Here is a 56,941-nt window from a genome sequence, read left to right as displayed (position 1 = left end):
AACTGCATCGTAACGTTGTCTGGCGTTCACCCAATGGGAAGCGCTATCGGCTGGAGAGTCGTCGTTTTGTGTCGCTGGACCAGCTGCCATTAGTGGCTATGCAGCTCTCGATCACGCCCCTTGATGGCGCCACGCAGGCGGTGCTGAAAACCGGCATTGACGCAACACAAACGAACAGCGGCAGACAGCATCTGGATGAAATCTCGGTCAGGGTCTTTGACCAGCACTACATGCAGGGCGTGTATGAAACGCAGGACCGGGCGTCTGAGGTTGTTGTTTCGGCGTTTTGTCAGCTCTCAGCGAAGAGCGACAGCTGCTTCACCGCCAAAAACCGTCGTCTCAGCGTTCACCATTCGCTGACGATTGCGCAGGGTGACACTGTCACGCTTGAGAAAATCGTCTGGCTGACGCATCGCAGTGATAAATCGCTGTCACAGGAGTCTTTCGCGCGCAACGCGCTGGCCGATCTCAAAGTCTCTGCCGCAAGAGGCTACGACGCGTTGCTTGAAAGCTCAGCGTATGCGTGGAAAGACGTCTGGCGTGACGCGCGGGTGGAAGTGACTTCCGCTGAACATCAGGATCAGATGGCGCTGGATTATGCTGTCTGGCATCTGACCACAATGACGCCTGCCCATGATGAGCGAAGCAGTATTGCTGCAAAAGGGCTGACGGGAGAGGGGTATAAGGGCCACGTTTTCTGGGATACCGAAATTTTCCTGCTGCCTTTCCATCTGTTTACCCGCCCGCAGATTGCCCGTAGCCTTTTGCGTTATCGCTGGCTTAACCTCTCAGGCGCCCGGGCAAAAGCCCGTCGTAACGGCTGGCCTGGCGCGCTGTTCCCGTGGGAAAGCGCCGCAAGCGGAGAGGAAGAGACGCCGGAGTTCGCGGCGATCAACATCCGCACCGGGGTACGCCAGAAGGTGGCTTCTGCACTCGCTGAACATCATATCGTGGCAGATATCGCCTGGGCGGTCGTCGCTTACTGGCAGGCGACGCACGATGATGCCTTTATGCGTAACGAAGGCCTGACGCTGCTGATGGAAACGGCCTTGTTCTGGATGGGACGCGCCACGGAAATCAATGGTCGTCTGGAAATCCATGACGTGATCGGACCGGACGAATACACCGAGCACGTGAACAACAACGCCTACACCAACTATCTGGCCTGGCACAACGTTGCCTGCGCGCGCCAGTTTATGGCGATGTTTGAGCGTGAGGATGTGCGTTTCACGGAGAATGCCACGCTGTTCCTGGCGCGCTTATGGCTGCCAGAGGCCGATGCCGACGGCGTGATCCCGCAGGATGATACCTTCATGTCAAAACCTGCTATCGATCTGAGCCGCTACAAAGCCAAAGCGGGTAAGCAGACGATTCTGCTCGATTATTCCCGCGCGGAAGTGAACGAGATGCAGATCCTTAAGCAGGCCGATGTGGTGATGCTTAACTACCTGCTGCCGGAACGGTTTACGCCGCAGCAATGCGCCGCCAATCTGGCGTTCTATGAGCCACGCACGATCCATGACTCGTCCCTGAGCAAAGCCATTCACGGGATTGTGCTCGCGCGCTGCGGTGATACGCAGGGGGCCTATGCCTTCTGGCGCGACGGTATCGCCATTGATTTGGGCGGCGATCCGCACAGCAGCGATGAGGGCATTCATGCCGCGGCCACCGGTGCGATCTGGTCTGGTGCCATTCAGGGGTTTGCTGGCCTGCAAATCATTGAAGGGGAGCTGCATCTTGCGCCGAAACTGCCTGCTCACTGGCAGAAACTCGCTTTCCCGCTGCGGTGGCGGAACGCAACAATGCACTTCACGTATGAAAACGAGGTGTTAACCATTGAAACCACCGCGCCTGCCACGCTGACGCTGTGGGGCAAAACGCTGCACGTATCGGAGCGAAAAGTTTGCGCTTATAAGGACTTTTCTGCATCCGCATTTGGGACCGCTACCACGGAGGGGCACCATGACGCTTAAGGCTGTCGTATTCGATCTGGACGGTGTGATCACCGATACCGCACATCTGCACTTTCTGGCGTGGCGCGCCGTGGCGGAAGAGATTGGCATCACCTTTGATGAAGTCTTTAACGAACAGCTGAAGGGGATAAGCCGCATGGATTCCCTCCAGCGCATTCTGATGCATGGCGGGAAAGCGGGTATGTTTAGCGAGGAGCAGTGCCTGGCGCTTGCAACGAAAAAAAACGCGCTTTACGTCCAGTCGCTGGCATCACTGACGCAGGATTCTCTGCTGCCGGGGATCCGCGACGTGCTGGGGGAGATCCGTGCCGCGAAGGTCAAAATTGGGCTGGCATCCGTATCGCTCAATGCCCCAGGAATTTTGCACGCGCTGGGGATTCACCAGGCATTTGATTTTTGCGCCGATGCTTCCCGCATTAGCCGCTCAAAACCGGACCCGGAGATCTTCCTTGCGGCCTGTGCGGGGCTGAATGTGCGCCCTGAAGAGGCCATTGGCATTGAAGATGCCGCTGCGGGTGTTGAAGCAATCAACGCCGCAGGAATGCTGTCGGTCGGGATTGGGCTTGGCCTTAACCATGCGGGATTACAACTTCATTCAACGCGGGAACTGACCTGGAAATGCCTCACTGAATTCTGGGCGTCCCGGGCGTATTGATAAGGAATAAATTATGGCTCAACTGTCTCTGAAACATATTCAGAAAATCTATGATAACCAGGTCCACGTGGTTAAGGATTTCAACCTCGAAATTGAAGACAAAGAGTTTATTGTTTTCGTCGGTCCGTCGGGCTGCGGTAAATCCACGACCCTGCGAATGATTGCCGGTCTTGAGGAGATCAGCGCGGGTGAACTGATTATCGACGGCGTTTGCATGAATGACGTGCCCGCCAAGTCGCGCGATATCGCGATGGTATTCCAGAACTACGCGCTTTATCCGCACATGACGGTCTACGACAACATGGCGTTTGGCCTGAAAATGCAAAAAATAGCGCCCGCGGTGATTGAAGAACGCGTTAACTGGGCGGCGCAGATTTTGGGGTTACGTGAATACCTGAAGCGTAAGCCTGGCGCTTTATCGGGTGGTCAGCGCCAGCGCGTGGCGCTGGGCAGGGCGATCGTGCGCGAAGCGGGCGTCTTCCTGATGGATGAGCCGTTATCCAACCTCGATGCCAAGCTTCGCGTGCAGATGCGTGCCGAAATCAGCAAGCTGCACCAGAAGCTTAACACCACCATGATCTATGTGACGCACGACCAGACGGAAGCCATGACGATGGCAACCCGCATCGTGATCCTGAAAGACGGCATCATTCAGCAGGTGGGTGCGCCGAAGCAGGTGTACAACGAGCCTGCCAATATGTTTGTCGCAGGGTTCATTGGCTCTCCGGCGATGAACTTCATTCGTGGCGCTATCGACGATCGCTATTTCGTGACGGAAACGCTGCGTCTGGAGATCCCTGAGGACAAGCTGGCCGAACTGAATGCGCAGGGTTACCAGCGTAAAGCGGTTGTCTTCGGGATCCGTCCGGAAGATATTCTTACCCTGCAAAGCAGCGGAGAAGATATCACGGCGAAAGTCAGCGTCGCTGAGCTGACCGGTGCCGAATTTATGCTTTATGCCACCGTGGGCGGACATGAACTGGTTGTCCGTGCGGGCGCGGCCAATGACTACGTAGCCGGAGATACTATCGGCATTCAGTTCGATATGAATAAGTGCCATTTCTTCGACGCCGATACCGAAGCGGCTATTAGATAAGAAAGGTGTTTGCCGGAAATGCAAATTTCCGGTTTTTTTGTTTGTTAATTATAAAGGGAATATTTAATGAGTACTCTACTAAGAAGTGCTGCGCTCGTTCTGTGCGCAGGGGTTAGCTGCGCGCAAGCAACAGAATCCGCAAAGCAGTGGGAGTTTAATATCGGTGCCATGTATGAAATTGAAAACGTCGAAGGTCAGGGCGACGATAAAGATGGATTATACGAACCCTCCGTGTGGTTTAATGCAACATGGGATGCCTGGACAATCTCTCTGGCAATGTATCAGGAAGGGCCGGTTGATTATAGCAGCATGACGCGTGGCACCTATTTCGATCGTCCGGAATTTGAATTACGCTATCGCTTTATCGGTACCGATGATTTTACTTTCGGTCTGACGGGTGGCTTCCGCAATTATGGTTATCACTTTAAAGATGAACACGGTGCCAAAGACGGCAGCGCTAATATGCAGCGCTACAAAGTTCAGCCTGACTGGGATATTAAATTAACCGACGACTGGCGCTTTGGCGGCTGGTTTGCCATGTATCAGTTTGCCAACGATCTGGAAAAAACCGGCTATTCTGACAGCCGCGTCGAGACCGAAACGGGCTTTACCTGGACTATCAATGAAACCGTCTCCGCCAAAGTGAATTACTATTTAGAGCGCGGCTTCAATATGGACAGCTCACGTAATAACGGCGAGTTTTCTACCCAGGAAATTCGCGCCTATCTGCCAATTTCGTTGGGTCAGACTACCTTAACCCCTTATACCCGACTGGGTCTCGATCGCTGGTCAAACTGGGACTGGCAGGACGATCCAACGCGTGAAGGGCATGATTTCAACCGTCTGGGTATGCTGTACGCCTATGATTTTAACAACGGTTTATCCATGACGCTGGAATATGCCTACGAATGGGAAAACCACGATGAAGGTGAGAGCGATCGCTTCCACTACGCGGGTGTCGGCGTGAACTACGCGTTCTAATAATGATTTACCAGGGGCGTTTGCCCCTGGTTTTTTTAGCGTAATGCAGCCGCATCCGAAAAATGCGTATCAACCAAAATCTTGTGCGGCGCAGGTTTACCCGAAATACGCTTAAACAATACGTTGCAGCTCTCTTCGCCGAGCTTTCTCGTCGGGATATCAAACCCGCCTGGCGCAGGGGTTAAAACGAGAGACAGCATCGGATCGCTGTATCCTGCCATGGCAACCTGCTCGGGAACCATCAGATTTAACTCATCCGCTGCACGATAAAGACCCAACAATTTCATACTGTCAGTAGCAAAAACGGCATTGGGCGGGTTGTCAGACGAGAGTAATTTGCAGGCTGCCTCAAGCGCGCTTTCATGGGTATATCCGCCATCAATGACCCAGTCCGGGTTAATGGCGATACCCTGCTTCTCAAGGCTGGATTTATAGCCCGCAAGGCGATCGATAGAAACGTGATAATCGAGCGGGGCATGCAGACAGGCAATTTTTGTTCGTCCATGTTTAATAAACGAATCGACCAGAATAGCGCTGTCGTGAAAATTGTCCGTATCAACAGAATAAATATTCTGGAACTTACCTTCTACTTTTCCAATAACCACCACGGGCACACCGTATTCGTCCAGCGTGGTGAAAAAAGATTCGTTTGCCGGTGAACTCAGCATGATGATCCCTTTGATCATCTTCTGCTTTATTTTTCCCACGCACTTCTGCAGATCGTCCTCGCTGCTTTTCGAAGTTTGTAAAATAACGTCAAACCCTTCCTCTTCCGCTTTTGCCGTAATGGCGTGAAGAACATCGGAGAAAAAAGGGTTACCGGCAGTGGTTTTGGTCGAGCGGGTCGAAATAACCATAATGGCATCAAAGCCAGAAGAGGTCAGGGCGCGGGCCAGCTTGTTGGGCTGATAATTTAATTCGTCTATCGCCTTCAGCACTTTGTCTCGCGCTTCAGGGGAAATATTCGTTTGTTTATTCAGAACGCGGGAAACGGTTGATTTCGATACGCCCGCAACCCGTGCGATATCATAGATGGTGGGTGACATACACCTTACTCACTCCGGACTGACAGCAATGTCGTTCATCTTACTGGAGAGAAAACGGCAATAGCAATAAATAAGAATTGATAATCAACGATCTGCCCCCATTTATTGTATTCTGAAGCCATACATTCCAGGCTTCCGGGCAATGAAGGATGGCGATGAAGCGATTTAAGAACGAACTCAATTCACTGGTGAACCGCGGCGTTGATCGACATTTGCGTCTGGCCGTCACCGGCCTGAGCCGCAGCGGTAAGACGGCGTTCATCACCGCGATGGTAAACCAGTTGCTGAACCTGCACGCCGGCGCGCGCCTGCCATTGCTCAGCGCCGTGCGCGAAGAGCGTCTGCTGGGCGTTAAGCGCGTTCCTCAGCGTGATTTTGGCATACCGCGTTTTACCTACGACGAAGGGCTGGCGCAGCTTTACGGCGACCCGCCCGCGTGGCCGACGCCAACGCGAGGCGTCAGCGAAATTCGCCTTGCGCTGCGCTTTCGCTCTAATGAATCGCTGATACGTCACTTTAAGGATACCTCCACCCTGTATCTGGAAATCGTCGATTACCCCGGCGAATGGCTGCTCGACCTGCCGATGCTGGCGCAGGACTACCTCAGCTGGTCCCGTCAAATGACGGGCTTGTTGCAGGGGCAACGCGCAGAGTGGTCGACGAAGTGGCGACAGCTGTGCGAGGGCCTGGATCCGCTGGCGCCTGCGGATGAAAACCGTCTGGCGACCATTGCTGAAGCCTGGACGGCCTATCTGCATCAGTGCAAACAGGAAGGGCTGCACTTCATCCAGCCGGGCCGTTTTGTCTTGCCGGGTGACTTAGCAGGCGCGCCCGCGCTGCAGTTCTTCCCGTGGCCGGACGTGGACGGCGCAGGCGAGTCGAAGCTGGCGCAGGCCGACAAACACACTAACGCCGGCATGCTGCGCGAGCGTTACAATTACTACTGTGAAAAGGTGGTCAAAGGTTTTTATAAAAACCACTTTTTACGTTTCGACCGCCAGATTGTGCTGGTGGATTGCCTGCAGCCGCTCAACAGCGGGCCGCAGGCATTTAACGATATGCGCCTCGCGCTGACGCAGCTGATGCAGAGTTTCCACTACGGGCAGCGGACGCTGTTCCGTCGCCTGTTTTCGCCGGTGATCGACAAGCTGCTGTTTGCAGCAACAAAGGCCGATCACGTCACGGTCGATCAGCACGCCAACATGGTTTCTCTGCTGCAGCAGCTGGTGCAGGACGCCTGGCAAAACGCCGCGTTTGAAGGCATCAGTATGGATTGTCTTGGGCTCGCATCGGTGCAGGCGACCCAAAGCGGCCTGATTGACCTTAACGGCGAGAAAATACCGGCATTACGCGGGAATCGACTCAGTGACGGAGAGCCGCTTACCGTCTATCCCGGCGAAGTCCCCGCGCGGCTGCCGGGTCAGGCCTTCTGGCAGAGCCAGGGCTTCCAGTTTGAAGCCTTCCGTCCTCAGACCATGAGCGTCGACAGGCCGTTACCGCACATCCGTCTGGATGCGGCGCTGGAGTTTTTGATTGGAGATAAATTGCGATGACGGAACCGTTAAAACCGCGCATAGACTTTACCGGAACGCTTGAGCCCGAGCGTCAGGACGCCTTTAAAACGGCGCAGACGTTCAGCGGCGCGCAGGCGGAGAACTTTGCCCCTGCGCTGCCGGACGATCCCGCCGTCGAGGACGGTCCGGCGGAGGCGGTCGTGGAAGCCGCTCTGCGCCCTAAACGCAGCCTGTGGCGCAAGATGGTCACCGCCGGTCTGGCGCTGTTTGGCGTCAGCGTGGTCGGGCAGGGCGTACAGTGGGCGATGAACGCCTGGCAAACCCAGGACTGGTTCGCGCTGGGCGGATGTGCCGCGGGCGCGCTCATCGTGGGGGCGGGCGTCGGATCGGTTGCTACCGAGTGGCGCCGCCTCTGGCGTTTGCGACAGCGCGCGCACGAGCGTGATGAAGCGCGGGATCTTCTCCACAGCCACGGCACCGGTAAAGGCCGCGCCTTCTGTGAAAAACTGGCCAGCCAGGCCGGTATCGATCAGTCGCATCCGGCGCTCCAGCGCTGGTATGCCGCCATCCATGAAACCCAGAACGACCGGGAGGTAGTCACGCTCTATTCCCATATGGTTCAGCCGGTGCTGGACGCGCAGGCGCGACGCGAGATTAGCCGCTCGGCGGCGGAATCCACGCTGATGATTGCCGTCAGCCCGCTGGCGCTGGTGGATATGGCCTTTATCGCCTGGCGTAACCTGCGCCTCATCAACCGTATCGCGAACCTTTACGGCATAGAGCTGGGCTACTACAGCCGGCTCAGGCTGTTCAAACTGGTCCTGCTCAATATCGCGTTTGCGGGCGCGAGCGAGCTGGTGCGCGAAGTGGGAATGGACTGGATGTCGCAGGATCTGGCGGCGCGTCTTTCAGCCCGTGCAGCCCAGGGCATCGGTGCAGGCTTACTGACGGCGCGTTTGGGTATCAAAGCGATGGAAGTGTGCCGCCCGCTGCCGTGGATTGATGGCGATAAGCCGCGGCTGGGTGATTTCAGGCGTGAACTGATCGGCCAGCTGAAAGAGACGCTCAATAAAAAACCGTCTCCTTAAGGCTTTGTTCACTAATCGTGCTGGCTGTCAATATTTGTTGACAGCCATCTTCCGGTTCACCGTGTTCTGACATATCATTTTAACGTTATTGGCTTAAAACGGTGAATTTCCCATGCGTCTTGAAGTCTTCTGTGAAGACCGTCTCGGTCTGACCCGCGAATTACTCGATCTTCTTGTTTTACGTAGCATTGATTTACGTGGCATTGAGATCGATCCTGTCGGGCGAATTTACCTCAATTTTGCCGAAATTGAATTTAATACCTTCAGCAGCCTGATGGCGGAAATCCGCCGTATCGCTGGCGTTACGGATGTACGCACCATCCCCTGGATGCCCTCCGAGCGCGAGCACCTCGCCCTGAGCGCACTGCTTGAAGCGATGCCCGAGCCGTTCCTCTCTCTGGATCTGAAAAGTAAAGTCGAGCGCGTTAACCACGCGAGCTGCCAGCTTTTCGCACAGAGCCAGGAGAAGCTCAGCAACCACCACGCCGCGCAGCTGATCCCCGGTTTTAACTTCCAGCGCTGGCTGGACAGCAACCCGCAGAACACGCACAGCGAGCACGTGGTGATTAACGGTCAGAATTTCCTGATGGAGATCACGCCGGTCTATCTGAAAGGAGAGGGAAATGTTCGCGTATTGACCGGGGCGGTGATCATGCTGCGCTCGACGCTGCGCATGGGGCGCCAGCTGCAAAACCTCTCCAGTCAGGACGTTGGTGCATTCAGCCAGATTATTGCCGTCAGCCCGAAAATGCGCCACGTGGTTGACCAGGCGCGCAAGCTTGCCAGCCTGACCGCGCCGCTGCTGATTACCGGCGATACCGGCACCGGGAAGGATCTGCTGGCGCACGCCGTGCATCTGGCAAGCCCGCGTGCGGCAAAACCGTATCTGGCGCTTAACTGCGCCTCTATTCCGGAAGATGCCGTCGAAAGCGAGCTGTTTGGACACGCGCCGGAAGGCAAGAAAGGGTTCTTCGAGCAGGCCAACGGCGGCTCCGTGCTGCTGGACGAGATCGGCGAAATGTCGCCGCGTATGCAGGCCAAACTGCTGCGTTTCCTGAACGACGGCACCTTCCGCCGCGTCGGTGAAGATCACGAAGTGCATGTGGACGTGCGCGTCATTTGCGCCACCCAGAAAAACCTGGTGGAGCTGGTGCAAAAGGGGATTTTCCGCGAGGATCTCTATTACCGCCTCAACGTCCTGACGCTGAACATTCCACCGCTGCGCGACTGTCCGCAGGACATCATGCCGCTAACGGAGCTGTTTGTGGCCCGCTTTGCCGACGAGCAGGGCGTTCCGCGTCCGAAGCTGTCTGCCGATCTGGGCACGGTGTTAATGCGTTACGGCTGGCCGGGCAACATTCGTCAGCTTAAAAACGCCGTTTATCGCGCGCTGACCCAGCTGGAAGGCTATGAACTGCGCCCTCAGGACATTCTGTTGCCGGATTACGACGCCGGGACGGTATCGGTAGGCGAAGAGGCGATGGAAGGCTCGCTGGATGATATCACCAGCCGCTTCGAGCGCTCCGTGCTGACGCAGCTGTACCGCAGCTATCCCAGCACCCGAAAACTGGCAAAACGCCTTGGCGTCTCGCATACCGCGATTGCAAATAAGCTACGTGAGTATGGGTTGAATCATAAGAAAGGTGACGAATAACAAAAAGCCTCTGTAAAGAGGCTTTTTTGATGCTTATTCCTTTGCCAGGGGCGTAGTCACGATCTCTGTTTTTGTCTCTCCCTGTATCGACGCAATCCTGCTTTCAACATCCTTCACCTGCTGCGCGCTGTGTAGCAGGGTATAGGTCAGATCAAACTGCGCGCTGGCGCCCGGCTGCAGCTGCTTAACCCGCTTCTGCTCGCGTTCAATGGTGACGGGGTAGGCGTAGCTGGTGCCCGGCTCAATCCCCGTGACATAGCCCTGTTTTGGCGTATCGGTATTTTTCCACAGGGTCAGCACGGGCAGCTGGCGGGTATCAAACTGAATCGACGCGCCTTTGTCACCGGCTTTATTCACCACCGCCGCGAGGGTTTCGTGGTTACTGTCCGCGAGCGGTTTGATGTTAAAGACCATCTCATCAAAGCCTTTTGTCGGCCCGGCGTAGGTTTGCCAGTCGTTAACGCCCGCTTTGGCGTAATCATTGAACGGGCTCACGCTTGCCGCCGGGGCAAGGAAGCGCGCACCTTCTTCGAGGACAGGCGCCCCGAAGTTGCTGTGATAGATGATTTGGTAATCATGAGGGTAATCGGCGTGGTTCGTCAGAACGTCATGCAGGCTGAACTGGTTGGTTCCCGGAACGTAACGCAGTTCGGTCATGGTTTGCAGATCAGCTTTTTTAAACGTGCTCTCTTTGATTAAACCGCGAATACGAATTTCATGCGGGGCGGCATCCGCAACTTCCACTTCCACCTGGGATGCGGGCGTATTCCCCGCCTTGCCGTGCAGGGTATAAATCTGGCCGTCAGCGGTGACCGGGTGCCCCGTCCATTCGTAGCCACAGCGGACCATCATCTCGTTGAAACCTTCCAGCCAGCCAAGGCCGTTTCGGCTTTCCAGATTAATATACGCCGGGTTTACGACCTCTTTAACGGGCGAGTTCCAGCCCAATCTGGTGCCAAAGCCTTCCACATGCAGAAGGTTCATCCCGCGCGTCGGGCTTAAGGTGATGGTCAGGCCGTTTGTACTGCTAATGACGATGACTTTACTGCCTTCCTGCCTGCCGCCGTGCAACACTTTTTGCTCAATGCTGAACGGTCGATCGTTAATTTTCAGCTCATCGCTGGAAATCTTCCAGTTTCCTTTTTCCACGCTGCTTTCAGCGCTTGTCAGCACCCAGGTTTTTGCTGCGGCATGGCCCGAAACCAGTACCGAAAGGAGCGTTAAAGCCAGTTTTATTTTCATATTTATCCCTTTTTGCTGAAACGATTATTTAACTTCGTAAGCAAATCTAATGTTTTGGCGGTAAGGGAAATGTGATGTGCCTCACTGAGGGTAAATACGGGGCTATTTAACGATCAATATGCGGGTTTGATCGCTATTTAGCTGAATTATCAAAGTTAGATTGCATAAATATTGTGACTCAAGCTCATTAATGCTTTAACGATTCAGCTAGTAATTAATAAAAAACCCCGCCATAGCGAGGTTTTGAAAAAGCGGTATAGAATGCTAAGTAATGATTATGCTTTCAGCTTTTCCAGCGCGGCGGTGTAATCCGGCTCGGTAGTGATTTCATTAACCAGTTCGCTGAACACGACAGTGTCGTTTTCATCCAGAACCAGTACCGCGCGTGCTGCCAGGCCTTTCAGAGGGCCTTCGGCGATGCTGACGCCGTAGTTTTCGAGGAAATCCGGGCTGCGCAGGGTGGAGAGGGTGATAACGTTGCTCAGGCCTTCAGCGCCGCAGAAGCGAGACTGGGCAAACGGCAGGTCAGCAGAAATGCACAGCACAACGGTGTTGTCCATTTCAGTTGCCAGCTGGTTGAACTTACGCACGGATGCGGCGCAAACGCCGGTATCAATGCTCGGGAAAATGTTCAGCACTTTGCGTTTACCCGCAAACTGAGCCAGTGTGACGTCAGACAGATCTTTAGCCACCAGAGTAAAAGCCTGCGCTTTGCTGCCAGCCTGCGGAATGGAACCTGCAACAGCAACCGGGTTGCCCTGGAAATGAACGAGTTGTGACATAGATATCTTCCTGTTTACATATAGTTAACGTCGGGGCTAGTGTATGCCATCCGCGGATAACACGGCAAACCAAATTTTTTCGCCTTTCCGGGCCGCAAGGAGTCAGTGATGAGAAGCGTTAAGGTCTATGAAGAAGCCTGGCCATTGCATACCCCGTTTGTGATCTCTCGCGGCAGCCGAAGTGAAGCCAGCGTGGTGGTCGTAGAAATCGAAGAGGACGGTTTTAAAGGCGTAGGGGAGTGCACGCCTTACCCGCGCTATGGTGAAAGCCTCGCGTCGGTGATGGCGCATATCATGACGCTGGTGCCAGACCTGCAAACCGGTCTCACGCGTGAGGCATTACAGCAGCGTTTGCCCGCCGGGGCCGCACGCAATGCCATTGATAGCGCGCTCTGGAGCCTGGAGGCGGCGAAGCGACAACAACCCCTGACAGCATTGCTGGACGTGGCGCTGCCGGAATCGGTAGCTACCGCGCAAACGGTAGTGATTGGCGAGCCGGAACAGATGGCCGCCAGCGCCAAAGCGCTTTATGACGCCGGGGCCCGGCTGCTGAAGGTGAAGCTCGACGATCGTCTGATTAGCGAGCGGATGGTCGCCATTCGCGCGGCGGTGCCCGCAGCCACGCTGATAGTTGATGCCAATGAATCATGGCATCCAGAAGGGCTGGCCGCCCGCTGTCAGCTGCTGGCCGACCTTGGAGTGGCCATGCTGGAGCAGCCTCTGCCCGCAAAAGATGATGCGGCGCTGAAGAACTTTATCCATCCGTTGCCCGTTTGTGCCGATGAAAGCTGCCACACCCGCGCGAGCTTGAGCGAGCTGCAGGGCCGCTACGAGATGATTAATATTAAGCTCGACAAGACCGGCGGGCTGACAGAGGCGCTGGCCCTGGCGGAAGAAGCCCGGGCGCAGGGTTTTTCACTGATGCTGGGCTGTATGCTCTGTACGTCCCGGGCAATCGGCGCGGCGCTACCGCTGGTCAATCAGGTCCGTTTCGCCGATCTGGACGGCCCGACGTGGCTGGCGGTTGACGTCTCACCCGCGCTCCATTTTACCAGCGGCGTGCTTCATCTCTGAGGCTGCCAGCGCAAAAGCTCCACCATGGCTTTTAAGTATTTTTCGCTGGCTTCATCGGACGAGATCGCCGGGAATTCAGCGGTAATACAGGGCAGGCTCAAATCGGCGCACCAGCTACCGAACGAGCCTGGCGTTTCATAGCCCACGCTGGTCACGAGCGGCAGGGCGAACGCGTCTGCCAGCCACGCGCCGAGCTCGGAGTGGCGCGGATCTTCAATGCAGGCCAGCGGATCGTGGAAGGAAACCACCCACGCGGGGTGGATCTTATGGATAAGCTGGCACAGCGCCTGGGTTTCCGGCTCTGAGCCCGGCTTATCTCCCGTCAGCAGAACCACATCTCGCTCCTCGGCGGAGCTGTTCCAGCGATACACCGTTTCCCCGGCGCGCCAGTTTGCTGCCGGAAAATTACGGTTTAAGTCAACGCCTCGCGCGTTGGCGCGAAGCCCCAGCTGACAGCCGTCCGGGTTAACCGCCAGAATCACGTGATGACGTCGCAATGAAGGCGTCAGCGTCCGCAGCGCGCAGGAAAGCGTCACGATGGAGGAGTTCTCATCCCCGTGCGTGCCGGCAAGAATCAAGCCGCTTTCGCGGTCTGCCTCGGGGGCGGGAAACCAGATCAGCGATGCGCCTAAAAATGAACGGCCATATTGCTCAGCGCCCGGCGGAAAGGCGCCGCGTTCCGCTCTCGGTCGGGTGGTTGCCATACGAAATCCTGATAAAGAAGTCACTACTGGCAGTGTTGTGCAAAACACGCTGTTAATCAAATAGTTTCCGTAATGGCTAAGAATTGCCTTAAATCACTATTCAGGCGTAAGTTATTTGCATTTCTCTTTGTCGAAACAAATAATTACGCATCTGCTTAATACCTGAATTCATTAAAGGGGATCTTATGAAGCATCCTGTTTCGCGTCTTTTTGCCGCACTGTGCCTGTGCGGGCTCTCTTCACTTTCTTTCGCAGCTGACGTGCCGCAGGGCACTGCGCTGGCGCAAAAACAGGAGCTGGTCAGGCATATTAAAGACGAGCCGGCTTCGCTGGACCCGGCGAAAGCCGTGGGGTTACCCGAGATTCAGGTCATTCGCGATCTCTTCGAAGGTCTGGTTAATCAGAATGAGAAAGGGGAGCTGACGCCGGGCGTAGCGACACGCTGGCAGAGCAATGATAACCGCGTCTGGACGTTTACCTTACGCGATGACGCGAAATGGTCCGACGGTTCCCCCGTCACCGCCCAGGATTTTGTCTACAGCTGGCAGCGTCTGGTTGACCCGAAAACAACCTCTCCGTTTGCCTGGTTTGCCGCGCTGGCGGGAATCAATAACGCGCAGGCCATTATTGACGGCAAAGCCGCGCCCGATACGCTGGGAGTGACGGCGGTGGATGCCAGGACGTTACGCGTCCAGCTGGACAAACCGCTGCCGTGGTTCAGCAACCTGACGGCGAACTTTGCCTTCTATCCAGTACAAAAAGCTAACGTCGAAAGCGGTAAAGAGTGGACGCGGCCTGGCGCGCTGGTGGGGAACGGCGCTTACGTTCTGAAGGACCGCGTGGTGAATGAAAAACTGGTTGTGGTGCCCAATACGCACTACTGGGACAATGCCAAAACGGTCCTGCAGAAGGTGACCTTCGTGCCGATTAATCAGGAATCGTCGGCCACCAAACGCTATCTGGCGGGGGATATCGATATTACCGAATCGTTCCCAAAAAACATGTATCAGAAGCTCCTGAAGGACATTCCGGGACAGGTTTATACGCCGCCTCAGCTGGGCACGTATTATTATGCCTTTAACACCCAAAAAGGCCCGACGGCGGATGCACGGGTTCGTCTGGCGCTGAGTATGAGCATTGACCGTCGTATCATGGCGGAAAAGGTGTTAGGGACGGGTGAGAAGCCGGCCTGGCACTTCACCCCTGACGTGACGGCAGGGTTCACCCCGGACGCCTCGCCGTTTGAGCAGATGTCGCAGCAGGAGCTGAACGCCCAGGCCAAAACCTTGCTGCAGGCCGCAGGCTATGGCCCTCAGCGTCCGCTGAAGCTTAACCTGCTGTACAACACCTCGGAAAATCACCAGAAAATCGCGATTGCGGTGGCCTCCATGTGGAAGAAAAATCTTGGTGTGGATGTCAAACTGCAAAATCAGGAGTGGAAAACCTACATTGATAGCCGTAACACCGGCAACTTTGACGTGATCCGCGCCTCATGGGTGGGCGATTACAACGAGCCATCAACCTTCCTGTCATTGCTGACCTCCAGCCACAGCGGCAATATCTCCCGCTTTAATGACCCTGCCTACGATAAGATCGTCCAGCAGGCGACGCTGGAAACAACGGCGAAGGCGCGCAATGCGGACTACAACATGGCGGAGAAAATCCTCATGGAGAAGGCACCCATCGCGCCAATTTATCAGTACACCAACGGTCGCCTGATTAAGCCCTGGGTGAAGGGCTACCCGATCAATAACCCGGAAGACGTGGCGTATAGCCGGACGATGTATATTGAAAAGCACTAATCAAGTACTGGCGCGGCTTGCGGCGCCAGTTCCTCTTTTCTGACCATCACCCGCCACAGCAGAAAGCATCACTTTTCTGACGGTATTTTTGGCGTATTCAGATGGTTTGCCCGCCCGACACTTCAATGCGCTGTGCTGTTACCCAGCGGTTATCATCACGCAGCAGGCTGGCGACCATCGGCCCGATATCGTCGGGAACGCCGACCCGCCCGAGCGCGGTCATCGCGGCAAACTGCGCGTTGACATCTGCGTTGTCGCGAACCAGGCCGCCGCCAAAATCGGTTTCAATGGCGCCAGGCGCGATGGTATTGACGGTGATGCCGCGCGGGCCCAACTCGCGTGCCAGATAGACGCTGAGCATTTCCACAGCCGCTTTTGCCGCCGCGTAAGCGGAGAACCCAGGGTACGATACCCGGGTCAGGCCGGACGAGAAGTTGATGATGCGCCCGCTGTCCGCCAGCAGGGGTAAAAGGGTCTGAACCAGGAAAAATACCCCTTTGACATGGACATTGAATAGCCCGTCGAACTGCGCTTCGGTGGTCTCGGCCACCCCGGCAAACTCGCCATGACCTGCGTTATTTATCAGGTGGTCGAAGGTGTCGCGCTGCCAGACTTCGGCGAGTTGTTGACGCAGGGTTTCGGCAAATGCCGGAAAACTCGTCGTCTGCGCCACATCCAGTTGAAGTGCGATCGCCTTACGACCAAGGGTGCGGATTTCCGCGACAACCGCTTCAGCCTGAGAGCTATTTCCTCTGTAAGCGACGATAATATCGCCCCCCTGACGCGCGATAGAGAGGGCGGTGTTACGGCCAAGACCACGATTGGCGCCGGTGATAAGTGCAATTTTACTCATGGTGTATCCTCTGTTTGGTGGAGCTTTTACAGTAGGAGATGGCCACTAATTCACTTTGCCTGATTCTGGTTATCTTTTGCCTGTTTCTCTTTTCATTGTTTGTTCTGTTGAGAATGACCGCATACTATGGCTTAAAAACTTGCCTGAAAGAGTGTCTATGCGCGATCTCCTGTTCGATCTTTGCCGCCGGTATGCCGATGCTCACGTCGACCGTAGCGGGGTTGCTGTAACGCCGGTTCCAGGGTTGACGATTATCCGGGCTTTGCATCCGGGCGACCTGCAGGCGGCGATCAACAGACCGCTGATGGCGATGCTGTTGCAGGGGCGAAAACGCGTCGCTACGGGGACGGAAAGTTTTGAATATGGCCCCGGCGAGGCGATGGTGATAGCCGCCGATGTGCCGACCCTCAGTCAGATTACCCAGGCCAGCCTTCGCCATCCCTACTATTCACTGGTGCTGGAACTGGATATCGCCATCCTGCGTGAGTTGCAGGATGCTGTGCCAGCGAAGCAGGGGGGAGCGCCTTGCGTTGGGGTTGAGCCAATGAATGCCGACGTGACGGACGCGGCTTACCGGCTGGCAAGGTTGTTTGAACAACCGGAGGCGATGGCGGTTCTTGGGGATGGGCTACGGCGAGAGCTGCATTACTGGTTGCTTCGCAGTGTCCATGGTCCTGCTATTCGCGCCCTGGGCGCGGCGGATAGCCACTCTGGACGAATTAGCCGTGTGGTCGCAATGTTGCGTAAGGAATTTACACGTACGATAAGCGTTGACGAGCTTGCTGAGGTGGCGGGCATGAGCGTGTCCGTATTCCATCAGCATTTTCGCGCGATAACCACGATTTCGCCCCTGCAATTTCAGAAACAGCTACGCCTTATCCATGCCCGCCGCCTGATGCTTGTCGATGGCGCAGGGATCGCGCAGGCGGCGTATACGGTCGGTTATGCCAGTGTTTCGCAGTTTACCCGCGAATATGCCCGTATGTTTGGCGCGCCGCCGGGGCGGGATAAACGCATGGCGACATAACGGTTTTAAGCCATGATTCAATATCTTGAGTCGGTATATTATTCTGAACATTCCAGGTGTTACTCATCGGCCACCACATGCCGTCTCCTCGGGCGAAGGCCGCGCGATAGCGAAGCATCTGGTCATCCGGATTTAAATGCAGTGCATCCAGCAGATCCGGGAGCGTCAATACGTTTTTGGCAAAGGCTTGTTTTGTCGTGCGTTCAACCGTTTCGGCCAATTTTCCGTAGGAGGTTGTTTCACCCGCGACAAATATCACTTCATTTACGATCCGCGGCTGATGCAAATAAATTTCGGTGGTGAGTCGGCCAATATCCGCAGGTGATGTCAGGGTGACCTGCGTGTCCCATCCTCCGAGCGCATTAATGGTTTTTTCGGATAAATTCACCACATCAAACGCCGGTTCGAAGAGAAAGCTGGTAAACATTCCGGTTGAAACAATCACCCATTCCGTCGCGTTCTGTTCCCGCAACAGCGTCCTGACATCATACTGCTCGTCCCAGACGGGCTGACCGCTCCCTTTGCCGACCACATCGTAATTCACGCCGAATTGCCAGGGGAAATAGCGGCTTACGCCTGCTTCCAGTACCGCACGGGTAATTTTGAGCTGTGTACCTGCTCCGGCGACAAACCCCATGCAGTTGATGACGGTATCAAAATCCAGAAAGTGGGTTATTAACGTTTCAGTGGAACTGTCGGCGACATCGACCGCGATAAATTCTGCCCCTGCATCAGCCAGTTTTTGATGCGTTTCGGACTGAAGCTTGCCCCGGCTGTCCCAGGAGCGGGGCGAAACGATAACGGAGACAGCGCCGTCGCGCTGCGTGACTGCCGGAACCAGATACTCCAGCACGGCAGCGCCCAATTGTCCTGCACCAAGCACTAATATATTTTCGCCTGTCTTGATATCACGTTCTTTCATGCTGAGCCTCTCTTTGTTAAATCACCTGTCAACTTCAACTTGAGCAAGGTTATGTCAGATGGCTGCATTCGATAAGACAACAGGCATAGGTTAGACTGTTCGTAAAAATGGGATAATTGATCTTTCAGGCGCGGTGGGAATATGGATAAACTGGAATCAATGCGGGTATACGTTTGCGTGGTCGATACCCATAGCTTCGCCAGGGCGGCAGAAGCGCTGGGGCTACCGCGCTCAACCGTATCGCGGGTCGTCAAGGAGCTGGAGACATACCTGGGTATTCAGCTTTTACAACGCACCACCCGAAAACTCAGCGTGACCGCAGAAGGTCGGCGTTACTATGACGAGAGCAAACGGCTGCTGGCGGATATTGCGACAATGGAATCTTCCTTTCCCGGCAGATCGGCACAGCCCAGAGGCCGTTTTAAAGTGGGGATGCCGCAGTCTCTCGCCCGACATTGCATTCTTCCCAGCCTCCCGGAATTTCTCCGCCAGTTTCCCGAGCTGGAACTGATGCTCTGTTCCAGCGATAGCGTGGAGGACATCATTCAGGAAGGGTATGACTGCGCGATCCGCACCGGGAGGATCGAAGATTCAACGACGCTGGTTGCGCGCCCTCTGGCGAACTTCAGATGGGTTGTTCTGGCTTCTCCGGGCTATATAACCGCCTGTGGTAAGCCGGAAAATCTCGACCAACTGGAAAAGCATTACGCAGTCGGCTACCTGAACCACCGTACCGGGCGCACTATCGACTGGTTTTTTACGCGTGATGACGGCGATTGTGCAATTCGCATGAAAGAGACGCTGATCGTCGATGATACCGACGCCTATATCCTGGCCGGCATTCAAGGGCTCGGATTAATTCGCGTGGCCAGCTATCTGGCTGAGCCGTATGTGAAGAGCGGGGCGTTGGTTCGCTGTTTGGAGAACCTCTCTTTCGATTTACCGCTTTCGCTTGTCTATCCACAAAACCGCTATCTCCCGCCTTCGGTACGCGCCTTTTATGACTGGAGCAGAGCGGTGCTGCACCAACATGGCGACTGACGCTCTTTGCTTAATAGCCGGAAATAAAAAAAGCCCGTCAGAGAACGGGCGAAATAAGCAAATGATTTAGTGATTCGTTATCAACATTGTTGGAGGATAACGCCGCGTATCTTACGTGGCTGAGGGCAATGCAGATACCTGACAAATTCGGTAGGTGAAACAATAAATTAAACGTGCGCTACAGGGCGTCAAAAGTGGGGTAGAGACTGTTTTCCAGATATTCAACGAAATACCAAATCTCACCGCTGAAAATAAACCATAAGCCAAATATTATAAGCAATAAAATAATTAAGGTGAGTATTATTTCTGTCTTTCCCATTGTTGCCACAACCCACCCGTCGTTATTTACTTAAGCTGGGCATTGTAGCGGGGCTTTTCACGATACTCCAGTTTCATGCCGCAAGGACTTTATTACGTCCATCATTTTTGGCGCGATAGAGCGCATCGTCGACACGTTTAAACAGCGCGTCAATACTCTCTTCCGGGTCATGGCGCGCCACGCCAATACTGACGGTAAAGCGCGGCAAGCCTGGGAGGGTAATATGGGCGACCGCCGCACGCACGCATTCGGCAATCTTCAGAGCCGTTTCGAGAGACGTGCGCGGCAACAGGATGACAAACTCTTCACCGCCCCAGCGGAATACCAGGTCATCTTGTCTGCAGCAGGCTTCAAGCGTTCGGGAGAGGGCGATAAGCACCTCATCACCTTTCAGGTGACCGAAGAGGTCATTGATGTTTTTAAAATGATCCGTATCCACCAGCAGCAGGCTAAATTGCTGCTGTGCGGAAAGGTGGCTCAGGTTGGTTTGGTCGATAACGTTATAAAACTGGCGTCGGTTGAGTAACCCCGTCATCGAGTCACGTAATGCAGCATTTTCCAGCTCCTGCTCAAGCCTCTTTTGCTCAGTAATATCATGGATTATGCACAGCATCAGTTTGTCACCGTAAATCTCAATGGGCCCCGCGTAGGTCTGGACGTGGCGGGTGGAGCCATCGGCAAGGCGGTGAATAAAATTGAGCGGCTTATGTCCGCCGGGCAGCGCGGCGATCTCCGTCATGATAGGCATGACGCCTCTGCCAAGCGTGTTAATTTCCCAGGTATGCTTCCGGCACATCTCATCATGTGAATAACCGTAAAAGCCGAGCGCGGCCAGGTTTGCATCGACAATTTGCCCGTCACGGGCAGGATCGATGAGCAACATCGGCGCGCTGTTGGTGAGGAAAAAGCGTGCGTAAAACCCCTGTTTTTTGCGTTGATAGGTTGCGGAACGGCTGGCTTTCAGGCCTGAGGGGGCGTGCGAAGAGATTCCTTCGAAAACGATAATATCGCCGTGCGGCGTGCCGTGGCTGAGTGAGAGACGACAGCTTAACGGCACGTCCTGCCCACCCCGGCTAATTGTCCAGATCTCGACAATATCGTGATCGTTTTTCAGTTCGGGAACATACATCGACAGTACGGTTTGCGCGCTTGCAGAGAATGAACCTTTGCGCAGGTCATTCAGCGTTTTATTACCCGTCAGCTGTACTGCGGCCACATTGGCAAAAATAATCTGTTCCGAGACAGGAGAAATGAGCCACACGGGCGTTTTAATTGCATTGAGCGCATCAAAACTATTTTGCGACATAGTATGTTCCTGTTCATCGGCACGATATGCCTGGCAATCATGGCAGAACTGACCCGCATGTACTTCCTTGAAACATACTCTACTCAATCCCGTCAGGCATGATTTTTTTGTGAAATAAATGCGGGGTCCGTTTGAATTTTACCTATGGGTATAATTTGTTTGTCTGAGTTTTTCTGTAGCAGCAGCCACGGAACCTGCTCAGCGGGCAATGGGCGGGAGAAGAGGTATCCCTGGAGATAGTCACAGCCGAGGCTGGTCAGTATTGCCTGCTGTTCGTCCGTTTCGATCCCCTCGGCAACGACGGTCATCTCCATGGTGCGGGCGATATTAATAATAGTTTCCACCAGCCTGCGGCTTTTTTCATTTTCCAGCATGGAGGCCACAAAGCTCTTGTCGATTTTAAGCTCTTTTGCCGGAAGAACGCTCAGCATCAGCAGGTTGGAATAGCCCGTGCCAAAATCATCAATAGAGACGGTGATCCCCGCATGGTTAAAGGCATTAAGCAACTCGATGCTGCGGTCGAGATTTTTTAGTGCGGTACTCTCCGTTACCTCCAGGATCAGCCTTGAGGGCGACAGATTATATTTTTCCAGCATGGACGAAACGATGTGAAAGATATCCGGCTGTTCGAACTGCACGGGAGATAAATTGAGCGACAACGTCCACTGGCTGAAGCCTTGTTCAGTCCAGAAATGAAGCTGCCGACACGCGGCTTCAATAGCCCAGTTGCCAACCGGAATAATCAAACCCGTTTGTTCCAGGGTGGGTAAAAACAGGCCTGGCAGCAAAACGCCTTGCTCCGGATGCCGCCAGCGCAGAAGAGCCTCAAAACCGCGGATAGTTTTATCTTCTGCATGCCAGGTTGGCTGATACCACAGTTCAAACCGTTCGCGTTCCAGCGCCTGAGAAAGCTCCTGCAGAAAACCCGGCTGCGCCGGAACCGCCGTTGACATATCAGGGCGGTAAACCGCCCAGCCGTTACGACCGTCTTGCTTAACGTGCTGTAAGGCGGCATCCGCCTTAAACTTCAGTTCCTGCAGCGTTTCGCCATCCTGAGGATAGAGGCTGACGCCCGCGCTGAGGGTGGTACTCAGCGTATGTCCGCAAAGTGAAAGCGGACGGCGTATATCCGCGAGCAGCGTCGTGAGCAGAGTAGTGAGCTTTTCTTCGTCGCATTCGGGAACCAGCAGGATAAAGGCATCCCCGCCCAGCCTGGCCAGCGTCATCTCACGGGTAAGCCGGGAGGTGATGCGCTGGGCGACGGTGATTAATAACTCATCGCCGACGCTGTGACCCCAGGCATCATTCACGCGTTTGAAGCGATCGACGTTCAGAAAAATCACGGCAAATTGTTTGTTACTCAACAAGGCGCTGTGCAGACAATCCTGCATTCGGATATCCATCTGCTGGCGGTTTGCGAGGCCGGTGAGAGCGTCAAAGCGAAGCTGGAGCTCAAGCTGACGGTTGAGCTGGCGCAAATTGTCCGTCAGCCGGCTGGTCCGCCAGTGCGAGTCGATAAGCGAAATAATTAACATCATGCCGAGCAGGGAGAGCGTGGTGACGGAAACCCAGATGGATAAACCCAGCTCGCTGACCCCGCCGGGGAGCGTATGCGTCATCTCATGGAAATGCGCGGCGCTCATGCCCGTATAGTGCATCGCGCAAATGGCGGCGCCCATGACTAACGCGGCGAGAATGCGGGTAACAAAGACCCCTTTGTGCTTATCCCGCAGGCGGAATGCCAGCCACAGCGCCACGCCGGAGGCAACCACGGCAATCACCACGGACAAACCCACAGTGCGCCGATCCCAGAGAATGCTTCCTTCCAGCATCAGAGCGGCCATCCCGATATAGTGCATGGAGACCACGCCAGCGCTGAGGATGACCGTGGCGAAGAACAGCCGAAAGAGCGAGAGGTGTTTGCCCGTAACGGCAATGTTTATTGCCATCGTGGAGGCAACAACCGCCACGCCGAGAGACGCAAGGGTTAGCCATAGGTCATAGCTCATCATCATCGGCATTTGCATCGACAGCATGCCGATGAAGTGCATTGACCAGATCCCGATTCCCAGCGTAACCCCGCCAGCAATGCGCCAGAACAAAGCCGCTTTACGGCTGGATAGGGGAATTTTCCCGGCGCTGTCCAGGGCTACAAAGGAGGCGATAAATGCCACCAGATAAGAGACAGCGATCAACACAGGGTCCCACGATATATTGAGCATTATGCAATCCCACGCCTGAGAGGGTTACCGATTTCGCCTGCCGGCACGTCTTTTCCGGCAACGAACATGCGCATTCAAACCATATTAATTATTTATCGTGAAAAATGACCACTTATATAAAATGCCAAAATTGGCCGAAATATAAAATATATTCTTTTTGTTAACGCGTTAAGCACGGCTAAACATAGCCGATAGATTGTAGCAAAGCGTCTTAAATATGTGTGCAAATGAATCGTTTTACCGCAGATAATGGTATCGCTTCAGGGAAGTTTGGACCAGCAATACAGCATGTGGGGCGTGGCATTTCCACTAAAACACCTTTTTTGTCTGACTTAAGCTAAATACAGGGTGGGTAACGGCGAAACGAGAAACCAGCGCATTATGTGAGGACAAACGCAAAAGTGAATGCTATAAATCTTAATGCCGACCAAAATATATGTTGTGGGTAAAATCATGCTAAGAAATATTAGTGTCAGGACCTTCATTGCCTGGTTCCTGCTGTGCCTTTTTTTTGTGAATGCAGGTATCGTTGTTCTATTTTCCAGCAATCTTTCTCTTTTCGTTTCGATTAATCTGGTCAATTTCGTTGCGTTATTTTTGCTCTGGAGTTATATGACGAAGTTTCTTGTGACGCCGATCAATACTGTGAAAAAAAGTATTGAAGAAGTGACCGCAGGCAACTTAGGCGTCGCTATACCCGAGTTTGGCAATAACTGCGCGGGACGATTAATTCCCGGGATTAATAGCCTTTCCAGCAACATCGCTACGCTGGTGCGCGAGATCAGGGCATCATCACAAAACGCCATGGCCTTGTCGGATCAGCTCTCTTCCCGCAGTGCTCAGCTCTCGGTGAAAACAGAGCAGCAGTCTGCCTCTCTGGTGCAAACTGCGGCAAGTATGGAGCAGATGGCGGCAAGTACCCGAAACAATGCCGATAACACCCGGCTGGCGAGCGAGCAGGCGAATGCCGCGACGGTGCAGGCGCGCAAGGGAGGCGATCTGATGGAACAGGTTGCCAGCAATATGCAATCCATTACCGAGTGCGCGCAGCAGATGACGGAAATTATCTCGCTGATCGACGGCATTGCATTTCAGACGAATATTCTGGCGCTTAACGCGGCCGTCGAGGCTGCCCGGGCGGGCGATCACGGTAAAGGGTTCTCCGTGGTCGCAGAGGAAGTCCGAAATCTGGCGCACCGCAGCGCGGAGGCGGCGAAAAACATCAAAACGCTGATTGACGTTACCAGCAGTAATGTCACCCAGGGGGCCAGCGTTGTGTCGGAAGCGGAGAAGAATATGCGTGACATCGTGACCGGCTCCGGCAACGTCAGCCGGTTAATGGATGAGATTTCTACCTCGACCGCAGAGCAGGAGAAGGGCATTTCCCAGATCACGCTGGCGCTGTCCGAACTGGAGCGGGTCACGCAAAGCAACGTGGCGATGGCGGAGGAGCTCAACGGCTCCTCTGATGTGCTGCGCAATCAGGTGATCGAACTGCAGACGCGGACCCGAAATTTCAGGCTGGACCAGGGGCATCCTCCGTCACCAGTAGCCAGCCCCGTCTCGTTCCATCAGCGCCCCGAGCACTCTCTCTGACCGCTTCCTGAAGCCTGGCATGCCAGGCTTTTTTGTTCCCGAAACACAGCGTGTACAATTCCTGAGCGATTTCAGCGCGATGCGAGACATAGTTGTTGCTTAACCCCTGATGGAAGCTAGACTGACATCGAAAGAGCCAAACAGGGGAGGCGCTGTGGAGAGCATTAAAGGATCTGAACTTAACGTTCCTGACGCAGTTTTTGCGTGGGTGCTGGACGGTCGCGGCGGTGCCCGACCGCTGGAAGATGATGATGTCATTGATAAAGAGCATCCCTGCTGGCTACATCTGAACTATACCCACCCGGACAGCGCTGACTGGCTGGCCTCGACTCCGCTGCTGCCTAACAACGTACGTGATGCGCTGGCGGGGGAAAGCCTGCGGCCTCGCGTAAGCAGGATGGGTGACGGGACGCTTATCACCCTGCGCTGTATAAACGGCAGCACGGATGAACGTCCCGATCAGCTGGTGGCGATGCGCGTCTATATGGACGATGGGCTGATTGTTTCCACCCGCCAGCGTAAGGTTCTGGCGCTGGACGACATTGTGAACGACCTCAAAGAGGGGACCGGACCGGTCGACTGCGGCAGCTGGCTGGTGGACGTCTGTGATGCCCTGACCGATCACGCGAGCGAATTTATCGAAGAGCTGCACGATAAAATTATCGACCTGGAAGATAATCTGCTCGATCAGCAGATCCCGCCGCGCGGCTTTTTGGCGCTATTGCGCAAGCAGCTGATCGTGATGCGTCGGTATATGACGCCACAACGGGATGTGTATGCCCGTCTGGCCAGCGAAAGACTCAGCTGGATGAATGACGATCAGCGCCGCCGGATGCAGGACATCGCTGACAGGCTGGGGCGCGGGCTGGATGAGATTGATTCCTGCATCGCCCGAACGGCGGTGATGGCGGATGAAATCGCGCAGGTGATGCAGGAGTCGCTGGCGAGAAGAACCTATACGATGTCCCTGATGGCGATGGTCTTTTTACCCAGCACATTTCTGACAGGGCTTTTTGGCGTCAATCTGGGCGGTATACCCGGCGGCGAATATCGGTACGGCTTCACCGCGTTTTGCGTCATGTTAGTTGTTTTGATTGGTGGTGTTGCATGGTGGTTGCATCGTAGTAAATGGCTGTAAATTTACGTTTTTTTCACCTTTTACGGGGATTAAAACGCTCTTTTAATTGAGCGAAGTCAATAAACATCACCCCCGTAAGGTGCAATATTACTCCCGCAGGTGAATGCAACGTCAAGCGATGGGCGTTGCGCTCCATATTGTCTTACTTCCTTTTTTGAATTACTGCATAGCACAATTGATTCGTACGACGCCGACTTTATAGTCGGCTTTTTTTTGCCTCCTGTTTCTCAGCGTCTACCCTAAAAGGGACGACAGCAAATCCTGGAGGGAAAGATGAGCATTTTACTCGCTCTGCTACTGCAACACTCGCGTCAGTCCGATCCTGTCCCCACCGATCCCGTGCCGATGCCCGATCCCATTCCGCGTCCGCAGCCGATGCCAGACCCGCCGCCAGACGAAGAACCGATTAAATTGTCGCATCGAACCCCGAGATCTGCGAGGATACGCGCCATCTGACCGTAAAGATGACCACGAGAGACTATTGTGACCGCTTTTTCTACCCTGAATGTTCTGCCTGCCGCCCAGCTCGACAACCTCAACGAGTTGGGATACCTCACGATGACGCCTGTTCAGGCGGCCGCGCTGCCCGCCATTCTTGAAGGCCGGGACGTGCGCGTGCAGGCGAAAACGGGCAGTGGGAAAACGGCCGCTTTCGGTCTTGGTCTGCTGCAGCATATTGACGCGTCGCTGTTTCAGACCCAGTCACTGGTGCTGTGCCCGACCCGCGAGCTGGCAGACCAGGTCGCGGGTGAGCTGCGCCGCCTGGCGCGCTTCCTGCCTAATACCAAGATCTTAACCCTCTGCGGTGGGCAGCCGTTTGGCGCACAGCGTGATTCACTCCAGCACGCGCCGCACATCATTGTCGCGACCCCCGGCCGCCTGCTGGATCACCTGCAAAAAGGCACCGTTTCGCTCGATGCCTTAAGCACGCTGGTGATGGACGAGGCGGATAGGATGCTGGATATGGGCTTCAGCGATGCCATTGATGAAGTGATCCGCTTCGCGCCGGCCGATCGTCAGACGCTGCTTTTCTCTGCGACCTGGCCTGAAGCCATCGCCGCGATCGGCGGTCGCGTGCAGAGAAATCCGCTCACCATTGAGATCGACAGCGTCGATGCTCTGCCTGCCATCGAACAGCAGTTCTTTGAAACCTCTCAGCAGGGAAAAATCCCGCTCCTGCAGAAACTGCTGAGCCAGCATCAGCCTGCGTCATGCGTGGTCTTCTGTAATACCAAAAAAGACTGTCAGTCGGTTTGTGATGCCCTGAATGCGGCGGGGCAGAGTGCGCTGTCGCTGCACGGCGACTTAGAACAGCGCGATCGCGATCAGACGCTGGTGCGCTTTGCTAACGGCAGCGCGCGCGTGCTGGTGGCGACCGACGTGGCCGCGCGCGGTCTGGACATTAAATCCCTTGCACTGGTGGTGAACTATGAGCTGGCGTGGGATCCCGAAGTGCACGTTCACCGTATTGGTCGTACTGCCCGCGCCGGAAACAGCGGCCTGGCCATCAGCTTCTGCGCCCCGGAAGAGGCGCAGCGCGCCAATATTCTCTCAGAAATGTTGCAGATCAAGCTGAACTGGGTAAACGCGCCGGGCAGCGTCAGGGTCGTGCCGCTGGAGGCCGAAATGGCGACGCTGTGCATTGATGGCGGCAAAAAGGCCAAGATGCGACCGGGGGATGTGCTGGGCGCACTGACCGGAGATGTGGGTCTGGAAGGGGCGGATATCGGGAAGATTGTGGTTCATCCGGCACATGTGTATGTGGCGGTTCGCCAGGCGGTTGCCCATAAGGCGTGGAAGCAGCTGCAAAACGGCAAAATTAAAGGCAAAACCTGCCGCGTACGTCTGCTGAAATAAGGCATAAAGCGTCTCAGAAGGTCTTTCTGAGACGCCCATCGCTTATTTCACTTCAAGCACGTTCAGACGTAACTCTTCGAACTGATTGTCATCGTCTTCCGGCTGCCAGCCCGCAGGCTGCACAGGGATCTCTTCCCGGTCAAACGCCAGATCGCCACCATTCACCACCTCCGAACCGTGGTTGATCCCTTTGAAGTCGAATAGCTCAACGTCTGCGAGGTGGGAAGGGACCACGTTCTGCATCGCGCTGAACATGGTCTCAATGCGGCCCGGATAGCGTTTGTCCCAGTCGCGCAGCATGTCGCCAATCACCTGACGCTGCAGGTTCGGCTGAGAGCCGCACAGGTTGCATGGAATGATCGGGAACCCTTTCGCCTGAGAAAAACGCTCAATGTCTTTTTCACGGCAGTAGGCAAGAGGGCGGATCACAATGTGCTTGCCGTCATCGCTCATCAGCTTAGGCGGCATGCCTTTCATCTTGCCGCCGTAGAACATGTTCAGGAACAGCGTTTGCAGGATATCGTCGCGATGGTGGCCCAGCGCGATTTTGGTCGCGCCCAGCTCCGTTGCGGTACGATAGAGAATGCCGCGGCGCAGACGGGAGCAAAGCGAGCAGGTGGTTTTCCCTTCCGGAATCTTCTCTTTCACAATGCCGTAGGTGTTTTCTTCGACGATTTTGTACTCAACGCCCAGCTGTTCCAGGTATTCCGGCAGAATGTGCTCCGGGAAGCCCGGCTGTTTCTGGTCAAGGTTGACCGCCACCAGAGAAAAGTTCAACGGCGCGCTTTGCTGAAGATTTCGCAGGATCTCCAGCATGGTATAGCTGTCTTTACCCCCTGACAGGCAAACCATGATGCGGTCGCCTTCTTCAATCATGTTGAAGTCTGCAATGGCTTCGCCAACGTTACGGCGCAGGCGCTTTTGCAGTTTGTTCAGGTTGTATTGCTCTTTCTTTGTACTCGATTGATTCTCTGGCATTTTTATTTGTCTCGGGAGGCGTCAGGGCACCATAGGGGTAAACCTCTTTCTAAATCTACGGCCGAACATCCGGCATGACGATCTGATCCTGGCTCATTTCCGCTATCCTGCCCCGTAAATTTCGTAAACCCTTTTCGCGTTTTCAAGCCCCCTCTGACCGGCAATGAAAGACGGGGTAGCGCTGGCAGATAAATGCCAGCAGGCGTAGGCATGCCGCGTATGGTACGGATTACTGCGACGAATTCAATACGCTTAGGGATTGCATCGAGAGATTTAGCCTGACAAGAACAGGCGTAAGCACTATTGATGGAGAGCGGCGAGATGATCTCAGTAAAGATTCGGTAATAGTTGATGAACGGAAAGAACTGCCCATCAACAATTGTATGATGACGGCAATGATATTGTCGTTTTTTATTCGGTGAATTATGTACAGAATTAACGGCCCTGCTTAGACCATTTCTGCACAAATTCAACGCGTTAATTTTCGCCAGTTAACTTGCTGATTGCGCAACACCACTTATATTTATTCATGCTTCCTTTCATTAAGTTCTTTTTAAAAAATCCCACATATGCTGTGGCAGAACATCGAGAGGTTTTGATGAAATTCAACATGATAGTAAGGAGCCTTGCTTTAGCTGGCATTCTGGGCTCCATGAGCCCATCCCTTTGGGCGGCAGAGGCCTCTAAAGAGGCAGCAGCAGCAACGCAGCAAGCCAACAATGCCTTGTATAATCAACTTCCTTTCTCCGATAACGCTGATTTTACCAATGCTCATAAAGGTTTCATCGCGCCACTTCCTCAGGAGGTTATCAAGGGCGAGCAAGGGAATATAATCTGGAATCCGCAACAATATTCTTTTATTAAAGAAGGCGATAAAGCTCCCGATACGGTTAATCCCAGCTTATGGCGTCAATCTCAGCTGATCAATATTAGCGGTCTGTTTGAGGTTACCGACGGCGTTTATCAGATTCGAAATCTTGACCTGTCGAATATGACCATTATCGAAGGTAAAGAGGGTATTACCGTGGTGGACCCGCTGGTTTCGGCAGAAACAGCGAAAGTGGGTATGGAACTCTACTTCAAAAATCGCGGGAATAAACCCGTGGTTGCCGTTATTTATACCCACAGCCATGTTGACCACTACGGCGGCGTGCGGGGCGTGGTTGATGAAGCGGACGTGAAGTCCGGCAAGGTCAAAGTCTATGCCCCGGCAGGGTTTATGGAGGCCGCCGTTGCGGAAAATATCATGGCAGGTAATGTCATGAGCCGCCGCGCCAGCTACATGTACGGCAACTTGCTGAAGCCAGATGCCAAAGGACAGGTGGGGGCTGGTCTGGGGACCACAACATCAGCAGGAACGGTGACGCTGATTGCTCCTACGAACATCATTGAGAAAGATGGTCAGAAAGAGGTCATCGACGGACTTACCTACGACTTTATGCTCGCGCCGGGTTCCGAAGCACCCTCTGAAATGCTCTGGTATATCGAAGAGAAGAAACTCATCGAATCTGCCGAGGATGTCACTCACACCCTGCATAACACCTATTCACTGCGTGGAGCGAAAATTCGTGAACCGCTGCCGTGGTCGAAATACATAAACCAGGCGATCGTGCGCTGGGGTGATAAAGCGGAAATCATCATGGCACAACACCATTGGCCGACCTGGGGTAACGAAAACGTAGTTAAACTGCTGAAAAGTCAACGTGACCTCTATCGTTACATCAACGACCAGACGCTTCGCATGGCAAACGAAGGGCTGACGCGGGATGAAATAGCCGCAAACTTTAAGCTGCCAGATTCACTGGCGCATACCTGGGCTAACCGCGGTTACTACGGATCGGTGAGCCATGATGTGAAAGCAACCTATGTTCTTTACCTTGGCTGGTTTGATGGCAATCCGGCAACGCTGGATGAACTGCCACCTGAAGAGGGCGCGAAGAAATTCGTGGAGTATATGGGCGGTGCGGATGCCATTTTGAGCAAGGCGAAAACCGACTTTGACCAGGGTAACTACCGCTGGGTTGCGCAGGTCGTGAGCAAAGTTGTGTTTGCCGACCCGAATAACCAGGCCGCGCGTAACCTGGAAGCGGATGCGCTGGAGCAGCTTGGCTACCAGGCTGAATCGGGGCCATGGCGTAACTTCTACCTGACCGGCGCCCAGGAGCTCCGTAACGGCGTAGTGAAAGGCCCGACGCCAAACACCGCCAGCCCGGATACCGTGCGCGCCATGACGCCAGAGATGTTCTTCGATTATCTGGCGGTACATATTAACGGCCAGAAAGCCGGGGACGCTAAATCGGTATTTAACATCGATCTGGGCAGCGACGGCGGCAAATATAAGCTGGAGCTGGAAAATGGCGTGCTGAACCACACGGCTAACGCCGAGGCGAAGGACGCAGATGCGACGGTGACCCTGAATCGGGACACGCTGAATAAAATCATCCTGCAGGAGGTTACGCTCAAGCAGGCCGAAGACAGCGGCGATGTAAAAATTTCAGGTGATGGAGCGAAACTCGACGCGATGCTCGGGTATATGGATAAATTTGATTTCTGGTTCAATATCGTCACACCTTAAGCGCGTTCCCTGCGGGAAATATTTCCCGCAGGGACGTTTTCCACGCTTGTCGGTCAGCATGTTGTTAACATCAGGCCGATGAAAACTGATAATTCCTCAAACACAGGCAGATCTGAACAGAATAGTGGCCGCTCCCTGCGTATAATGCCTTTCGAATTCGCATAAATATCCAGTGGCTGTCCTTATGACTCTGAATCGCCTTTGTTTTTTGTTCCTGCTCATCGCTGCAATCAGCAGCTTTTTGGCCACGTATCCCTTTGCCATGTGGTTGCTGTTAATCAATGTCCTGACGATGATCGTTTACGGTGTCGATAAAACCGCCGCGCGAAAAGGGATGCGCAGGGTACCGGAGCTCACGTTACTGGTGTTTGGTACTGTGGGAGGGTGGCCTGGCGCCATATTAGGCCAACAGATCTTTCGCCATAAAACGCAGAAGCAGCCCTTCAAAACCTGGTTTTTGCTGAGCATCGTCGTGAGTATTTCAGCCACGGCGGCGCTTTATCATTTCTGTCCCATTATTCTTTTTTGAACATCATCAGGACCGCACAAATTCACCGTTGACCTCAAGTTAACTTGAGCTTTTAAGATGTCTGCGACATGTTGATACAGGAGTAACATCTTAAAATGAAAGACATTGACGTAGGATTCACTCATGTTGCTTTTATGGTCAGGGATCTGGAGAAGAGCCTTGCTTTCTACCGCCGATATGCCGGGATGGAGGTCATTCATTCGCGTGAGCCCGACCTACCCGATGCCCGTAAAGTGGCGTGGCTAACTGACCATACGCGTCCTTTTGCGCTGGTTCTGGTGCAGGCGGACACCGTGACCGATACGCCGCTGGGGCATTTTGGCCACCTTGGGATTGCCTGCGCCACGCGCGAAGAAATTGACAGAAAAACCGCGATGGCTATCGAAGAAGGGGTGTTACGGAAAGCGCCGGAAGATCTGGGCGATCCCGTTGGGTACTATGTATTCTTTGCCGATCCCGATGGAAATACCTTAGAGCTCTCGTACGGCCAGCGCGTCGGGCTCACAGCAATTCAGGCGAAACAGTAAAACGCCTGAACACGGTCTGACGCTGCGTTTTTGAAAATCCTGCTACGCTTGTTTGTTGTACCAGGAGCATGAGTATGAAGAACAAAGACGAACAAACAGGATTAGTGGGGCTGGCGATTGGGGCCGCCGTTATAGGGCTGGTTTCATCGCAAAAAACGATCGATCGTGACAGCATTGTTAACGAACTGGTCAGGCTCGGCAGGCAAAAAGGCGATGGTGTGGAAGATGAGGTTTTCGTTAAGGCCGCCGAGCTGGTGAGAAAAGGGGTATAGCCGATGGCTGACATTCGTCATGCACAGTGCCATTGTGGTGCGGTGGCATTTACCGTCGAACTTACTGACGGCTTTAATACCGCGCGGCGCTGCAGCTGCTCTTTCTGCCGTATGCGGGGCGCGGTTGTGGTCTCTGCACCGCTGTCGGGCATTACCGTGACCAGAGGTGAGGATAAGCTGACGGAGTACCGGTTCAACACGGGGACGGCGCGGCATTTCTTCTGCTCGGTCTGCGGGATTTACACGTTCCATCAGCGTCGTTCAAACCCAAATGAATACGGAGTGAATGTCGCCTGTTTTGAAAACGTGTCGCCGTTTGATTTCCCCGAAGTGACGGTGATGGATGGCGTAAACCACCCGAGCGATGGTGAAAGCGGCGTTTTTGGCTATCTCTCGTTTCGCAAAAAAGAGACCAGTAAAGGTTAATTACCGCTGGCCTTTTTTTTATCAGCCTGGCTATAGTGGGAAGTGGGTTTCTAAAACAGGAGAAATTATGCTCTGTGTAGAAAAAGACGATCCGCGTGAGGCCCCGGAATCAGGGGATAAAAAGCCTCAACCCGTGAAAAAGTAACGCTCGAAACGCGTATGACCGCCACCGGCACTGCTGGTGGCTTTTTTATGGGAATGACCGTTAATGGCGATCCAGATGGTTTAACAGCGTGCCGAGATGCCCGACAATATCGCGAAAATCAAAGATTAACGCCATCCATAAACACGCCAGAAGAGTCAGTATGGTAATGGATATACGACCAAACAACGCTGTCATCCTTAGTGAAGAGGGGGATATCGGCGCAGTCTAACCCGTTTTCTTTCAACTTATCCTCAACAATACGGCAATAAAGTGCTGTTGTGAGACAAACATCAAAAAGAGGAGCCCGCATTATGCTGCGGGCTCTACTTATCAGAACTGGTAAACCAGGCCTAATGCAACGACGTCGTCGGTGCTGATGCCGTTGTTTTTGTAGAAGCTGTCGTCTTCATCCAGCAGGTTGATTTTATAATCAACGTAGGTGGACATGTTCTTGTTGAAATAGTAGGTCGCGCCTACGTCAGCATATTTAACCAGGTCCTGATCGCCCTGGCCGTTGCCCAGGTCTTTCCCTTTTGACTGCAGGTAAGAAATAGCCGGACGCAGACCGAAATCGAACTGGTACTGGGCGGTTACTTCGAAGTTCTGAGTTTTGTTGGCAATACCGCCGCCTAACTCACTATCACCTGAACCGTACGGCGTCATATTACGGGTTTCAGAATACATCGCCGCCAGGTAGATATTATTTGCGTCATATTTGAGGCCAGCAGTCCAGGCATCCGCTTTATCACCACCCGCATATTGAGACGCAGCGCCAGTACCTGCGCTTACCTGGTCATTTGTACGGTCAGATGAGGCATAGGCGGCACCGGCACTGATCCCCATGCCAAAATCATAGGTGGTAGAAATACCGAAGCCGTCGCCATTTTGATTGCGGATGTTGTTATCTGTCCGGTTGTTAGTCCCTTCCTGAGAGCAACCCGTCTCATCGCAATTACTGCCTTCATTGTTGCCCTGATACTGCAGCGCGAAGTTCAGACCCTGCACCAGACCATAGAAATCGGTGTTACGGTAGGTTGCTACGCCGTTGGCGCGGCCGGTCATAAAGTTATCCGCATAGGTGTAAGAGTCGCCGCCGAACTCAGGCAGCATATCGGTCCAGCCTTCCACGTCGTACAGCACGCCATAGTTACGGCCGTAGTCAAAGGAACCGTAGTCACCCACTTTGACACCCGCGAAGGCCAGACGCGTCCAGGACTGATTATCAGACCCTTCGGTGTTATTCGCCTGAATGTTATATTCCCACTGCGCGTAGCCGGTCATCATGTCGTTAATCTGCGTTTCACCTTTGAAACCCAGACGCATGTAGGTTTGATCCCCGTCTTTAGAAGCATCATCGGAGAAATAGTGCAGACCATCTACTTTTCCGTACAGATCCAGTTTGTTGCCGTCTTTATTATAAATTTCTGCCGCATGCGCGGCGCCAGCCATTAACAGAGCCGGAATCATAAGAGCCAGTACTTTTCTTTGCATAGTGATTTTCCTTTGCAGTTGTTTTTATTTGATTACCTGTTGAACTTTCCGAATAAGAAAGTTGTCTCATGCTAAATCACTCGTGCGGAATAGTAATAAAATAGAATTGTTACGAATTAAGTAAAATCTAAACCGGATAAATCTGCGGTAATAGTCATTTGTTTTATGAATGAGTTAAAATAAACCATATTAAATAAAAATTATTAATTAGCGGTTAAATCAGGTAATCTCTGCTCCGTTATATGCCTTTAAGATTATTTATCCATAATTATCATGAATGTCATTTGGGAAACTAAAGAGAGATTCATTAATTATCTGGATTAGCCCGATGTGAAAACATCGGGCTTTTTTTATGGCAAAAAAATGCCCGGACGAGCCGGGCAGAGGGTTAGTCGCTGGTGGATTTTTCGGCTTTTCCTGCCAGCTGCGCCAGGAAGCCATACCGTTTTTGCAGATCTGCTGCCGCGTCTTGCCAGAGCTGCTCTGCCACCTCAGGCTGTTGCGCATTCAGGCGGCGGAAACGCTGCTCCTGCATTAGCGTCTCTGCCAGGGCGTCTGACGGCGGACGCGAATCCAGCGCCAGCGGTAATTTGCCCTCGTCCGCACGGCGAGGATCGAACCGGTAGAGCGGCCAGAAGCCGGTGGCCGTCAGCTGACGCATCTGATCGTGGCTGAGGGCCAGGTCGTAGCCATGCTCTTCGCAAGGGCTGTAGGCAACGATCAGCGACGGCCCCGGATACGCTTCAGCCTCCTGAATGGCTTTCACCGTCTGGTTAAGCTGCGCGCCCAGCGAGATTTGCGCGACGTAAACGTGGCCGTACATCATCATGCTCACGCCGAGATCCTTACGTGCCTTGCGTTTACCGTGTTCACCAAATTTCGTGACGGCGCCCAGCGGCGTGGCTTTCGACGCCTGACCACCGGTATTGGAATAACACTGCGTATCCAGAACCAGAATGTTGACGTTTTCGGTCAGGCTTAACACGTGATCCAGCCCGCCAAAGCCGATGTCGTAGGCCCAGCCGTCACCGCCAATCAGCCAGATCGATTTTTCGACCAGAGCGTCAGCGTCGGTAAGAAGCTGTTCAGCACCGGCCACCCCCTGAAGGGCGTTACGCAGCTCCGCTACCTGCTCGCGACGCACCTCTGGCGTTGCTTCAGCGTGAAGTGCGGCATTGAGATCGGCAGGGATCTCCCCGGCAAACTGTTCCAGCAGGCGCATCACCCGCGCGCGGTGCTGGTCAACGGTGAGGCGGAAGCCCAGGCCAAACTCGGCGTTATCCTCGAACAGGGAGTTTGCCCATGCCGGACCGCGCCCGTTCGCATCGGTGGTGTACGGCGTGGACGGTAAATTACCGCCGTAGATTGATGAACAGCCGGTGGCGTTGGCAATCAGCATCCGGTCGCCGTATAGCTGGGTAAGCAGTTTGATGTACGGCGTTTCACCGCAGCCGGAGCAGGCGCCGGAGTACTCGAACAGCGGCGTGATCAGCTGCGAGGTACGAATATCAATGCGTTCCAGCTTGCTGCGATCGATTTCCGGCAGGTTCAGGAAGAAGTCATAGTTCACTTTTTCTTCTTCAACGTGCTCAAGGCGCGACATCATATTGATGGCTTTGATGTCCGGGTTCTGCCTGTCTTTCGCCGGGCAGACCTCAACGCACAGGTTACACCCGGTGCAGTCTTCCGGTGCGACCTGCAGAACGTATTTCTGGCCGCGCATGTCGCGGGATTTTACATCCAGAGAGTGCAGGCTGGCCGGGGCATCTTCCATTGCTTCCGGTGACACCACTTTGGCGCGAATGGCCGAGTGCGGGCAGGCCGCGACGCAGTGGTTACACTGGGTACAGAGCTCTTCTTTCCAGATAGGGATCGCTTCGGCGATGTTGCGTTTTTCCCAGCGCGTTGTGCCCATCGGCCAGGTTCCGTCCGGCGGCAGCGCAGAGACGGGCAGGGCGTCACCCAGCCCTGCCAGCATGGCGGCCGTCACGGTCTTCACGAAATCAGGTGCCGCGTCCGAGACCACCGGAGGGCGATTCGGGCTGGCGTCATTGACCGGCTGCAGCGGCACCTCAAACAGCGACTCGCGCGCCAGCGCCAGCGCCTGCCAGTTTCGCTCTACCAGCTCCTGCCCCTTGCTGCTGTAGCTTTTGGCAATGGCCCCCTGCAGTTCCACCAGCGCGCTATCGCCAGGCAGGATATTGGTCAGATGGAAGAAGGCCATTTGCATGACGGTATTGATTCGCGCGGCCAGGCCGCATTCGCGGGCAATTTTCGCCGCGTTAACCACGTAGAAGCGGGCTTTTTTCTGATTCAGCACCGTCTGTACTTCCTGCGGCAGGCGCGCCCAGACCTCATCCGCATTGTATGGCGTATTGAGGAGGAAAATACCGCCGGGCTTCAGGCGCTCGGCCATCAGGTACTTGTCGATAAACTGCAGCTGATGGCAGCCAACAAAGTCGGCCTGAGAAATAAGGTAGGCCGAGCGGATAGGCTGCTCGCTGACGCGCAGGTGAGAAACGGTCAGACCGCCGGCTTTCTTGGAGTCGTAGACGAAGTAACCCTGCGCGTACCACGGCGTTGAGTTGCCGATGATCTTGATATTGTTTTTGGTCGCCGAGACGCTGCCGTCGCTGCCCAGGCCGTAAAACAGCGCCTCAAGTTTGGCGGTCGAGGGCAGGGTGTTTTCCGGCAAGGGCAGGGAAAGATTCGTCACGTCATCATAAATGCCCACCGTAAAGCGCGGCTTGGGTTTTGCTTCGCTTAGCTCGTTAAACACGGCCAGCACGCAGTCCGGCCCAAACTCTTTGGAAGACAGGCCATAGCGTCCGCCGATAACGCGCGGCAGCGTTTCACGCTCGCCGTTATTAAAGGCTTCAGCGAGGGCTGTCATCACGTCAAGATACAGCGGTTCCGCGTGCGCGCCAGGCTCTTTGGTTCGATCGAGCACCGCCACGGTACGCGCGCTTTCCGGCAGGGCAGAGAGCAGATGTTTAGCCGAGAACGGGCGGTAAAGGCGCACTTTAAGCACGCCGACCTTTTCTCCACGGGTCAGCAGCTCGTCGACCACCTCTTCACAGGTGCCGATAGCGGAACCCATCAGCACAATCACGCGCTCGGCCTGCGGGTGGCCGTAGTATTCGAACGGTTTGTACTCGCGTCCGGTTGCGGCGGCAAAGTCATTCATTGCCTGCTCGACGTGGTCATAAACCGCGTTGTACCACGGGTTTGTGGCCTCGCGTGACTGGAAATAAGTATCCGGGTTTGCCGATGTCCCGCGGATAACCGGATGTTCCGGGTTCAGGGCGCGGGCGCGATGCGCGTCGATTTCCGCCTGCGGCAGCAGATCAAGGATAGTCTCGTCCGCCAGCGGGACGATTTTGTTGATTTCGTGAGAGGTGCGGAAACCATCAAAGAAGTGGATAAACGGAACGCGGCTTTTAAGCGTGGCGATATGCGAAATTAAGGCAAAGTCCTGGGCTTCCTGAACGCAGCTGGCGCACAGCATCGCGCACCCGGTCTGGCGCACGGCCATCACGTCCGAGTGATCGCCAAAAATAGAGAGTGCGTGGGTGGCCACGGTACGCGCCGCTACGTGCAGGACGAAGGGGGTCAGTTGACCCGCGAGTTTGTACAGCGTTGGGATCATCAACAACAATCCCTGAGAGGAGGTAAACGATGTGGAAAGCGCGCCTGTCTGCAGCGCACCGTGGACCGTAGCAATCGCCCCCGCTTCAGACTGCATTTCAACCACTCTCGGGACATCGCCCCAGACGTTTTTTAACCCGTTTCCCGCCCAGGCATCCGCCTGCTCGGCCATGGTTGAACTTGGCGTGATCGGATAGATGGCGATAACTTCACTGGTGCGAAACGCGACTGAGGCAACTGCACCATTACCGTCAATAGTTTGCATAGGACGACACCCTTACATTGCGCAAAAATAGAGAGGCTGTCATAAGGCGACCAGCCCTGAATATTATCTCTTAAGTCTAGCAAACAGGGGGTTTTTCGATTTTCGCTTTTGTGTCCTCGGTATTCCCACCATCAATGGTTAGATCAAACTTAGGGCGAAAAAATTGCGAGAAATTGTTTCAGCAGCGCATAAATACGCACTTCCGCTCTCGACGACACGGGATGTGATGCCTATTATGCTTAGGTTTCGCACTAATTACGGGGAAGAGAGCATGCGTTCAGCATTTTGGGTAGGGTGTGCAGCGCTATTATTGTCGGCATGCAGCAGTGAACCTGTTCAGCAGGCCACGGCGGCCCACGTGGCGCCGGGAATGAAAGCGGCAATGTCCAGTTCAGGCCAGGCAAACTGCGCCATGATTGGCGGCTCGCTGTCCGTTGCCCGCCAGCTTGATGGTTCGTCTATTGGAATGTGCGCCTTGCCAAACGGCAAACGCTGTAGTGAACAGTCGCTTGCCGTTGGAAGCTGCGGTAGTTACTGATTATTCTGCGCGCTTAAACATCAGCGTCTTATCGGCTGTCGCCAGCGTTAACTGGTCTTCAGTCAGGTCGACCTGCGCCCCTTTGCGCAGCATGTCGCCGATGGTCTGATCCAGCTCGTTAAGCTGTGGTTCGGTACAAAGTTTGCGGGTCATCGCCAGCGCTTTCACTTTTAGCTCACCTTCGGACAGTTTTCCCTGCCCGTTGAAGCGGTTACACATCTGGCCCGAAACGCTAATGTTATCAACGAGGCTAATATCGGGAAGCGCGTTAAAAACGATCTCAGGCTGCGTTGTCATGCCCTTCACGGCCTTGCCGTCCACGTTTTCCAGAACAAAACGGTGGCTCTTCAACCGATCCGGCTGGACGGATGCTTTGCCCGGATTAACGCAGCCGCTGAGGACAAGGCTGATAACACTTAACGCGATGAGCTTTTTCATTTTTCTTCTCAAATTATAAATTCTGTGAATCTTTTACCAGTGTAACGATACTCTGCGGTGCGTTAATGGGGTTTATCTGAAAGTGCGGGGCGGTGCCGGGCAGCGCGGGGCTGCCCGGAATGAAGTTTAATGCGATTTAAACCCGGCAGCCGTCATCAGCATGCGAAAGAGCATGCTGACCGCTGCCAGCGCCAGTACGCTGCCGCCCCAGATAATGGCCAGCCACAGCAATCTTTTCCAGACAGGTTGTTGCATCAGTGATAACCCTCCCCATGCTGAACTTTGCCGCGAAATACGTAGTAGCTCCAGAAGGTGTAGACCAGAATGACGGGAATGATCAACAGCGCGCCCACCAGCATAAAGCCCTGGCTTTGCGTCGGCGCGGCGGCCTGCCACAGGGTGATCGACGGCGGTATGATATGCGGCCAGATGCTGATCCCAAGCCCGCTAAAGCCGAGGAAGATCAGCCCCAGCGTCAGAATAAACGGCCGAGCATGGCTGTCAGGATTACTCAGGCAGCGCCACTGGTAGAGGCTAAACATGACGACCAGGGCAGGGACCGGCAGCAGATAAAACAGATTCGGCAGCGTAAACCAGCGCGCAGCGATGGCCGGGTGCGCCAGCGGCGTCCAGAGGCTGATCGCCGCGATAAACGCCAGCAGCACGATCAACAGCGCCTTCGAAACCTCACGCATCCTTTGCTGCAGCGCATTTTCGCTTTTTATCACCAGCCACGTAGAACCTAACAGCGCGTAGGCCACCACCAGACCCGCTCCGCAGAACAGATTAAACGCGGTAAACCAGTCAAACGGTCCGCCGGTATACGTTCTGCCAGTGACGCTAAAGCCGTTAATGACGGCACCCACCGTCACGCCCTGGGTAAACGTCGCCAGAACGGAACCGCCAATAAACGCCTTATCCCAAAAAGGACGGTGGGCCGGCGTGGCTTTAAAGCGAAACTCAAACGCTACGCCACGAAAAATAAGTCCGATCAGCATTAACGTCAGCGGAATGGTCAGGGCATCAATAATCACCGCATAGGCCAGTGGGAATGCACCAAACAGGGCGGCACCGCCGAGCACCAGCCAGGTCTCATTGCCGTCCCAGACTGGCGCGACGCTGTTGACCATCACGTCGCGATCGTCGGCGTTTTTCGTTGCCGGGAACAGAATACCGATCCCCAGATCAAACCCGTCCATGACGATATACATCAGCGTGGCAAAGACGATGATGACAAACCAGATAATGGAAAGATCGATACCCATTATGGCTGCTCCTTATGTTCAGCTGTGACGGCAGAAAGCGGGCGCGCCGGGCGTCCGTCGGACTCGGTGGCGAAAGATTCATGCGGCTGCGGGCCTTTTCGGATGAGGCGCACCATATAGCTGTAGCCCACGCCGAATACCGAGGTATAGACGACGAAGAAGGCCAGCAGGCTCACGCTCATATGCAGATCGCCATGGGCAGAAACCGCATCCTTCGTTCGCTGAAGCCCGTAGACTACCCACGGCTGGCGGCCCACTTCGGTGGTGACCCATCCTGCCAGAATGGCAATCAGCCCGGATGGCCCCATCAGCAGCGCAAACCACAGGAACGGACGTGAAGAATAAACCTGCTTTTTATAACGCAGCCAGAGCGCCACGACCCCAAGCAGCAGCATCAGCATCCCTAAGCCCGCCATAATGCGGAACGACCAGAAGACGATGGTGGAATTAGGACGGTCTTCCTTCGGAAACTCTTTGAGGGCCGGAACCTGTTTATCCAGACTGTGCGTCAGGATGAGGCTGCCCAGCGCCGGGATCGCCAGCCCAAAGCGGGTGCGCTCCTTTTCCATGTCCGGCCAGCCAAACAGCAGCAGCGGGGTAGGCTCGCCCGGCGGGTTTTCCCAATGGCCTTCAATGGCGGCAATCTTCGCGGGCTGGTGCTTTAAGGTGTTCAACCCGTGCATATCGCCAACCAGGGCCTGGAGGGGAGCAACAATCAGCGTCATCCATAGCGCCATCGAAAACATCGCCCGGATGGCGGGGGTATTATTTCCGCGCAGCAGATGCCATGCCCCGGATGCACCGACAAACAGGGCGCTGCTCAGGAATGCCGCAATCGACATATGCATCAGGCGATAGGGGAAGGAGGGGTTAAATATCACGGCGAACCAGTCCACCGGCACCACCTGACCGTTGACGATCTCGTAGCCCTGCGGGGTCTGCATCCAGCTGTTCGATGAGAGGATCCAGAAGGTGGAGATAATGGTGCCCAGCGCCACCATGCAGGTGGAGAAGAAGTGCAGGCCTGGCCCCACTTTATTCCAGCCGAACAGCATCACGCCGAGGAACCCGGCTTCAAGGAAGAAGGCGGTAAGCACTTCATAGGTCAGCAGCGGGCCGGTAATGCTGCCCGCAAACTGCGAAAAGCCGCTCCAGTTGGTGCCAAACTGGTAGGCCATCACCAGCCCGGAGACCACGCCCATGCCAAAGTTGACGGCGAAAATCTTCGACCAGAAATGGTACAGCGAGCGCCAGACCGGATTTTTTGTTTTCAGCCACAGCCCTTCGAGCACGGCAAGATAGCTGGCCAGGCCAATGGTGATGGCCGGGAAAATAATGTGAAAGGATACGGTAAAGGCAAACTGTATCCGCGCAAGGTGAAAAGCATCCAAACCAAACATGCAAAACTCCGCGATGTAATTATGTCGATGCCATTCTAAGCCGCGCCAGCGCTGGGTTGCAGAGACAGACCTGTGTTATTTATCTATAACAGTTTCCAGACTAATGAGCATTCAGCGAGCACCTTTAGTATGGTGATGCATCAAGAAGAATATTGGCGAGTTTAGACGTGTTATGGAAAGAATAAATGTCCCCACGAACACGTAGATATACGCCATCGTCCTTAACACTGATTATCACGTCAGGATCGTTAGTCACCATAAATGGCGTGGCCTGGTCAATATGAGATAAAAAATCTGCTTCGCTTCTTTTTGCATCCGATAAATAGTAATGATAGGTAAACGATGTCATTGCCCCGGCATTAGCTTGAGTAACATACAAAACAGCCCAGCTATTGACTTTTACTTTCGAACGTAAATCTTGTTCGACAGGGAAGTTCATAAAATATAAAAACCATCCGGCGTAGGCCAGTAAAAATAATAAAGGTACTAGAATATAGCGTTTTTTAAAAACCCGTTCTGGTTGCATAGTCTATTCCGCATTTAATCCAGAGTTGATCATTAGGATCATCCCCAAAAGGGGGGGAACCATACCAGTGTCCATCTGTTGATTTCCCATTCCCTGATTTTGACTGCGCCCATCCGGCAGCACGTAAAAGAACGGGGGCAGAAATTCCAGCCGCAGTGCCAACTGCACCATAATGAAAATTGCCAAAATTCCCGTATTGTCGGCCAATTCTTGTTTTATAATCCCATGGGCCATGTAACCTGACCTGTTGATAAAACCACTCATATGTTAGTGCTGATGGGCCCCGATGAAAACGTGCTAACATCATATTATTTATAATATTAACACCTGGCGGTGAGAAAGATGAAATATCATAAGGTGGGTGAGGAGACACCGCTAAAGTTGGGTATCTCATGCTTGAGGTCTCTCATTCCAGTCGTCGGTAAACATGATGTTACCGTCACAGTGTTTCCAGGTGATTTTTTCATATCGAAATTCTACACATTCGAGATGATTGTGTTTTTCCTTCGTTGGATCTTTTGTGTCATGTATCATTGGCGAGACGCCGACGATTTTTACTCCTTCCAAAAACATGTTGAAGTATTCTACCTCTTGCCCTGCATCATTAATCTTGTACCACCTAAACTCTGCAGATTTAAGGGTTTGACCAGTTGCGACAGCTTTATAGAGATAGGGTGACGAAGAATCAAAGTCTTTTTGTATGATTACGGATGAATGCTTGCGAGTTCCGGTAATTTTTCCCGTAAGACCATCGGTAGGCAGGCTGAGGTTGTGGGAAAAGCCATTAACTTCTATGCTGCCTTCGCGATCCTGAACATCAACAGCGCCCTTAATATCTGCTCCGCCGTCATCTTTTATCCATAAATATGCTGGAATGGCCATGTAAAACTCCTTTTTGATTTAGTCGATGATATTTTTGAGTAATTTAATACTCCAGAGCGGGCAAGCCGATTAGGCCAAAAATGCCATGCAAAATATTTATATTTCACTGAGTTATGTGTCGAATTGCAGTTGTCGATTTGATTAATACACTACAGTAATGCGTTCATCACTGTTCTAAAGTGTATTTTTATGAATTTTCCACATAAAACCGCTTGCTTTGTCGTTATCGCCGTGCGTTAATGGTCTTCTGGTTTTGAGTCCAAAAAAATATCTGACGTAGTTTTATAAAGCAGTTCTCATCACGTTGTGCCTCTCCGCAGCCGCTCCTGGTTCTCTTTCTACACTCCGATTAGTTTTTGTTTCAAACCACTATCGCCTGAAAGGCCCATTAGCAATTTACGTTTTAACGTTCACAGGAGAATCCTATGTCTTCTTATATCCATTTCCGCTGCCCATGCTGTCATGGCTCGCAGTACCGTACCTCAGCCTTTGATGTGTCTGAGAAAAACCCGTTCGGTGCAAAATGCATTTTTTGCAAATCGCCGATGATTACGCTCGATCACCTGGCCGCTGCGCGTTCCGCTCAAAGCCACGTCACCGAGTACCGCAAGTAATCAACCCGTTTTTTCATAACAGTTAGCAAAATCTTCTCTTTTTCTCCTGCTGATATACACTGTCGGCAATAAGGAGAATCTGATGAAAAAATACCAGCGTCTGGCGCAACAAATTATCTCACAGATTGAGCTTGGCGTTTGGCTGCCGGGCGATAAGCTGCCTTCCCTGCGAGAGCAGGTGGCAAGCAGCGGCATGAGCTTTATGACCGTTGGCCACGCGTATCAGATGCTGGAAAGTCAGGGGCGCATTGTCGCCAGGCCGCAGTCGGGCTATTACGTTGCCTCGCGCCCGACCGCACAACAGCCTGCGCCGCCTGCCCAGGTGATGCGTGATGAAGCGGTAGATATCAATACCTACATCTTCGAGGTCTTACAGGCCAGCCGCGATCCGTCCGTTGTTCCTTTCGCTTCCGCCTTTCCCGACCCCCGGCTTTTCCCGCTTCAGCAGCTCAACCGCTCGCTGGCAAACGTCAGTAAAACCGCTACCGCAATGAGCGTGATTGAGAACCTGCCGCCTGGTAACGCTGAACTCCGACACGCCATTGCGCGCCGCTATGCGCAGCAGGGGATGAACATCTCGCCGGACGAGATCGTCATTACCGCAGGCGCCCTTGAAGCCCTGAACCTGAGTTTGCAGGCGGTGACGGAGCCAGGAGACTGGGTGATTGTTGAAAACCCCTGTTTCTACGGCGCGCTGCAGGCGCTGGAGCGTCTGAAGCTAAAAGCGCTGTCGGTTGCCACAGACGTCCGGGAGGGGATCGATCTGAATGCGCTGGAGCAGGCGCTGAACGATTACCCGGTAAAAGCCTGCTGGCTCATGACCAACGGTCAAAACCCGCTTGGCTTTACGCTGAGCGCGGAGAAAAAAGCGCGTCTGGTCGCGCTCCTGACGGAGCACAACGTCACCCTGATCGAGGACGATGTCTACAGCGAGCTCTATTTTGGTCGGGAAAAGCCCCTTCCGGCGAAAGCCTGGGATCGGAGTGACATGACGCTCCACTGCTCCTCCTTTTCAAAATGCCTGGTGGCGGGGTTTCGCATCGGATGGGCGGCGGCGGGAAAACACGCGCGGCGCATTCAGCAGCTGCAGCTGATGAGCACGCTCTCAACCAGTTCTCCCATGCAGCTGGCGCTGGTGGACTACCTGGCGACCAAGCGCTACGACGCCCATCTGCGGCGCCTGCGACGAACGCTCGCCGAGCGAAAACAGCAGGCGTGGCAGTCGCTTCTGCGCCATATGCCTGCCGGCGTTAAAATCCACCATAACGACAGCGGCTACTTTTTATGGCTGGAGCTGCCGGCGCGGCTGGACGCGGGCCAGCTCAGCGAAAAGGCCTTAACGCACCACATAAGCATTGCGCCTGGAAAGATGTTTTCCACCTCAGACGCGTGGACGCCGTTCTTCCGGTTTAATACGTCCTGGGCGTGGGGCGAGCGGGAAGAGCAGGCGGTCATTCAGCTGGGTAAATTAATTAGCACAATGATGGAATAACTTTTTCCCTTTATTTAAATAATCATTTCTTATCCTGACGACGGCACGGCGAATATTTTGCGGTGCCGTATCATATGAAATCTGCATACCGGCTTTCGCGGCTAACTCCTTGTCTATAATCCAGTTAACGGGGAATGCGTCCTCGGTCACACCTTGATGAAATTTCGTTAAGCCGAACGGTGCGGCGCATTTGCGCGGTCTACGTTTAATGAGGGAGATATTTTTACGGCACGGCTGCCGCTAAATTTCATTGCGACGGGAGTAACTCTTATGAGCAAAAGATTTGCCCGCAGCAGCCTTTGCGCGCTCGACATGACTATCATGACCGCGCAAGCCGCAGAACCACTAAAGGCCATTGGCGACGGGGAATATTATGCAAACACATCTGCTGATTAATGGTGAACTGGTTGCCGGAGAGGGAGAGAAACAGCCAGTGTATAACCCGGCCACCGGAGAGGTGCTGCTGGAGATTGCTGAAGCGTCAGCGGCACAGGTCGACGCGGCGGTTCAGGCCGCCGACCGTGCTTTTGTTGAGTGGGGACAAACGACACCGAAAGCGCGCGCCGAGTGTCTGCTGAAGCTGGCGGATGCGATTGAAGCGCATGGCGAAGAGTTTGCCCGGCTCGAGTCCCTCAACTGCGGCAAGCCGCTGCACTGTGCGCTGGGCGATGAAATTCCGGCGGTGGTCGACGTTTTCCGTTTCTTCGCCGGTGCGGCCCGCTGCCTGAACGGGCTGGCCGCGGGCGAGTACCTTGACGGCCACACGTCGATGATCCGCCGCGACCCGGTGGGCGTGGTTGCCTCTATCGCGCCGTGGAACTACCCGCTGATGATGGCAGCATGGAAGCTAGCGCCTGCGCTGGCGGCCGGTAACTGTGTGGTCATCAAGCCGTCTGAAATCACGCCGCTGACGGCCTTAAAGCTGGCGGAGCTGGCAAAAGATATCTTCCCGGCTGGCGTGCTCAACGTGCTGTTTGGCCGCGGAAAAACGGTGGGCGATCCGCTCACCGGGCATGAAAAAGTGCGCATGGTGTCGCTGACCGGTTCGATTGCCACCGGGGAACATATCATCGGCCATACGGCGTCTTCCATTAAGCGCACCCACATGGAGCTGGGCGGCAAAGCGCCTGTTATCGTGTTTGATGATGCGGACCTGGACGCGGTGGTCGAAGGGGTGCGGACGTTTGGTTTCTACAATGCCGGGCAGGACTGTACGGCGGCCTGCCGTATCTATGCCCAGAAAGGCATTTATGCTGCGCTGGTGGAAAAGCTGGGTGCCGCGGTCGCTAGCCTCAAAATGGGTGCTCCGGAGGATGAGTCTACTGAACTCGGTCCGCTCAGCTCGGCTGCCCATCTTTCACGCGTCTGTCAGGCGGTTGACGAGGCGAAAGCGCTCGGCCATATCCGCGTGGTGACGGGCGGGAGTAAACAAGAGGGGGCGGGCTACTACTTCCAGCCAACGTTGCTGGCCGGGGCGAAACAGGAGGATGCCATCGTTCAGCGCGAAGTGTTTGGACCGGTTGTGAGCGTCACCGAATTCGACGACGAAGCGCAGGTCCTGGCCTGGGCGAACGAATCACAGTACGGCCTGGCGTCGTCGGTCTGGACTCAGGATGTCGGCCGCGCCCATCGCCTGAGCGCTCGCCTGCAGTACGGCTGCACCTGGGTCAATACCCACTTTATGCTGGTGAGCGAAATGCCGCACGGCGGCATGAAGTTATCCGGTTACGGTAAAGATATGTCGGTGTACGGGCTTGAGGATTACACGGTTGTCCGACATGTGATGATAAAACACTAAGAGCTCACGCCCGGCGGCCTGCATCGCCGGGCGTTTGCTTTACCAGCCGCACACCTCGTGCTCATTTTCCGTATCGTAAGCGCGAACGGTATTCACCAGATCTTTTATCACGTCTGCGGCAACGTCCGGGATGAGCAACTCCATGGGGGCGTCGGTTTCATAATCCACCGAGACACCGTTGCTATTGTTAGTCACGGTCACTGTGTAGGTTGCTTTGCCCACGCCGTTACTCCTTATGCGTATTAACCACTTTGCCGATGCCTGCGCCCTGAAGCGTAACGTCAGGATCGGCAAAAAAGTCGATATTGAACCAGGTATCGTCGGTCAATAGCTCAATGCGGTGCCATTTTTCCGGCGGCGAGATGCCAAACGATCCGGCTTCGATCACCAGTTCAAGATCCGGTTCGGTCGCGTCAGCGTTTGGGAAACCAAAATAGCGCACCGCCCCCTGCATCACGGACAAACGGCCATAGACGCTGGCTTTCGTATTATGGTGGGTGAAGAGGGCTTTTGGGGCTGTCTCTTTGTTCCAGAATGGCGTGGAGCGGGTATGAACAAAATTTTCAGGAATACGTAGCATAAGGGTTACCTCGTAAATAAAAGCCGCTCAAAGCGACTTCAACACCTCTGGTTCGACGAAAAATTCAATATTGAACAGCGTGTCGTCGCTCATCACCTCGATGTGATGCCATTTCTCAGGGGGAAAAACACCGAAGTGGCCGGCCCTGATAATCAGTGTGCTGTCGGGCTCTGGGGCATGTTCATCAGCATAACCCAGGTAGCGGACGGTGCCCTGCATAACGGACAGCCGGGGATAAACGCCCGGACGGGTACCCGTGTCGAGATGACGCTGAAAGATCCCGGCGGGGGCGGTTTCTTTATTCCAGAAAGGGGTAGAGCGGGTATGAATACAACTCTGCGGAATGCGTAGCATATTGCCTCCCATGAATGTCTGCCTTTATTAGACACTTGTTCAGGAGAGGGAATTTATCAAAAAGTGCATTTACAATGCATGTTATCAATAAAAGTCATTGTCCGCCCCTCCTGTTTGTTATGCAAAATACTCAGTTGTTATTAGGCTTAGTATTTAAGTGGTTATTTTGTAACGAAAAAACTTGATCTGTATCAACATATGACGCATATTGCGTGCGGTTATTTTTTCGGCTCTGGTATTCAGAATGACGTTGTATCAAAAGATGTTGGTTTTTTACGCAATCATGGCTTCCATCTGCGCGTTAATTACGTGGTTCCTTTCTAAAGATCGCAAGCGCATCCGCCTGCTTAGCGCGTTTCTGGTAGGGTCGACCTGGCCGATGAGCTTCCCCGTAGCGCTCCTGATCTCGCTTTTCTGAAGCACGCTTCCATTTTTAAAAAATGATTATGGCATTTCGGATACGGTAACTGTATAAATACACAGTGCATCGTAAAAGGAGTGCTTATGAACAGTTTTTACTCGCAGCATGCGGGTTGCACCGTCCGCTGGCATGATTTGCCAGGCTCTGGCGATCCCGTCGTCTTTATCCACGGACTGGGCTGCGCCTCTTCCTATGAATATCCCCGCGTTGTTCGAGACCCTCAGTTTGGCGGGCGCAGAGCCATTCTCATCGATTTACCCGGCAGCGGTTACAGCGATAAACCTGAGCACTACAGCTACAAAACCACCGATCAGGCGCGCGTCGTGGCGGAGCTGATTGACCATCTTCAGCTGGATGCCTTCTGGTTATACGGCCACAGCATGGGCGGCAGCATCGCGATTGAAACGGCTGGGCTGCTGGCACCGCGCGTGAAGGGGCTGATGGTGTCGGAGCCCAATTTTCACGCCGGTGGGGGGATGTTTAGCCGCTCTATTGCGGCGCAAACCGAACACCAGTTTGTGGCGCAGGGCTATCATGACATGCTCCGCGAAGAAACCACCGCCTGGGCCGGGTGCCTGCAAAGCAATGCCTCTTATGCCGTCTGGCGCGGCGCATCAAGTCTGGTGGCGGGCGTTAAGCCGGACTGGGAAGCGCAATTTCTGTCGCTGCCTTGCCCGGTGACGTTGATTTTCGGCGAGCTCTCACTGCCGGATGACGATGTGGATAATCTGAAGCAGAAGGGGGTTGAGGTCAAAATCATCCCTGCGGCGGGGCACTCCATGTCATGGGAAAACCCGTCGGCACTGGCGCAGGCGTTAGCGGAGTGTATGGCGGCGTGATTATCGTTGCGGAATGTAGCCGGGTAAGCGCAGCGCCACCCGGCAAGAAAGGCCGCTACAGGATTAAAGCCTGCAGTGCCCGACGTGCGTCAGGCTGAACATCATGCGGGTGCTGATAATCAATGTTCTCTATTGCCCGGCTATAGAGGGCAACCAGCCAGTCGTAAACGTACGCGGTGGCCGCATGGACAGGCTGTTCCCCCAGGCGCGTCAGGCGCGGTGCGGCACTGCTGACGACGGGCGTAACAAAAATTGCCTGGCCTTTGCGAATGCGGCTTGCGGGGCGTTCTGCTGACGGCGTCTGGTCGTAACCCAGCCAGCCAACGAAATTGCCCATCACCGCATGCAGCTGCGCCGCGCTGCTTTTATCCGCGTCGACAATTCGCTGAAGCTGTTGCGGCAGATTAAGCCTGTAGCTGGTTACCACCAGCACATCCGCAATTTGCTGCAGCACCGCGGGCTCCAGGCCAAGACGGGCGGCGGTAGCTTCATTGCGGCTCCACTGGCGCAGATGATTTATCCATACTCTGTGCGCCAGGCGCGCTTTGTCTTTTGTCTGGAATTGTCCTGCGCTTTCCTGGGCGTTATCGGCGAACAGATCGATGGTGTCCGTGAATAGCCCGTTCACCTGCTCCTCGCGCGGCTGCTGAACGGCGAGCAGCGTTTCAAAGGCTTTCAGCGGCGGCAGCAGGCCCTCAAGCAGCTCGCCGTGACGGGCGGCGCTGCTTTGCAGCGTGCGCACCATGTTTTCGGCCTGAGCACGTCGTGTACCCGGTTCCTCAACCAGCGGCGCCAGATAGCTTTTCATCAGCGACGCGATCTCCTGCCGCAGCAGGTTTTTCAGCGTGCCGAGACGCTTCTGCCGCTGTGCGGGGAGCGTAGCCTGAGATAACCACTCAATGACGCGCTGCATGCTGTGGCTGTCCAGCGCCTGCAGAGTTCCCCAGCGCAGGCCAGGCTTGCCCAGCAGATGCTGCACGGCTTCATCGAGATTCTGTCGGGTGGTGAAACGAGCGTCATGCGGGGTGATAGCCCACACCAGACCCGGCAGGGCGGACTCCTCGGCAGGCTGGGTCTCTTTTATCCAGTTAATTAACGCTTTTGCTTTTTGGGCCGTCTGCTCGTGCTGCGCCGTCGCATTGCAGATAACCAGCACATCCGGCTGGAGCTGCTGGCGGTAATGTTCAAGCAGCCACTGGCATTTAGCCTGGACTAAAGGATCGGCACTGCCGTCTTCAAAGACCGGAATATCAATGATATCAACGTTATCCAGCGCGCCGTTCTCAACCGGCAAGACCAGCTCGCGGGTAAGGAAGGCAAGCACGTCGACCGGGATGCTGATGGCGTTGAGCATTTCACCGTTGTTCAGCGGATGCAGCAGCGTCTCCTGAGCCTCCTGCTGGGTTAAGGTGCCGTGCGTCAGGAAGCCTTCGCCAGGCAGACCAAAGCTGTCCACCAGCAGGCTCAGCGGCGCAGCCAGCTCGCTCGCATGGCTGGTCTGATGCAGCACGTGGGCAAGCTTCAGCCACTGCTGGGTTAACTCCTGCTGCTCGCCCCACAGCAGCGACCAGACGCTGGCGCGGGTGCTGAGATCGAGCGAGGGCACCAGCTGGGCGAACTCATGCCACAGGGCGTCATCAATTTGCTGTTTCGCGGCGGGTACCGTGCTTTGCCAGAAACGCGAAATCGCACCCACCTCCTGCGCCGTGATGCCGGGCACGCCCTGCGGCTGGCGAAGGCCGCGCCATTTCTCCAGACGCGTCTCAATGACCGCCTTATCCACCGCGCGCATCTGCGGGTGCAGCGTCGTGCGGGCAATAAACAGCTGTACCAGCTCGGCCTCGGTGACCAGGCTCAGGCGTAGCGGAAATGCCTCATCCGCTATTTCCGGGGTGTCTCGGGTGAAGCGCACGGCCATGTTGGTCAGGACATGTCCTGGGTTGATATGCGAAAAATAGTCAAAGGTGCGCTGGCCCGGCGTCACGTTCAGGCGACCGTTACCGCTGCCGCACAGCGACAGCAGCAGGTGCGCTTTGGCGCTCTGAGAATGGCCGTAAAGCCCAATGCTGCTCCGGCGGGTCAGGGCGCGTTCAATGGCCAGCTCCCGCGCCTGCGCCGCGTTGATGCGAGCAAGCAGGGCGTCAGCATCGTTATCCAGCACAGGGGCGTTCAGGCGCGTCTCATTAATCCACCCGATTAAGGCCTGAGTGGTGGTCGTCGTCGCTGTCATTTCAGGTATACGCTCCCGCTGTCGATCCAGTAGTGGCTGCCGCTGTGTCGGCGGTCGGCCAAAGTATTCAGTTTGAAGGTTAACGCGTCAGGCGCAACCGGCGTACCGTCCTGCAGCCAGGCATCGCTCAGCTCGAAGGCCTCTGGGCCCTCTAATTTGCTGCCGCCGCAGAGCTTAAGCCGCACGTTAAGCACGCCGTCGCCGGCAATCGCTTTTGCCAGTTCAGCCGAGTTGATGCTGAGCGTATAAAGCGGCGTAGCGGGCCAGCGCGCGTTCGCCAGCTGGCGGAAGCCGAGGGTGACGTTGCCGCGCAGCGGGAAGTGCAGCCGCGCGTCGAGCCTCGCGCCCGGCTTATCCAGGTCGATATCCTGATACCAGACGTTCTCCTCGCGCAGGGTATTGACGGTGTTATCCAGCACGCCGAGATACCGCACGGTTGAATACGCGCCAATGTCCGCGGCCTTAAAGTTGAAGCGCGGCAGGCGCAGATCGAGCGCCAGGCTGCAGAGCATGGCCCCCACCGCGGCGGTCGATTTCGGGTTGCCTATGCGCCCCTGCTGGCTGAACGGGTACCACTCGTGCACCTGGTATTTGTCCAGCCAGACGATGCGGTTGACCGGCACCGGCTGCAGATGACGAATCAGCGCCTGAACGCCCGGCAGGCAGCCCGGGCGCCCGGTGATCAGCAGAATATCGCAGCCATAATGTGAAATCGCTTCACATACCGCGTGGAGCGGCGAGGTCAGCGTAAACTGACCGGCCAGCATCGCATCCTGCATTTCGCGGAAGTTCACGTGCAGCGGCACGGCGAACAGGTCGAACGCCTCTGAGCCCGCCGGCAGGGCATGATCGACTGCCTGCTGGAGATAGTTCATCACGTTGCGGGTTGGTTTCTGCGGCAGGAGCTCGCCGAAGGTAGCATGCAGGCCCGCCAGCGGATCGTCTATATCGCTGGCTTCCCACGCGGAAAGAATGGCGTGGCCAATTGGCATAAAGAGCTGAAGCGCCGTTTGCTGGCGCAGCACCGCCTGGGTATCAATACGCCCGGAGTCGCCGAACAGCGACGCCATCAGCAGAGAGGCGTCCGCAATGCCGGATTTCTGCAGCTGCGTTTGCAGGGCGGGCAGGACATAGCGCTGAATCACGTCCAGCAGGGTATCGTCACCCGCCACCTTAAACCCTTCGCGGAACAGCAGCTGCGGGGTGATTTTGACGTTATTACCGGAGCCGTCATCAAGCTGGTAGTGGGTTATCGCCATATCCGTGGTGCCGCCGCCGATGTCGATAGACGCGACGCGTAATGCGCGGCCCGGCTGCACGCCCGGCTCGGGTTCACGATCCGTGCGGGCGAGGGAGGCGAAAAAGGCTTCCGTCTGGCCGCCAAAACGGGATATCGCTTCGTTATACAGCCAGACCAGCTGACCGCAGCTGGCTTCATCCCACTCCATCTGGATCTCAGGAACCGGCACCACGCTTTTTTCCTGCTGCTTGCGGGTGGCAAAATCTTCATCCTGCGGGTGCCAGCCCATCGCTTTCCAGACGATGGCAATGGCTTCAAACATGCGGCGACGGAAAATCTCGCGCTCCTGCTTCGGCATGGCCGAGGGCAGGGTCAGGATCAGGGTGCGCAGCTGGCGCGGCGAGGCCGGGAAGCCCAGACGCAGGCGGGTGGCGACGCTGTTGATCTGCCCCAGCGCCTGCGCCAGCAGCTCGCACAGCATGTGTGTCATCAGCGTGCTACGGCTGTACTGCGGCGAGAAGACCGGCAGCCGCTCGTCCTGCGGCAGCGTGAACAGCGGCTCACCGTCATCGTTCATCAGGTTCATCAGGGGAAACGCCGTGGCGAGCGGTTCACGCTGGGTTTTGCCGTTCATCTGGCTAAAGCGCCAGTCCTGCACGACGGGCGTTTCATCCCACAGGTAGCGGCGCGGGCTGGAGATGCCGCTGTTACCTTCGGTTCCTAGCCGCTGCATCGCCAGCTTGCGGGCTTCATCGCCCACGCGAACAATCGACGGCCAGACAAACGCATCTTCGCGACCGCTTTCTACCGAGAAGTGCTGTTTGCCAAAACGCGCTTCGGAGAATTCAAGACGGCTGGTAAACAGCGGCTCGTTGAGGAACTGCGGCTCGCTTAACGAACGAACCTGCAGCTCGGCGGTCTGCCGAAGCCCGTCATTTGCATCACCGTGGTCTTCAATAATGACGCCGCAGGTGTGGGTGTTGCCCACATCGAGGATCAGGTCGACCGGAATGGCAGGCGTGCTGAGCGTATGGGTGACAAATTTCACTTCCGGCACGGTGAGCTGTTCACCGAGCATGGTCAGTACATTGAGCCAGTGGGCCTGATATTCAAAACTGCGCATCGCCTGATGCAGGTCGCGTTCAGAGCGGTTTTCAACGCCGTCGGCATACTGGGTAAACGCCTCGCGCAGCCAGCCGTCAATCCAGGTCTGGTCGAGGAAGCTTTCTACCTCACTATCGCGCCAGGCCAGCGCAAAGCGGGTTCCGTTCAGGATATCGTTTTCAACCGGCGACAGGGCGGAGGTGGCATGCTCCGCGATCTGGCTGTCGAGAGCGAGGGTAACGCGGTGCGTGTTGCCTGCCGTGTCGGGCTTATCGAGCTTGCGCACCTGAACGCGCGCCCAGTTATCCGGTCCTTCCACAAAGGTCCGCGGCGGGTTGAAGCGCAGGAAGGGCAAGGGAAGCCAGACGCCGTCAAGGACGGCAAGGGACTGATGCAGCGGAATGGTGGTTTCCGGTTTAACCACTTCAGGCTGACCGCCGTTTGTCCCCGGCAGGGTATAGCGCCCGTTCACCAGGTCGAAATCGAGACGCAAAAGGGGGCCGTTCGCGGTTTTACGTACGAAGCGCCCGTTGCTGGCGGTGTCCTGCGGCGTCAGGCCGAAATCCAGGAACTGCACGCCGCTGTTGGCAATAAGCGTGACGCTTTGTTTATAGTCGCAAAGATTTACCAGCATAGGATCAGGCACCTGCTTTCTTGAACGTCAGTGGGACGACGGTGTTGGCATCGTAGCGAGCGCGACATTCTGCGATATCGCTGGTCCCGGCTTTACAGGCGACTTCCGGCATCGGGTAGCGGGAACCGTCGGTGCAGCGGGCATTGCCGCGACTCTTAATCATCAGCTCGCCGTTGCTGTGCAGCCCGGAGAAGATCTCCGCGCGGCAGACAATGTTGTCGCCGTGCACAACGCGGGCGAAACCTTTATTGTTCTGGATTTGATAGCGCACTGACGGCGGCTTGCCGGTGACCGGATCTTTCACGTCGAGAACCGCGCGCCAGGTACCGTTCAGGAAGCGCGTCGATCCGGCTTTCACCTGACCGGCTTCCATCACCATGGCATCTTTCGGGATCGGAACAATGACCACCGGTGCGGCTTCAGGCGCAGGCGCGGGTTCTTTTTCTTTACCTGCGACGACCTCAGCCTGATGCAGGGGGAGATTCATAGCCAGCGGCTCCGCCGCTTTAATCGGCTGTGGTGCAATAGCTACGGGCTCAGGAGCCGGTGCCGGAGCGGGCTCTGCCGAAGGGGCCTGTTTTGGCCACATCAGCGGCGCGGCAACGGCGGCCACAATCACGGCGGCAACCGGCAGGGTCCACAGGGGAACGCGACGTTTTTTCGTGACGGCAACAGGCGCAGGTTCCTGAGCGGGTTGCGCAACAACCGGCGCGGGAGCCGGCTCATACAGTTCTTCCGGCGTAATACGCACGGCGGCGACGGGCGCAATCAGCGGCTCGTCTGCTTTTTCAAAGGTGATGGCCGGTTCGGGCGCGGGCTCTGGTTCTGGCTCGGGCTCTTCAATCACAACGGGGGCAGGTTCGGGGATCAGGGCCTCACGCAGGCAGTCGAGGACATCGTCGCGCGCATTTTCGTTCAGGTTTACAAAACCCCAGAAGCAAACGATCGGCTTTCCTTCGACCAGGAAAACAAAATTCTCGCCGGGAAACTGAAACGCTTTCGACAGCAGCGAGCCGAAAAGCTGCTGCGCGGTTTTGGGCGACTGGAGGCACTTCTTGCTTAACGACTCAACGCTGGCTAGCGTGTTTTCCAGATAGCGCAGGGCTCGATAGCGCTCGTCTTCACTGGCTGCCTTCCAGCTGGTGACGCTTCCCTCAACGGGGGAATACCAGTCCACGCGGTCGCCGCTGTCGTTGACCTGAGGAATAGCCAGACAGTCGACAATGGCCTGCTGTTTGCGCAACCGGAGCGCTTCCCGGATTTGTAACGCTGATTCAAAAACGGCCTGTCCGCCGCCGCCAACGGCCTGAAAATCATCCAGATTACCGCTGCGTAAAAGAGTTTTTGCCACGATTTGATCCCATATACTTCTTCACACCGTTACTTTAACGAAACGAGGAAGCAAACAAACGGAAGAAGAGACGCTAAAAGCGCCGATTTCTTGCGGCATAGAAAGTGACGGTTGTGCTTGACGAATAACGTCACTTAAGGCAAATCACCATTTTCTGCACTGGCGGCAAAACCGGCAAAAAACGCGGCTTTAGAATAACCTGATAGTGTTTCGTTATTTGCCAGGTCACAACGGCTGTGCTGTTATTACTGACCTATATAATAAAACTGTCAGGGTTATAACTATGTCTACAGGGAAAACGCTGCTCGCCCTTGCGCTGAGCGCACTTTTACCAGCCGGTGCCGCATGGGCGGCAAACAACGACACTCTTATCTACTGCTCGGAAGCGTCGCCCGAGTCGTTCAACCCGCAAATCGCCAGCTCCGGCCCGTCGTTCGTGGCCAGCTCTCAGGTGCTGTACAACCGCCTGATCAACTTCGACCCGGTA

The 56,941-nt window shown here is 55.0% G+C and carries 53 protein-coding genes and 1 pseudogene (2 of these 54 only partly in view); 29 read left to right on the top strand and 25 right to left on the bottom strand.

Going from position 1 to position 56,941, the window contains the following annotated elements; genetic code table 11:
• From USG84_RS06335 to USG84_RS06320, 4 genes are all read left to right on the top strand, one after another.
• Nucleotides 1–1,973, top strand: partial view of a glycoside hydrolase family 65 protein gene (locus tag USG84_RS06335; protein WP_320738213.1) — the 3' portion only. The gene continues 307 nt to the left of window position 1, outside the view; the window shows 1,973 of its 2,280 coding nt (coding positions 308–2,280); its start codon lies beyond the left edge, outside the window; the stop codon is at nt 1,971–1,973.
• Nucleotides 1,963–2,628, top strand: coding sequence for a beta-phosphoglucomutase (gene pgmB, locus USG84_RS06330; RefSeq protein WP_253542186.1), 666 nt, complete (start codon nt 1,963–1,965; stop codon nt 2,626–2,628). The genes USG84_RS06335 and pgmB overlap by 11 nt, the downstream gene beginning before the upstream one ends.
• A gap of 13 nt (nt 2,629–2,641) precedes the next feature.
• Entirely contained in the window at nt 2,642–3,724 is a 1,083-nt protein-coding gene (locus tag USG84_RS06325) for an ABC transporter ATP-binding protein (RefSeq protein WP_061098026.1), read from the top strand.
• A 66-nt stretch (nt 3,725–3,790) separates the two neighbouring features.
• Nucleotides 3,791–4,705: an OmpG family monomeric porin gene (locus USG84_RS06320; protein ID WP_151413659.1), complete on the top strand. Its 915-nt coding sequence runs from the start codon at nt 3,791–3,793 to the stop codon at nt 4,703–4,705.
• 35 nt (nt 4,706–4,740) lie between these two features.
• Here the strand turns inward: USG84_RS06320 and USG84_RS06315 are convergent, their stop codons facing one another.
• Nucleotides 4,741–5,751 (bottom strand): LacI family DNA-binding transcriptional regulator, encoded by a 1,011-nt coding sequence (locus USG84_RS06315; protein ID WP_151413660.1) that lies wholly within the window; start codon nt 5,749–5,751, stop codon nt 4,741–4,743.
• Between the two features lie 155 nt (nt 5,752–5,906).
• On the opposite strand from USG84_RS06315, the gene USG84_RS06310 reads away from it, so the two are divergent.
• From USG84_RS06310 to tyrR, 3 genes are all read left to right on the top strand, one after another.
• Nucleotides 5,907–7,304: a YcjX family protein gene (locus USG84_RS06310; protein ID WP_253542183.1), complete on the top strand. Its 1,398-nt coding sequence runs from the start codon at nt 5,907–5,909 to the stop codon at nt 7,302–7,304.
• Entirely contained in the window at nt 7,301–8,353 is a 1,053-nt protein-coding gene (locus USG84_RS06305) for a TIGR01620 family protein (protein ID WP_151413661.1), read from the top strand. The genes USG84_RS06310 and USG84_RS06305 overlap by 4 nt, the downstream gene beginning before the upstream one ends.
• A gap of 112 nt (nt 8,354–8,465) precedes the next feature.
• Entirely contained in the window at nt 8,466–10,007 is a 1,542-nt protein-coding gene (gene tyrR / locus USG84_RS06300) for a transcriptional regulator TyrR (RefSeq protein WP_253542180.1), read from the top strand.
• 33 nt (nt 10,008–10,040) lie between these two features.
• Here the strand turns inward: tyrR and USG84_RS06295 are convergent, their stop codons facing one another.
• Both USG84_RS06295 and tpx read right to left on the bottom strand, forming a co-directional pair.
• Nucleotides 10,041–11,249, bottom strand: a complete 1,209-nt coding sequence (locus USG84_RS06295; protein WP_151413662.1) for an aldose 1-epimerase family protein — start codon at nt 11,247–11,249, stop codon at nt 10,041–10,043.
• Between the two features lie 275 nt (nt 11,250–11,524).
• The gene (gene tpx, locus USG84_RS06290) at nt 11,525–12,031 is read right to left on the bottom strand and encodes a thiol peroxidase (protein WP_041909703.1); all 507 of its coding nucleotides are present in this window, start codon (nt 12,029–12,031) and stop codon (nt 11,525–11,527) included.
• Between the two features lie 108 nt (nt 12,032–12,139).
• Between tpx and ycjG the strand changes: the two genes are divergently transcribed.
• The gene (gene ycjG / locus USG84_RS06285) at nt 12,140–13,105 is read left to right on the top strand and encodes an L-Ala-D/L-Glu epimerase (RefSeq protein ID WP_266177921.1); all 966 of its coding nucleotides are present in this window, start codon (nt 12,140–12,142) and stop codon (nt 13,103–13,105) included.
• On the opposite strand, the gene mpaA is transcribed toward ycjG, so the two are convergent.
• A complete protein-coding gene (mpaA, locus tag USG84_RS06280; RefSeq protein WP_151413663.1) occupies nt 13,096–13,809 on the bottom strand; it encodes a murein tripeptide amidase MpaA in 714 nt (237 codons plus the stop codon). The two genes, ycjG and mpaA, sit on opposite strands and share 10 nt — an antisense overlap.
• Before the next feature lie 185 nt (nt 13,810–13,994).
• Between mpaA and USG84_RS06275 the strand changes: the two genes are divergently transcribed.
• Nucleotides 13,995–15,611, top strand: a complete 1,617-nt coding sequence (locus USG84_RS06275) for a peptide ABC transporter substrate-binding protein (protein ID WP_151413664.1) — start codon at nt 13,995–13,997, stop codon at nt 15,609–15,611.
• 97 nt (nt 15,612–15,708) lie between these two features.
• Here USG84_RS06275 and USG84_RS06270 read toward each other — a convergent pair whose 3' ends face one another.
• Nucleotides 15,709–16,464, bottom strand: a complete 756-nt coding sequence (locus USG84_RS06270) for an SDR family NAD(P)-dependent oxidoreductase (protein WP_151413665.1) — start codon at nt 16,462–16,464, stop codon at nt 15,709–15,711.
• 157 nt (nt 16,465–16,621) lie between these two features.
• Between USG84_RS06270 and USG84_RS06265 the strand changes: the two genes are divergently transcribed.
• Nucleotides 16,622–17,491: an AraC family transcriptional regulator gene (locus USG84_RS06265; RefSeq protein WP_253542173.1), complete on the top strand. Its 870-nt coding sequence runs from the start codon at nt 16,622–16,624 to the stop codon at nt 17,489–17,491.
• Here the strand turns inward: USG84_RS06265 and USG84_RS06260 are convergent.
• Complete coding sequence (locus USG84_RS06260; RefSeq protein WP_320738212.1) at nt 17,427–18,413, bottom strand: aromatic alcohol reductase; 987 nt, start codon at nt 18,411–18,413, stop codon at nt 17,427–17,429. The genes USG84_RS06265 and USG84_RS06260 overlap by 65 nt on opposite strands.
• A gap of 141 nt (nt 18,414–18,554) precedes the next feature.
• Here USG84_RS06260 and USG84_RS06255 point away from each other — a divergent pair, with 141 nt between their 5' ends.
• Nucleotides 18,555–19,454, top strand: a complete 900-nt coding sequence (locus USG84_RS06255) for a LysR family transcriptional regulator (protein WP_151413666.1) — start codon at nt 18,555–18,557, stop codon at nt 19,452–19,454.
• A gap of 178 nt (nt 19,455–19,632) precedes the next feature.
• On the opposite strand, the gene USG84_RS06250 is transcribed toward USG84_RS06255, so the two are convergent.
• From USG84_RS06250 to USG84_RS06240, 3 genes are all read right to left on the bottom strand, one after another.
• On the bottom strand, nt 19,633–19,773 hold the full coding sequence (locus tag USG84_RS06250) for an Ecr family regulatory small membrane protein (protein WP_061098040.1): 141 nt from the start codon (nt 19,771–19,773) through the stop codon (nt 19,633–19,635).
• Nucleotides 19,774–19,846: 73 nt separating this feature from the next.
• Nucleotides 19,847–21,079: a diguanylate cyclase domain-containing protein gene (locus USG84_RS06245; protein WP_151413667.1), complete on the bottom strand. Its 1,233-nt coding sequence runs from the start codon at nt 21,077–21,079 to the stop codon at nt 19,847–19,849.
• Nucleotides 21,080–21,171: 92 nt separating this feature from the next.
• Nucleotides 21,172–23,301 (bottom strand): putative bifunctional diguanylate cyclase/phosphodiesterase, encoded by a 2,130-nt coding sequence (locus USG84_RS06240; protein WP_320738211.1) that lies wholly within the window; start codon nt 23,299–23,301, stop codon nt 21,172–21,174.
• Nucleotides 23,302–23,754: 453 nt separating this feature from the next.
• Here USG84_RS06240 and USG84_RS06235 point away from each other — a divergent pair, with 453 nt between their 5' ends.
• The 4 genes from USG84_RS06235 to dbpA all read left to right on the top strand — a co-directional run bounded on the left by USG84_RS06235 (nt 23,755) and on the right by dbpA (nt 27,892).
• Complete coding sequence (locus tag USG84_RS06235) at nt 23,755–24,897, top strand: methyl-accepting chemotaxis protein (RefSeq protein ID WP_253542166.1); 1,143 nt, start codon at nt 23,755–23,757, stop codon at nt 24,895–24,897.
• Nucleotides 24,898–25,051: 154 nt separating this feature from the next.
• Nucleotides 25,052–26,035, top strand: coding sequence for a zinc transporter ZntB (gene zntB, locus USG84_RS06230; RefSeq protein WP_151413668.1), 984 nt, complete (start codon nt 25,052–25,054; stop codon nt 26,033–26,035).
• A 291-nt stretch (nt 26,036–26,326) separates the two neighbouring features.
• Nucleotides 26,327–26,491 (top strand): hypothetical protein, encoded by a 165-nt coding sequence (locus USG84_RS06225; protein WP_306464030.1) that lies wholly within the window; start codon nt 26,327–26,329, stop codon nt 26,489–26,491.
• Nucleotides 26,492–26,518: 27 nt separating this feature from the next.
• On the top strand, nt 26,519–27,892 hold the full coding sequence (gene dbpA / locus USG84_RS06220; RefSeq protein WP_253542165.1) for an ATP-dependent RNA helicase DbpA: 1,374 nt from the start codon (nt 26,519–26,521) through the stop codon (nt 27,890–27,892).
• A gap of 42 nt (nt 27,893–27,934) precedes the next feature.
• Here dbpA and ttcA read toward each other — a convergent pair whose 3' ends face one another.
• Nucleotides 27,935–28,870 carry a tRNA 2-thiocytidine(32) synthetase TtcA gene (gene ttcA / locus USG84_RS06215; protein WP_151413669.1) on the bottom strand — a complete coding sequence of 312 codons (936 nt, stop codon included), beginning with the start codon at nt 28,868–28,870 and terminating at the stop codon, nt 27,935–27,937.
• A gap of 598 nt (nt 28,871–29,468) precedes the next feature.
• Between ttcA and USG84_RS06210 the strand changes: the two genes are divergently transcribed.
• The 6 genes from USG84_RS06210 to USG84_RS06185 all read left to right on the top strand — a co-directional run bounded on the left by USG84_RS06210 (nt 29,469) and on the right by USG84_RS06185 (nt 33,344).
• Nucleotides 29,469–31,445, top strand: a complete 1,977-nt coding sequence (locus USG84_RS06210) for an alkyl/aryl-sulfatase (protein WP_151413670.1) — start codon at nt 29,469–29,471, stop codon at nt 31,443–31,445.
• A 184-nt stretch (nt 31,446–31,629) separates the two neighbouring features.
• Nucleotides 31,630–31,974: a DUF1294 domain-containing protein gene (locus tag USG84_RS06205; RefSeq protein WP_151413671.1), complete on the top strand. Its 345-nt coding sequence runs from the start codon at nt 31,630–31,632 to the stop codon at nt 31,972–31,974.
• Nucleotides 31,975–32,069: 95 nt separating this feature from the next.
• The gene (locus USG84_RS06200; RefSeq protein ID WP_061098082.1) at nt 32,070–32,501 is read left to right on the top strand and encodes a VOC family protein; all 432 of its coding nucleotides are present in this window, start codon (nt 32,070–32,072) and stop codon (nt 32,499–32,501) included.
• A 74-nt stretch (nt 32,502–32,575) separates the two neighbouring features.
• Nucleotides 32,576–32,773, top strand: a complete 198-nt coding sequence (locus USG84_RS06195) for a hypothetical protein (protein ID WP_059354374.1) — start codon at nt 32,576–32,578, stop codon at nt 32,771–32,773.
• 3 nt (nt 32,774–32,776) lie between these two features.
• On the top strand, nt 32,777–33,199 hold the full coding sequence (locus USG84_RS06190; RefSeq protein WP_253542162.1) for a GFA family protein: 423 nt from the start codon (nt 32,777–32,779) through the stop codon (nt 33,197–33,199).
• A 67-nt stretch (nt 33,200–33,266) separates the two neighbouring features.
• Nucleotides 33,267–33,344 (top strand): hypothetical protein, encoded by a 78-nt coding sequence (locus tag USG84_RS06185; RefSeq protein ID WP_223239581.1) that lies wholly within the window; start codon nt 33,267–33,269, stop codon nt 33,342–33,344.
• A gap of 330 nt (nt 33,345–33,674) precedes the next feature.
• Here USG84_RS06185 and ompC read toward each other — a convergent pair whose 3' ends face one another.
• A complete protein-coding gene (ompC, locus tag USG84_RS06180; RefSeq protein ID WP_253542160.1) occupies nt 33,675–34,835 on the bottom strand; it encodes a porin OmpC in 1,161 nt (386 codons plus the stop codon).
• A 388-nt stretch (nt 34,836–35,223) separates the two neighbouring features.
• Complete coding sequence (gene nifJ, locus USG84_RS06175; RefSeq protein WP_151413673.1) at nt 35,224–38,748, bottom strand: pyruvate:ferredoxin (flavodoxin) oxidoreductase; 3,525 nt, start codon at nt 38,746–38,748, stop codon at nt 35,224–35,226.
• A gap of 271 nt (nt 38,749–39,019) precedes the next feature.
• Here nifJ and USG84_RS06170 point away from each other — a divergent pair, with 271 nt between their 5' ends.
• Nucleotides 39,020–39,286, top strand: a complete 267-nt coding sequence (locus USG84_RS06170) for a DUF333 domain-containing protein (RefSeq protein WP_061099662.1) — start codon at nt 39,020–39,022, stop codon at nt 39,284–39,286.
• On the opposite strand, the gene hslJ is transcribed toward USG84_RS06170, so the two are convergent.
• From hslJ to USG84_RS06135, 7 genes are all read right to left on the bottom strand, one after another.
• Nucleotides 39,287–39,724: a heat shock protein HslJ gene (gene hslJ / locus USG84_RS06165; RefSeq protein WP_253542156.1), complete on the bottom strand. Its 438-nt coding sequence runs from the start codon at nt 39,722–39,724 to the stop codon at nt 39,287–39,289. It lies immediately after the preceding gene.
• Between the two features lie 126 nt (nt 39,725–39,850).
• The gene (locus USG84_RS06160; RefSeq protein WP_008501283.1) at nt 39,851–39,979 is read right to left on the bottom strand and encodes a DUF2474 domain-containing protein; all 129 of its coding nucleotides are present in this window, start codon (nt 39,977–39,979) and stop codon (nt 39,851–39,853) included.
• Nucleotides 39,979–40,989: a cytochrome d ubiquinol oxidase subunit II gene (gene cydB, locus USG84_RS06155; RefSeq protein ID WP_253542153.1), complete on the bottom strand. Its 1,011-nt coding sequence runs from the start codon at nt 40,987–40,989 to the stop codon at nt 39,979–39,981. The genes USG84_RS06160 and cydB overlap by 1 nt, the downstream gene beginning before the upstream one ends.
• Entirely contained in the window at nt 40,989–42,389 is a 1,401-nt protein-coding gene (locus USG84_RS06150) for a cytochrome ubiquinol oxidase subunit I (protein ID WP_253542151.1), read from the bottom strand. The genes cydB and USG84_RS06150 overlap by 1 nt, the downstream gene beginning before the upstream one ends.
• Before the next feature lie 124 nt (nt 42,390–42,513).
• Nucleotides 42,514–42,915, bottom strand: a complete 402-nt coding sequence (locus tag USG84_RS06145) for a hypothetical protein (RefSeq protein WP_151413674.1) — start codon at nt 42,913–42,915, stop codon at nt 42,514–42,516.
• The gene (locus USG84_RS06140; protein WP_253543493.1) at nt 42,893–43,219 is read right to left on the bottom strand and encodes a polymorphic toxin type 44 domain-containing protein; all 327 of its coding nucleotides are present in this window, start codon (nt 43,217–43,219) and stop codon (nt 42,893–42,895) included. The genes USG84_RS06145 and USG84_RS06140 overlap by 23 nt, the downstream gene beginning before the upstream one ends.
• An 86-nt stretch (nt 43,220–43,305) precedes the next feature.
• On the bottom strand, nt 43,306–43,797 hold the full coding sequence (locus USG84_RS06135) for an Hcp family type VI secretion system effector (RefSeq protein ID WP_151413676.1): 492 nt from the start codon (nt 43,795–43,797) through the stop codon (nt 43,306–43,308).
• A 425-nt stretch (nt 43,798–44,222) separates the two neighbouring features.
• On the opposite strand from USG84_RS06135, the gene USG84_RS06130 reads away from it, so the two are divergent.
• The 4 genes and pseudogenes from USG84_RS06130 (at nt 44,223) to patD (ending at nt 47,701) form a co-directional block, all read left to right on the top strand.
• Nucleotides 44,223–44,411, top strand: a complete 189-nt coding sequence (locus tag USG84_RS06130) for a cold-shock protein (protein ID WP_253542147.1) — start codon at nt 44,223–44,225, stop codon at nt 44,409–44,411.
• An 82-nt stretch (nt 44,412–44,493) separates the two neighbouring features.
• Nucleotides 44,494–45,903, top strand: coding sequence for a PLP-dependent aminotransferase family protein (locus USG84_RS06125; protein ID WP_253542146.1), 1,410 nt, complete (start codon nt 44,494–44,496; stop codon nt 45,901–45,903).
• Nucleotides 45,904–46,173: 270 nt separating this feature from the next.
• Nucleotides 46,174–46,248 (top strand): annotated as a pseudogene (locus USG84_RS06120) (hypothetical protein); the annotation flags it as partial.
• A 28-nt stretch (nt 46,249–46,276) separates the two neighbouring features.
• The gene (patD, locus tag USG84_RS06115) at nt 46,277–47,701 is read left to right on the top strand and encodes an aminobutyraldehyde dehydrogenase (protein WP_320738210.1); all 1,425 of its coding nucleotides are present in this window, start codon (nt 46,277–46,279) and stop codon (nt 47,699–47,701) included.
• A gap of 39 nt (nt 47,702–47,740) precedes the next feature.
• On the opposite strand, the gene USG84_RS06110 is transcribed toward patD, so the two are convergent.
• From USG84_RS06110 to USG84_RS06100, 3 genes are read right to left on the bottom strand one after another with little or no spacing between them, the layout of a single operon-like run.
• The gene (locus tag USG84_RS06110; protein ID WP_151413677.1) at nt 47,741–47,923 is read right to left on the bottom strand and encodes a DUF1869 domain-containing protein; all 183 of its coding nucleotides are present in this window, start codon (nt 47,921–47,923) and stop codon (nt 47,741–47,743) included.
• Nucleotides 47,924–47,927: 4 nt separating this feature from the next.
• Complete coding sequence (locus USG84_RS06105) at nt 47,928–48,281, bottom strand: DUF1971 domain-containing protein (RefSeq protein ID WP_151413678.1); 354 nt, start codon at nt 48,279–48,281, stop codon at nt 47,928–47,930.
• 27 nt (nt 48,282–48,308) lie between these two features.
• Entirely contained in the window at nt 48,309–48,635 is a 327-nt protein-coding gene (locus tag USG84_RS06100; RefSeq protein ID WP_061099663.1) for a DUF1971 domain-containing protein, read from the bottom strand.
• Nucleotides 48,636–48,879: 244 nt separating this feature from the next.
• Here USG84_RS06100 and USG84_RS06095 point away from each other — a divergent pair, with 244 nt between their 5' ends.
• Nucleotides 48,880–49,053: a GhoT/OrtT family toxin gene (locus USG84_RS06095; RefSeq protein WP_003856960.1), complete on the top strand. Its 174-nt coding sequence runs from the start codon at nt 48,880–48,882 to the stop codon at nt 49,051–49,053.
• A gap of 86 nt (nt 49,054–49,139) precedes the next feature.
• Nucleotides 49,140–49,895: an alpha/beta fold hydrolase gene (locus USG84_RS06090; protein ID WP_151413679.1), complete on the top strand. Its 756-nt coding sequence runs from the start codon at nt 49,140–49,142 to the stop codon at nt 49,893–49,895.
• 55 nt (nt 49,896–49,950) lie between these two features.
• On the opposite strand, the gene USG84_RS06085 is transcribed toward USG84_RS06090, so the two are convergent.
• The 3 genes from USG84_RS06085 to USG84_RS06075 are packed head-to-tail and all read right to left on the bottom strand — an operon-like array spanning nt 49,951 to nt 56,454.
• Nucleotides 49,951–52,125 carry a virulence factor SrfC family protein gene (locus USG84_RS06085; RefSeq protein WP_151413680.1) on the bottom strand — a complete coding sequence of 725 codons (2,175 nt, stop codon included), beginning with the start codon at nt 52,123–52,125 and terminating at the stop codon, nt 49,951–49,953.
• Nucleotides 52,122–55,103, bottom strand: coding sequence for a virulence factor SrfB (locus USG84_RS06080; protein WP_253542144.1), 2,982 nt, complete (start codon nt 55,101–55,103; stop codon nt 52,122–52,124). The genes USG84_RS06085 and USG84_RS06080 overlap by 4 nt, the downstream gene beginning before the upstream one ends.
• A 4-nt stretch (nt 55,104–55,107) precedes the next feature.
• Nucleotides 55,108–56,454, bottom strand: a complete 1,347-nt coding sequence (locus tag USG84_RS06075; protein WP_151413681.1) for an SrfA family protein — start codon at nt 56,452–56,454, stop codon at nt 55,108–55,110.
• A gap of 283 nt (nt 56,455–56,737) precedes the next feature.
• Here USG84_RS06075 and USG84_RS06070 point away from each other — a divergent pair, with 283 nt between their 5' ends.
• Nucleotides 56,738–56,941 carry the 5' end (the start) of an ABC transporter substrate-binding protein gene (locus USG84_RS06070; protein WP_253542143.1) on the top strand. Its footprint extends 1,395 nt past the window's final position, so 204 of the gene's 1,599 nt are visible here — the first part of the coding sequence; it begins with the start codon at nt 56,738–56,740; its stop codon lies off the right edge, out of view.

Source organism: Enterobacter sp. 168J2 (assembly GCF_034107265.1).
Classification (GTDB): Bacteria; Pseudomonadota; Gammaproteobacteria; order Enterobacterales; family Enterobacteriaceae; genus Enterobacter; species Enterobacter nematophilus.
This window is presented reverse-complemented; position numbering and strand designations above follow the sequence as displayed.

Excerpts from the sequence above, each read along its gene's own strand:
- pgmB (WP_253542186.1), top strand. The coding sequence starts at position 1,963 with ATGACGCTTAAGGCTGTCGTATTCGATCTGGACGGTGTGATCACCGAT.
- USG84_RS06325 (WP_061098026.1), top strand. The coding sequence starts at position 2,642 with ATGGCTCAACTGTCTCTGAAACATATTCAGAAAATCTATGATAACCAG.
- USG84_RS06320 (WP_151413659.1), top strand. The coding sequence starts at position 3,791 with ATGAGTACTCTACTAAGAAGTGCTGCGCTCGTTCTGTGCGCAGGGGTT.
- USG84_RS06315 (WP_151413660.1), bottom strand. The coding sequence starts at position 5,751 with ATGTCACCCACCATCTATGATATCGCACGGGTTGCGGGCGTATCGAAA.
- USG84_RS06310 (WP_253542183.1), top strand. The coding sequence starts at position 5,907 with ATGAAGCGATTTAAGAACGAACTCAATTCACTGGTGAACCGCGGCGTT.
- USG84_RS06305 (WP_151413661.1), top strand. The coding sequence starts at position 7,301 with ATGACGGAACCGTTAAAACCGCGCATAGACTTTACCGGAACGCTTGAG.
- tyrR (WP_253542180.1), top strand. The coding sequence starts at position 8,466 with ATGCGTCTTGAAGTCTTCTGTGAAGACCGTCTCGGTCTGACCCGCGAA.
- USG84_RS06295 (WP_151413662.1), bottom strand. The coding sequence starts at position 11,249 with ATGAAAATAAAACTGGCTTTAACGCTCCTTTCGGTACTGGTTTCGGGC.
- tpx (WP_041909703.1), bottom strand. The coding sequence starts at position 12,031 with ATGTCACAACTCGTTCATTTCCAGGGCAACCCGGTTGCTGTTGCAGGT.
- ycjG (WP_266177921.1), top strand. The coding sequence starts at position 12,140 with ATGAGAAGCGTTAAGGTCTATGAAGAAGCCTGGCCATTGCATACCCCG.
- mpaA (WP_151413663.1), bottom strand. The coding sequence starts at position 13,809 with ATGGCAACCACCCGACCGAGAGCGGAACGCGGCGCCTTTCCGCCGGGC.
- USG84_RS06275 (WP_151413664.1), top strand. The coding sequence starts at position 13,995 with ATGAAGCATCCTGTTTCGCGTCTTTTTGCCGCACTGTGCCTGTGCGGG.
- USG84_RS06270 (WP_151413665.1), bottom strand. The coding sequence starts at position 16,464 with ATGAGTAAAATTGCACTTATCACCGGCGCCAATCGTGGTCTTGGCCGT.
- USG84_RS06265 (WP_253542173.1), top strand. The coding sequence starts at position 16,622 with ATGCGCGATCTCCTGTTCGATCTTTGCCGCCGGTATGCCGATGCTCAC.
- USG84_RS06260 (WP_320738212.1), bottom strand. The coding sequence starts at position 18,413 with ATGAAAGAACGTGATATCAAGACAGGCGAAAATATATTAGTGCTTGGT.
- USG84_RS06255 (WP_151413666.1), top strand. The coding sequence starts at position 18,555 with ATGGATAAACTGGAATCAATGCGGGTATACGTTTGCGTGGTCGATACC.
- USG84_RS06250 (WP_061098040.1), bottom strand. The coding sequence starts at position 19,773 with ATGGGAAAGACAGAAATAATACTCACCTTAATTATTTTATTGCTTATA.
- USG84_RS06245 (WP_151413667.1), bottom strand. The coding sequence starts at position 21,079 with ATGTCGCAAAATAGTTTTGATGCGCTCAATGCAATTAAAACGCCCGTG.
- USG84_RS06240 (WP_320738211.1), bottom strand. The coding sequence starts at position 23,301 with ATGCTCAATATATCGTGGGACCCTGTGTTGATCGCTGTCTCTTATCTG.
- USG84_RS06235 (WP_253542166.1), top strand. The coding sequence starts at position 23,755 with ATGCTAAGAAATATTAGTGTCAGGACCTTCATTGCCTGGTTCCTGCTG.
- ttcA (WP_151413669.1), bottom strand. The coding sequence starts at position 28,870 with ATGCCAGAGAATCAATCGAGTACAAAGAAAGAGCAATACAACCTGAAC.
- USG84_RS06210 (WP_151413670.1), top strand. The coding sequence starts at position 29,469 with ATGAAATTCAACATGATAGTAAGGAGCCTTGCTTTAGCTGGCATTCTG.
- USG84_RS06205 (WP_151413671.1), top strand. The coding sequence starts at position 31,630 with ATGACTCTGAATCGCCTTTGTTTTTTGTTCCTGCTCATCGCTGCAATC.
- USG84_RS06200 (WP_061098082.1), top strand. The coding sequence starts at position 32,070 with ATGAAAGACATTGACGTAGGATTCACTCATGTTGCTTTTATGGTCAGG.
- USG84_RS06195 (WP_059354374.1), top strand. The coding sequence starts at position 32,576 with ATGAAGAACAAAGACGAACAAACAGGATTAGTGGGGCTGGCGATTGGG.
- USG84_RS06190 (WP_253542162.1), top strand. The coding sequence starts at position 32,777 with ATGGCTGACATTCGTCATGCACAGTGCCATTGTGGTGCGGTGGCATTT.
- USG84_RS06185 (WP_223239581.1), top strand. The coding sequence starts at position 33,267 with ATGCTCTGTGTAGAAAAAGACGATCCGCGTGAGGCCCCGGAATCAGGG.
- ompC (WP_253542160.1), bottom strand. The coding sequence starts at position 34,835 with ATGCAAAGAAAAGTACTGGCTCTTATGATTCCGGCTCTGTTAATGGCT.
- nifJ (WP_151413673.1), bottom strand. The coding sequence starts at position 38,748 with ATGCAAACTATTGACGGTAATGGTGCAGTTGCCTCAGTCGCGTTTCGC.
- USG84_RS06170 (WP_061099662.1), top strand. The coding sequence starts at position 39,020 with ATGCGTTCAGCATTTTGGGTAGGGTGTGCAGCGCTATTATTGTCGGCA.
- hslJ (WP_253542156.1), bottom strand. The coding sequence starts at position 39,724 with ATGAAAAAGCTCATCGCGTTAAGTGTTATCAGCCTTGTCCTCAGCGGC.
- USG84_RS06160 (WP_008501283.1), bottom strand. The coding sequence starts at position 39,979 with ATGCAACAACCTGTCTGGAAAAGATTGCTGTGGCTGGCCATTATCTGG.
- cydB (WP_253542153.1), bottom strand. The coding sequence starts at position 40,989 with ATGGGTATCGATCTTTCCATTATCTGGTTTGTCATCATCGTCTTTGCC.
- USG84_RS06150 (WP_253542151.1), bottom strand. The coding sequence starts at position 42,389 with ATGTTTGGTTTGGATGCTTTTCACCTTGCGCGGATACAGTTTGCCTTT.
- USG84_RS06145 (WP_151413674.1), bottom strand. The coding sequence starts at position 42,915 with ATGCAACCAGAACGGGTTTTTAAAAAACGCTATATTCTAGTACCTTTA.
- USG84_RS06140 (WP_253543493.1), bottom strand. The coding sequence starts at position 43,219 with ATGTTAGCACGTTTTCATCGGGGCCCATCAGCACTAACATATGAGTGG.
- USG84_RS06135 (WP_151413676.1), bottom strand. The coding sequence starts at position 43,797 with ATGGCCATTCCAGCATATTTATGGATAAAAGATGACGGCGGAGCAGAT.
- USG84_RS06130 (WP_253542147.1), top strand. The coding sequence starts at position 44,223 with ATGTCTTCTTATATCCATTTCCGCTGCCCATGCTGTCATGGCTCGCAG.
- USG84_RS06125 (WP_253542146.1), top strand. The coding sequence starts at position 44,494 with ATGAAAAAATACCAGCGTCTGGCGCAACAAATTATCTCACAGATTGAG.
- patD (WP_320738210.1), top strand. The coding sequence starts at position 46,277 with ATGCAAACACATCTGCTGATTAATGGTGAACTGGTTGCCGGAGAGGGA.
- USG84_RS06105 (WP_151413678.1), bottom strand. The coding sequence starts at position 48,281 with ATGCTACGTATTCCTGAAAATTTTGTTCATACCCGCTCCACGCCATTC.
- USG84_RS06100 (WP_061099663.1), bottom strand. The coding sequence starts at position 48,635 with ATGCTACGCATTCCGCAGAGTTGTATTCATACCCGCTCTACCCCTTTC.
- USG84_RS06095 (WP_003856960.1), top strand. The coding sequence starts at position 48,880 with ATGACGTTGTATCAAAAGATGTTGGTTTTTTACGCAATCATGGCTTCC.
- USG84_RS06090 (WP_151413679.1), top strand. The coding sequence starts at position 49,140 with ATGAACAGTTTTTACTCGCAGCATGCGGGTTGCACCGTCCGCTGGCAT.
- USG84_RS06085 (WP_151413680.1), bottom strand. The coding sequence starts at position 52,125 with ATGACAGCGACGACGACCACCACTCAGGCCTTAATCGGGTGGATTAAT.
- USG84_RS06080 (WP_253542144.1), bottom strand. The coding sequence starts at position 55,103 with ATGCTGGTAAATCTTTGCGACTATAAACAAAGCGTCACGCTTATTGCC.